The organism is Ensifer sp. GW823-FHT05D09 (assembly GCF_058795755.1).
In genome coordinates, this window is sequence record NZ_JBXAIA010000002.1 from 446,373 (window position 1) to 502,363 (window position 55,991).

General features: G+C 61.4%; 55 protein-coding genes and 1 riboswitch (2 of these 56 cut by a window edge). Of the genes, 29 read left to right on the plus strand and 26 right to left on the minus strand.

The features are described 5' to 3' along the window. Window positions 1-1,022, plus strand: partial view of a vitamin B12-dependent ribonucleotide reductase gene (locus AC1Q80_RS07935; RefSeq protein ID WP_492360090.1) — the final stretch only. 2,782 nt of this gene lie to the left of the window's left edge; 1,022 of the gene's 3,804 nt are visible here — the last part of the coding sequence; its start codon lies beyond the left edge, outside the window; it ends in the stop codon at window positions 1,020-1,022. A gap of 285 nt (window positions 1,023-1,307) precedes the next feature. Continuing rightward, a complete protein-coding gene (locus AC1Q80_RS07940; protein WP_492360366.1) occupies window positions 1,308-1,535 on the plus strand; it encodes a GNAT family N-acetyltransferase in 228 nt (75 codons plus the stop codon). Between the two features lie 194 nt (window positions 1,536-1,729). Here the strand turns inward: AC1Q80_RS07940 and AC1Q80_RS07945 are convergent, their stop codons facing one another. Continuing rightward, window positions 1,730-2,899 carry an extracellular catalytic domain type 1 short-chain-length polyhydroxyalkanoate depolymerase gene (locus AC1Q80_RS07945; protein WP_492360091.1) on the minus strand — a complete coding sequence of 390 codons (1,170 nt, stop codon included), beginning with the start codon at window positions 2,897-2,899 and terminating at the stop codon, window positions 1,730-1,732. A 14-nt stretch (window positions 2,900-2,913) separates the two neighbouring features. Between AC1Q80_RS07945 and AC1Q80_RS07950 the strand changes: the two genes are divergently transcribed. Both AC1Q80_RS07950 and AC1Q80_RS07955 read left to right on the plus strand, forming a co-directional pair. Continuing rightward, window positions 2,914-3,186 (plus strand): hypothetical protein, encoded by a 273-nt coding sequence (locus AC1Q80_RS07950; RefSeq protein ID WP_492360092.1) that lies wholly within the window; start codon window positions 2,914-2,916, stop codon window positions 3,184-3,186. A gap of 135 nt (window positions 3,187-3,321) precedes the next feature. Further along, window positions 3,322-5,421: a catalase gene (locus tag AC1Q80_RS07955; RefSeq protein ID WP_492360093.1), complete on the plus strand. Its 2,100-nt coding sequence runs from the start codon at window positions 3,322-3,324 to the stop codon at window positions 5,419-5,421. Window positions 5,422-5,640: 219 nt separating this feature from the next. On the opposite strand, the gene AC1Q80_RS07960 is transcribed toward AC1Q80_RS07955, so the two are convergent. Beyond that, window positions 5,641-5,769: a hypothetical protein gene (locus AC1Q80_RS07960; RefSeq protein ID WP_268833758.1), complete on the minus strand. Its 129-nt coding sequence runs from the start codon at window positions 5,767-5,769 to the stop codon at window positions 5,641-5,643. A 299-nt stretch (window positions 5,770-6,068) separates the two neighbouring features. Next, window positions 6,069-6,311 carry a hypothetical protein gene (locus AC1Q80_RS07965; RefSeq protein WP_173420017.1) on the minus strand — a complete coding sequence of 81 codons (243 nt, stop codon included), beginning with the start codon at window positions 6,309-6,311 and terminating at the stop codon, window positions 6,069-6,071. 254 nt (window positions 6,312-6,565) lie between these two features. On the opposite strand from AC1Q80_RS07965, the gene AC1Q80_RS07970 reads away from it, so the two are divergent. The 3 genes from AC1Q80_RS07970 to AC1Q80_RS07980 all read left to right on the plus strand — a co-directional run bounded on the left by AC1Q80_RS07970 (window position 6,566) and on the right by AC1Q80_RS07980 (window position 8,568). Next, window positions 6,566-7,486, plus strand: coding sequence for a DnaJ C-terminal domain-containing protein (locus AC1Q80_RS07970; protein ID WP_492360094.1), 921 nt, complete (start codon window positions 6,566-6,568; stop codon window positions 7,484-7,486). Further along, window positions 7,483-7,797 carry a chaperone modulator CbpM gene (locus AC1Q80_RS07975; RefSeq protein ID WP_173420019.1) on the plus strand — a complete coding sequence of 105 codons (315 nt, stop codon included), beginning with the start codon at window positions 7,483-7,485 and terminating at the stop codon, window positions 7,795-7,797. The genes AC1Q80_RS07970 and AC1Q80_RS07975 overlap by 4 nt, the downstream gene beginning before the upstream one ends. A 411-nt stretch (window positions 7,798-8,208) precedes the next feature. After that, window positions 8,209-8,568 carry a hypothetical protein gene (locus AC1Q80_RS07980; protein WP_173420020.1) on the plus strand — a complete coding sequence of 120 codons (360 nt, stop codon included), beginning with the start codon at window positions 8,209-8,211 and terminating at the stop codon, window positions 8,566-8,568. A gap of 28 nt (window positions 8,569-8,596) precedes the next feature. On the opposite strand, the gene AC1Q80_RS07985 is transcribed toward AC1Q80_RS07980, so the two are convergent. Beyond that, a complete protein-coding gene (locus AC1Q80_RS07985) occupies window positions 8,597-9,574 on the minus strand; it encodes a DUF1775 domain-containing protein (protein WP_492360095.1) in 978 nt (325 codons plus the stop codon). 94 nt (window positions 9,575-9,668) lie between these two features. Continuing rightward, window positions 9,669-10,058: a hypothetical protein gene (locus AC1Q80_RS07990; protein WP_492360096.1), complete on the minus strand. Its 390-nt coding sequence runs from the start codon at window positions 10,056-10,058 to the stop codon at window positions 9,669-9,671. A 161-nt stretch (window positions 10,059-10,219) separates the two neighbouring features. After that, window positions 10,220-10,307, plus strand: a riboswitch (glycine riboswitch). Window positions 10,308-10,452: 145 nt separating this feature from the next. Here AC1Q80_RS07990 and gcvT point away from each other — a divergent pair. The 3 genes from gcvT to gcvP are packed head-to-tail and all read left to right on the plus strand — an operon-like array spanning window position 10,453 to window position 14,835. Continuing rightward, window positions 10,453-11,592: a glycine cleavage system aminomethyltransferase GcvT gene (gene gcvT / locus AC1Q80_RS07995; protein WP_492360097.1), complete on the plus strand. Its 1,140-nt coding sequence runs from the start codon at window positions 10,453-10,455 to the stop codon at window positions 11,590-11,592. Between the two features lie 16 nt (window positions 11,593-11,608). Then, window positions 11,609-11,971 (plus strand): glycine cleavage system protein GcvH, encoded by a 363-nt coding sequence (gene gcvH / locus AC1Q80_RS08000; protein ID WP_065780256.1) that lies wholly within the window; start codon window positions 11,609-11,611, stop codon window positions 11,969-11,971. Next, window positions 11,971-14,835: an aminomethyl-transferring glycine dehydrogenase gene (gcvP, locus tag AC1Q80_RS08005; protein WP_209791846.1), complete on the plus strand. Its 2,865-nt coding sequence runs from the start codon at window positions 11,971-11,973 to the stop codon at window positions 14,833-14,835. The genes gcvH and gcvP overlap by 1 nt, the downstream gene beginning before the upstream one ends. Before the next feature lie 48 nt (window positions 14,836-14,883). Here gcvP and AC1Q80_RS08010 read toward each other — a convergent pair whose 3' ends face one another. From AC1Q80_RS08010 to AC1Q80_RS08050, 9 genes are all read right to left on the minus strand, one after another. Then, entirely contained in the window at window positions 14,884-15,312 is a 429-nt protein-coding gene (locus tag AC1Q80_RS08010; RefSeq protein ID WP_209791848.1) for a response regulator, read from the minus strand. 10 nt (window positions 15,313-15,322) lie between these two features. Then, window positions 15,323-16,828 carry a sensor histidine kinase gene (locus AC1Q80_RS08015; protein ID WP_492360098.1) on the minus strand — a complete coding sequence of 502 codons (1,506 nt, stop codon included), beginning with the start codon at window positions 16,826-16,828 and terminating at the stop codon, window positions 15,323-15,325. 92 nt (window positions 16,829-16,920) lie between these two features. Further along, window positions 16,921-17,313 carry a Fe-S cluster assembly scaffold SufA gene (sufA, locus tag AC1Q80_RS08020; protein ID WP_209791852.1) on the minus strand — a complete coding sequence of 131 codons (393 nt, stop codon included), beginning with the start codon at window positions 17,311-17,313 and terminating at the stop codon, window positions 16,921-16,923. A 98-nt stretch (window positions 17,314-17,411) separates the two neighbouring features. After that, window positions 17,412-17,792 carry an SUF system Fe-S cluster assembly protein gene (locus tag AC1Q80_RS08025; RefSeq protein WP_173420028.1) on the minus strand — a complete coding sequence of 127 codons (381 nt, stop codon included), beginning with the start codon at window positions 17,790-17,792 and terminating at the stop codon, window positions 17,412-17,414. Window positions 17,793-17,863: 71 nt separating this feature from the next. Then, the gene (locus tag AC1Q80_RS08030; RefSeq protein ID WP_209791854.1) at window positions 17,864-19,105 is read right to left on the minus strand and encodes a cysteine desulfurase; all 1,242 of its coding nucleotides are present in this window, start codon (window positions 19,103-19,105) and stop codon (window positions 17,864-17,866) included. Window positions 19,106-19,132: 27 nt separating this feature from the next. After that, on the minus strand, window positions 19,133-20,410 hold the full coding sequence (gene sufD, locus AC1Q80_RS08035; RefSeq protein ID WP_492360099.1) for a Fe-S cluster assembly protein SufD: 1,278 nt from the start codon (window positions 20,408-20,410) through the stop codon (window positions 19,133-19,135). A gap of 22 nt (window positions 20,411-20,432) precedes the next feature. Further along, window positions 20,433-21,188 (minus strand): Fe-S cluster assembly ATPase SufC, encoded by a 756-nt coding sequence (sufC, locus tag AC1Q80_RS08040; protein WP_112804995.1) that lies wholly within the window; start codon window positions 21,186-21,188, stop codon window positions 20,433-20,435. A gap of 77 nt (window positions 21,189-21,265) precedes the next feature. Further along, window positions 21,266-22,735 (minus strand): Fe-S cluster assembly protein SufB, encoded by a 1,470-nt coding sequence (gene sufB / locus AC1Q80_RS08045; protein ID WP_173420031.1) that lies wholly within the window; start codon window positions 22,733-22,735, stop codon window positions 21,266-21,268. A gap of 152 nt (window positions 22,736-22,887) precedes the next feature. Continuing rightward, on the minus strand, window positions 22,888-24,054 hold the full coding sequence (locus AC1Q80_RS08050; RefSeq protein ID WP_492360100.1) for a cysteine desulfurase family protein: 1,167 nt from the start codon (window positions 24,052-24,054) through the stop codon (window positions 22,888-22,890). Window positions 24,055-24,276: 222 nt separating this feature from the next. Between AC1Q80_RS08050 and AC1Q80_RS08055 the strand changes: the two genes are divergently transcribed. Further along, on the plus strand, window positions 24,277-24,954 hold the full coding sequence (locus tag AC1Q80_RS08055) for an alpha/beta hydrolase (protein WP_025427123.1): 678 nt from the start codon (window positions 24,277-24,279) through the stop codon (window positions 24,952-24,954). Between the two features lie 18 nt (window positions 24,955-24,972). On the opposite strand, the gene AC1Q80_RS08060 is transcribed toward AC1Q80_RS08055, so the two are convergent. Next, window positions 24,973-26,172: a GGDEF domain-containing protein gene (locus AC1Q80_RS08060; protein WP_492360101.1), complete on the minus strand. Its 1,200-nt coding sequence runs from the start codon at window positions 26,170-26,172 to the stop codon at window positions 24,973-24,975. 136 nt (window positions 26,173-26,308) lie between these two features. Continuing rightward, on the minus strand, window positions 26,309-27,445 hold the full coding sequence (locus AC1Q80_RS08065; RefSeq protein ID WP_492360102.1) for an anhydro-N-acetylmuramic acid kinase: 1,137 nt from the start codon (window positions 27,443-27,445) through the stop codon (window positions 26,309-26,311). Between the two features lie 124 nt (window positions 27,446-27,569). On the opposite strand from AC1Q80_RS08065, the gene tyrS reads away from it, so the two are divergent. Further along, on the plus strand, window positions 27,570-28,823 hold the full coding sequence (tyrS, locus tag AC1Q80_RS08070) for a tyrosine--tRNA ligase (RefSeq protein ID WP_173420035.1): 1,254 nt from the start codon (window positions 27,570-27,572) through the stop codon (window positions 28,821-28,823). Window positions 28,824-28,873: 50 nt separating this feature from the next. Here the strand turns inward: tyrS and AC1Q80_RS08075 are convergent, their stop codons facing one another. Beyond that, on the minus strand, window positions 28,874-32,275 hold the full coding sequence (locus AC1Q80_RS08075; protein WP_492360103.1) for a YhdP family protein: 3,402 nt from the start codon (window positions 32,273-32,275) through the stop codon (window positions 28,874-28,876). A 324-nt stretch (window positions 32,276-32,599) separates the two neighbouring features. On the opposite strand from AC1Q80_RS08075, the gene AC1Q80_RS08080 reads away from it, so the two are divergent. The 5 genes from AC1Q80_RS08080 (at window position 32,600) to AC1Q80_RS08100 (ending at window position 37,490) form a co-directional block, all read left to right on the plus strand. Beyond that, entirely contained in the window at window positions 32,600-33,067 is a 468-nt protein-coding gene (locus tag AC1Q80_RS08080) for a peroxiredoxin (RefSeq protein WP_492360104.1), read from the plus strand. Window positions 33,068-33,087: 20 nt separating this feature from the next. Further along, window positions 33,088-33,918, plus strand: coding sequence for a ferritin-like domain-containing protein (locus AC1Q80_RS08085; protein WP_173420038.1), 831 nt, complete (start codon window positions 33,088-33,090; stop codon window positions 33,916-33,918). Between the two features lie 88 nt (window positions 33,919-34,006). Beyond that, window positions 34,007-35,338 (plus strand): M23 family metallopeptidase, encoded by a 1,332-nt coding sequence (locus tag AC1Q80_RS08090; RefSeq protein ID WP_492360105.1) that lies wholly within the window; start codon window positions 34,007-34,009, stop codon window positions 35,336-35,338. Between the two features lie 198 nt (window positions 35,339-35,536). Next, window positions 35,537-37,045, plus strand: a complete 1,509-nt coding sequence (locus tag AC1Q80_RS08095; RefSeq protein WP_173420040.1) for a DEAD/DEAH box helicase — start codon at window positions 35,537-35,539, stop codon at window positions 37,043-37,045. A gap of 7 nt (window positions 37,046-37,052) precedes the next feature. Then, window positions 37,053-37,490: an NUDIX hydrolase gene (locus tag AC1Q80_RS08100; RefSeq protein ID WP_492360106.1), complete on the plus strand. Its 438-nt coding sequence runs from the start codon at window positions 37,053-37,055 to the stop codon at window positions 37,488-37,490. Window positions 37,491-37,585: 95 nt separating this feature from the next. Here the strand turns inward: AC1Q80_RS08100 and AC1Q80_RS08105 are convergent, their stop codons facing one another. From AC1Q80_RS08105 to AC1Q80_RS08135, 7 genes are all read right to left on the minus strand, one after another. Next, on the minus strand, window positions 37,586-37,903 hold the full coding sequence (locus AC1Q80_RS08105; protein ID WP_173420042.1) for a TfoX/Sxy family protein: 318 nt from the start codon (window positions 37,901-37,903) through the stop codon (window positions 37,586-37,588). Between the two features lie 4 nt (window positions 37,904-37,907). After that, entirely contained in the window at window positions 37,908-39,524 is a 1,617-nt protein-coding gene (locus tag AC1Q80_RS08110; RefSeq protein ID WP_492360107.1) for an NTP transferase domain-containing protein, read from the minus strand. Beyond that, the gene (locus AC1Q80_RS08115) at window positions 39,521-40,228 is read right to left on the minus strand and encodes an XdhC family protein (protein ID WP_492360108.1); all 708 of its coding nucleotides are present in this window, start codon (window positions 40,226-40,228) and stop codon (window positions 39,521-39,523) included. The genes AC1Q80_RS08110 and AC1Q80_RS08115 overlap by 4 nt, the downstream gene beginning before the upstream one ends. 3 nt (window positions 40,229-40,231) lie before the next feature. Continuing rightward, complete coding sequence (locus AC1Q80_RS08120; RefSeq protein ID WP_492360109.1) at window positions 40,232-40,564, minus strand: XdhC family protein; 333 nt, start codon at window positions 40,562-40,564, stop codon at window positions 40,232-40,234. A 1-nt stretch (window position 40,565) separates the two neighbouring features. Next, entirely contained in the window at window positions 40,566-41,855 is a 1,290-nt protein-coding gene (locus AC1Q80_RS08125) for a vWA domain-containing protein (protein WP_492360110.1), read from the minus strand. 2 nt (window positions 41,856-41,857) lie between these two features. Beyond that, entirely contained in the window at window positions 41,858-42,787 is a 930-nt protein-coding gene (locus AC1Q80_RS08130; RefSeq protein ID WP_492360111.1) for an AAA family ATPase, read from the minus strand. A 122-nt stretch (window positions 42,788-42,909) separates the two neighbouring features. Further along, window positions 42,910-43,359 (minus strand): flavin reductase family protein, encoded by a 450-nt coding sequence (locus AC1Q80_RS08135; RefSeq protein ID WP_173421020.1) that lies wholly within the window; start codon window positions 43,357-43,359, stop codon window positions 42,910-42,912. Between the two features lie 337 nt (window positions 43,360-43,696). Here AC1Q80_RS08135 and AC1Q80_RS08140 point away from each other — a divergent pair, with 337 nt between their 5' ends. The 7 genes from AC1Q80_RS08140 to AC1Q80_RS08170 all read left to right on the plus strand — a co-directional run bounded on the left by AC1Q80_RS08140 (window position 43,697) and on the right by AC1Q80_RS08170 (window position 49,738). Further along, a complete protein-coding gene (locus AC1Q80_RS08140; RefSeq protein WP_492360112.1) occupies window positions 43,697-44,785 on the plus strand; it encodes a branched-chain amino acid ABC transporter substrate-binding protein in 1,089 nt (362 codons plus the stop codon). Then, window positions 44,782-45,789, plus strand: coding sequence for a P1 family peptidase (locus AC1Q80_RS08145; RefSeq protein ID WP_492360113.1), 1,008 nt, complete (start codon window positions 44,782-44,784; stop codon window positions 45,787-45,789). Before AC1Q80_RS08140 ends, AC1Q80_RS08145 begins: the two co-directional genes overlap by 4 nt. Before the next feature lie 74 nt (window positions 45,790-45,863). Then, window positions 45,864-46,538, plus strand: a complete 675-nt coding sequence (rpe, locus tag AC1Q80_RS08150; protein ID WP_492360114.1) for a ribulose-phosphate 3-epimerase — start codon at window positions 45,864-45,866, stop codon at window positions 46,536-46,538. Beyond that, window positions 46,538-47,281 (plus strand): DUF2259 domain-containing protein, encoded by a 744-nt coding sequence (locus AC1Q80_RS08155; RefSeq protein WP_492360115.1) that lies wholly within the window; start codon window positions 46,538-46,540, stop codon window positions 47,279-47,281. Before rpe ends, AC1Q80_RS08155 begins: the two co-directional genes overlap by 1 nt. Beyond that, on the plus strand, window positions 47,278-47,838 hold the full coding sequence (locus tag AC1Q80_RS08160) for a hypothetical protein (protein ID WP_492360116.1): 561 nt from the start codon (window positions 47,278-47,280) through the stop codon (window positions 47,836-47,838). The genes AC1Q80_RS08155 and AC1Q80_RS08160 overlap by 4 nt, the downstream gene beginning before the upstream one ends. Before the next feature lie 63 nt (window positions 47,839-47,901). Then, a complete protein-coding gene (purB, locus tag AC1Q80_RS08165; RefSeq protein WP_173420051.1) occupies window positions 47,902-49,203 on the plus strand; it encodes an adenylosuccinate lyase in 1,302 nt (433 codons plus the stop codon). Window positions 49,204-49,432: 229 nt separating this feature from the next. After that, window positions 49,433-49,738, plus strand: a complete 306-nt coding sequence (locus AC1Q80_RS08170) for a PilZ domain-containing protein (RefSeq protein ID WP_173420052.1) — start codon at window positions 49,433-49,435, stop codon at window positions 49,736-49,738. A gap of 56 nt (window positions 49,739-49,794) precedes the next feature. Here AC1Q80_RS08170 and AC1Q80_RS08175 read toward each other — a convergent pair whose 3' ends face one another. Then, the gene (locus tag AC1Q80_RS08175) at window positions 49,795-50,610 is read right to left on the minus strand and encodes a DUF2189 domain-containing protein (RefSeq protein WP_173420053.1); all 816 of its coding nucleotides are present in this window, start codon (window positions 50,608-50,610) and stop codon (window positions 49,795-49,797) included. Between the two features lie 161 nt (window positions 50,611-50,771). Here AC1Q80_RS08175 and AC1Q80_RS08180 point away from each other — a divergent pair, with 161 nt between their 5' ends. Further along, complete coding sequence (locus AC1Q80_RS08180; RefSeq protein ID WP_492360117.1) at window positions 50,772-51,326, plus strand: RBBP9/YdeN family alpha/beta hydrolase; 555 nt, start codon at window positions 50,772-50,774, stop codon at window positions 51,324-51,326. 91 nt (window positions 51,327-51,417) lie between these two features. Next, window positions 51,418-53,970, plus strand: a complete 2,553-nt coding sequence (locus tag AC1Q80_RS08185) for a sensor domain-containing protein (protein ID WP_492360118.1) — start codon at window positions 51,418-51,420, stop codon at window positions 53,968-53,970. A 57-nt stretch (window positions 53,971-54,027) separates the two neighbouring features. On the opposite strand, the gene AC1Q80_RS08190 is transcribed toward AC1Q80_RS08185, so the two are convergent. Next, window positions 54,028-54,345 (minus strand): DUF1476 domain-containing protein, encoded by a 318-nt coding sequence (locus AC1Q80_RS08190; RefSeq protein WP_173420056.1) that lies wholly within the window; start codon window positions 54,343-54,345, stop codon window positions 54,028-54,030. 332 nt (window positions 54,346-54,677) lie between these two features. Between AC1Q80_RS08190 and purC the strand changes: the two genes are divergently transcribed. The 3 genes from purC to purQ all read left to right on the plus strand — a co-directional run. Next, a complete protein-coding gene (gene purC / locus AC1Q80_RS08195; RefSeq protein WP_025427151.1) occupies window positions 54,678-55,442 on the plus strand; it encodes a phosphoribosylaminoimidazolesuccinocarboxamide synthase in 765 nt (254 codons plus the stop codon). Window positions 55,443-55,473: 31 nt separating this feature from the next. Beyond that, window positions 55,474-55,716 carry a phosphoribosylformylglycinamidine synthase subunit PurS gene (purS, locus tag AC1Q80_RS08200; protein ID WP_173420057.1) on the plus strand — a complete coding sequence of 81 codons (243 nt, stop codon included), beginning with the start codon at window positions 55,474-55,476 and terminating at the stop codon, window positions 55,714-55,716. Window positions 55,717-55,977: 261 nt separating this feature from the next. Then, window positions 55,978-55,991 carry the 5' portion of a phosphoribosylformylglycinamidine synthase subunit PurQ gene (purQ, locus tag AC1Q80_RS08205; protein WP_112815721.1) on the plus strand. The gene runs 658 nt beyond the window's last position, so only the first 14 of its 672 coding nucleotides appear in the window; its start codon is at window positions 55,978-55,980; its stop codon lies beyond the right edge, outside the window.

Consider the following 55,991-nt stretch of genomic DNA (forward strand, 5'->3'; position numbering starts at 1 on the left):
TCGAAGACGAGAACGATGAGGATGCGCTGGAGGATTTGATTCAGGCACCGGCCGCAGCCCAGGCCGTGACCATCACCGAGAAGATCGTCGAGCGCGTCATCGAGAAGGTGATCCGCGCCCGCGAAAAGCTGCCGAACCGTCGCCAGGGTTACACCCAGAAGGCTGTCGTCGGCGGCCACAAGGTCTACCTGCGCACCGGCGAATTCGGTGATGGCCGTCTCGGCGAGATCTTCATCGACATGCACAAGGAAGGCGCCGCCTTCCGTGCGATGATGAACAACTTCGCCATCGCCATCTCGCTCGGCCTGCAATACGGCGTGCCGCTGGAAGAATATGTGGAGGCCTTCACCTTCACCAAGTTCGAACCGGCCGGCATGGTCCAGGGCAACGACGCGATCAAGAACGCGACGTCGATCCTCGACTACGTCTTCCGGGAACTGGCCGTGTCCTACCTCGGCCGCCACGATCTGGCCCATGTCGACACATCCGATTTCAGCAACACCGCACTCGGCAAGGGTATCCAGGAAGGCAAGACCAACCTGATCTCCACGGGCTGGACCCGTGGCTACAAGCCGACGATCGTCGGCGGTACGGCCGACCGCGCCGGGGAGCCGAAGGGATCGGCGACGTCAGCCCCTGCCCGCGCTTCATCCGGTGCAACGGTCACTTCGATCGCCGGCAACACGGTCCGCAAGATCGAGCAGACGACGTCGATTGCAACCTCCGAAATCGTCGCCTTCAAGCGCGACTATGAGGAGCGTGCGGCGGAACTTGCCGAAGAGATCGCCGAGGAAACGACCGAGACGGTCACGGAAGTGACGGCCCTTTTCTCCGACAAGGCCGCGGCCGAAGCGGCATCGGCGAAGTCGGATGCCAAGAAGCTCGAAGCCGAACGCCGCGCCCGCTCGATCATGCAGGGCTACACCGGCAATATGTGCTCCGAGTGCCAGAACTTCACCATGGTGCGCAACGGCACCTGCGAGAAGTGCGACACCTGCGGCGCGACCAGCGGCTGCAGCTGATCATTGCTGCACTCATAGCTTGAATTTGCGTGCGTGCAGTGCAAGACTAGAAACGAAAGGCGCCCTTTTGCTTGGGCGCCTTTCGCGTTCCGTAGGGCACCGGATCTTCGTCTAACCTGATTGCCCCAGACGCGACGTAAGTGCGATCGTCGCGACGCTCGATGCCTTTAACGATGCGCATAGCGGTATGGTCGACCAGCCGGGCTTTGCGGTCCTCATCCGCGACCCGAAACGAAAGCGGCGATCGGCGGGCTCTATGCGACGGATGGCTATGGTTGGGCCTTCATCCGCTATCTCGCAATACCGGAAAACCTGCGCGGCCAGGGCTTGGGGCAACGGGTGATCGCGGAGGCGGAGAAGGTCGCGCGGGACCGCGGTTACATCGGCCTTTGGCTCGATACGTTCGAGTTTCAGGCGCGGCCTTTTTACGAGAAGCTGGGCTTTGAGGTTTTCGGTCAGTTGGAAGGCGGGCCCGGTGCAATACCGCGTTACTTCCTGAAGAAACGGTTTTAGCTTCGACACCCGCATGCAGATGGCATGCGTCTCGCGACGCAGACATGGCGCTAACGGTTGGCGATTGGATCGTGCTGGCTGCTGCCAGTGGGACTGAAGAGCCGGCTCGGCCATGCCAGACAGTTGATTGACGCCATACGATTTGCTGCCGGCGGCGCCCGGATTTGAGTTGTCGCCCGGACGCCGTAGCGGGTCTATTTCATCAGCCCCGCGGCGCGCAAAGCGTCTTCGATGATCTTCTGGACGCCGGAGGGGGGTACCTTCCCCGCTCCGGTCTGACGCCGTCTCGCCCGCTCCTCCTCATTCTCGCTGACGAGCGTGCCCGGCACAAGGATGTCACCCGTATGGACGAAACCCTCCGACTTCGCGTCCTTCTCATCGTTTGGCCGATGATCAGCAGCAAGGGTCACAAGCCCCCAGAAGCTGGCAATCCGTAACGTGGAGGATATGCCGGTTTCCAGCATATAGGGGCCCACCTTGCCATAACCATCCGGACCGGCTGTCGCCAACGGCGTGCCGTGGCCCATCCCTTGGATGGCATAGGTTTCGATGACCTGTCGTCCATCGGCATCGCGCCAGACCCGGCGCAGGTAACCTTTTTCAGGCTCGCTGGTGAAGTCGGTCGTCTTGACACCGTGAAGCCCCGTCCATTGCCGAACGATCGCCTCCATGTTCGACACGTCGACCGTGCCATCGGCGGTGCCGTGCCAGACCGATATCGTCGGCCAGCGTCCCTTGTGGGGCGATGCCCTGCGAATCAGCGTCTGCAGCTGGGTTTCGCCGGGACCACCATGCCCCCGCATACGGTCGAACGCTTCCGGAATGGATGTTGCCGTGCCAAAGGGCAATCCTGCGATGATCGCTCCGCCCGCGAAAACCTCGGGGTAGCTCGCCAGCATCACCGATGACATCGCACCGCCGGCCGAAAGGCCGACAATGAAGATGCGGCTCCGGTCCAAATTGTAGGTCGAAACCATGGTCTCGATCATCTCGTGGATCGAGCGGGCTTCACCGGCGTCGCGTTTCGAATCGCCAGGTTCAAACCAGTTGAAGCAGAGGTTGGCATTGTTGGCGCGCTGCTGTTCCGGGAAAAGAAGCGCAAAATCGTATCGATCGGCCAGTTCCGACCACCCCGAGCCCTCGTCATAGGCGGCGGCGTTCTGGGTGCACCCGTGCAGGACGACCACCAATGGAGCCCCCGCGGCAAGGTTTTGTGGAACGAACATCCGGGCTTTGAGCGCCCCAGGGTTGGCGCCCGCTATGGTCATATCCTTCAGGCGGTCACGGGTGGAATTCGCGTTCACCTGACCGTAGGCGGCTTTGAGTGCGGCAAGGCGGGCAACGGTGTCCTGCAGATTTCTCATTTCAGGCATCCCTCATGGTGCAACGGCCAAAAACGGCGCTGACACCTCCCAACGCATTCACCACGGATTGGTTGCTGCACTGCACAAAATATTGCCAGCTGACATTAGAATACCAGGTGGACACCTGGCAGCTTTCTATTTGGAACCTTGAAAGCGTTTATTTCAGACGTCGGGGAACTATCCGTCCGCCGGTGGGTTGCGTCTTCGTGTTCTCGACAACAGCAGATGGAGCTTCGGTGCTCATGCCGGTCGCAGCTTTCGATGCAGAATTCGGCGGCACGCTCTAACCAATAACGTGTACGCCGGATTTTCACATCAGCGATGCTTGAGATGGGTCGGCGATCTCGCCGCACAAGCCGAATTCTAAACTTGGCTGTTGCGGGCCGCGGCGAGACATTACGCGCAAGCAAGGATGAAACCTCATGGCAAAGAATACCTTTGAAACTCGCAAGGGCGAAGGCGGAGAAACACATCAGCAGGTCTCCGAACACAACAGGGATACGGCGGATGCGGCCCATCTGACGACAAATCAAGGCATCCGCATCAGCGATAACCAGAACAGCCTTCGGTCGGGAGACCGTGGCCCGACGCTTCTGGAGGACTTCGTTCTGCGGGAGAAGATCTTTCATTTTGACCACGAGCGCATTCCCGAGCGCATCGTTCATGCCCGAGGATCCGGTGCTCACGGCTATTTCGAGCTTTTCGAATCCCTCGCCGATATAACCAAAGCTGACCTATTTCAGCGGGCTGGCGAGAAAACACCGCTGTTTGCCCGCTTTTCGACGGTGGCTGGCGGCGCAGGGTCGGTCGACACGCCAAGAGATGTTCGCGGCTTTGCGGTGAAGTTCTACACCCGGGAAGGCAATTGGGATCTGGTCGGTAACAACATCCCCGTCTTTTTCATCCAGGACGCTGTCAAGTTTCCCGATCTGGTTCATGCCGTCAAAATGGAATCCGACCGCGCCTTCCCTCAAGCCGGCAGCGCTCACGACACCTTTTGGGACTGGGCGTCCCTGATGCCGGAAACGACCCACATGCTGATGTGGGCTATGTCCGACCGTACCATTCCGCGCTCATTGCGCATGATGGAAGGTTTCGGAATCCATACCTTCCGTCTGGTCAGCGCCGAAGGCAAATCGACTTTCGTCAAGTTCCACTGGAAGCCGAAGCTCGGCATTCAATCGACCGTGTGGGATGAGGCCCTGAAGCTGCAGGCTGCTGACAACGACTATCATCGCCGCGACCTTTGGGAAGCCATTGCGACCGGCAACTTTCCCGAATGGGAACTCGGGTTGCAGCTGTTCGACCAGGAATTTGCCGACGCTCAGCCCTATGACGTGCTCGATGCGACAAAGCTCATTCCAGAAGAGCTGATCCCGATCCGGATTGTCGGTCGCATGGTTCTGGACCGAAACCCCGACAACTTCTTCGCAGAGACCGAGCAGGTCGCTTTCTGCCCAGCCAACATCGTGCCGGGGGTGGATTTTTCCAACGATCCTCTCCTGCAGGGTCGCTTGTTCAGTTATCTCGACACGCAGAAATCCAGGCTTGGAACGGCGAATTTTCATCAGATCCCGATCAATGCGCCCAAATGTCCCGTAATGAATTTTCAGCGCGACGGACAGATGCAGATGAACGTCCCGAAGGGGCGCGCGAGCTATGAGCCCAACAGTCTTGCCGAGCACGGCGAAGCTGGTGGCCCGCGCGAGTGCCCGAGGACGGGGTTCAGCACATCGGAAGGCCGAGTCGACCTGCACGAACAGGGGGGCAAGTTACGCGCACGCGGTGAGCTTTTTTCCGATCATTACAGCCAGGCCCGATTGTTCTGGATATCGCAACAGCCGACCGAGCAGGCCCATATCGCCTCGTCATTCGTTTTTGAGTTGTCCAAGGTCCAACTTGCGCAAGTTCCTCCACGCATGCTCGCCAACCTGCGCAACGTCGACGAGGATCTGGCCAGGCGTGTGGCCGATGGTCTCGGTCTGGTGCTGCCGGACAAGAGCCCCACAGCGCGGGAACCTTTCGCCATGGAGCCGTCACCGGCGCTGAGTATCCATGCGAACATGAAGGCTCTCCTCACCGGCCGTAAAGTCGGAATCCTGATCGCTGATGGCACAGATGCAGCAGAGTTGAAGGAGATTGTGGCGGCGGTCGAGAAAGCGGGAGGCACTGCCTTCCTTGTTTCACCGAGGATAGGTGGAGCCAGGCTCTCCGATGAGGACATCATGAAGGCGGACGGGCAATTGGCTGGATCCCCGTCGCAGCTCTTCGACGCTGTTGCCCTCGTCCTCTCGAATGCTTCTGCCATCGATCTCGCCAAGCAGGCAGCTGCAGTTCAATGGGTTATGGATGCATTTGGCCACTTGAAGGCAATAGGCTCAAGCGAAACATCGAAGCCTCTGCTGGATAAGGCGGGCGTGGCGCCGGATGCTGGCATTGTTGGATTGGTGGGCACGAGTTTTGTCGAGGCCGCAGCGACGCGGTATTGGGATCGTGAGCCGAAGGTCCGCGCGCTGGCGTAGCTTCTAACGCCATCAGCCGTTCTCTTGGGCCGGACCAACCATCGGCCTTCCCGGTTGCCAAAGCCCCCGCTCGTGTCGCCATGCGGGTGCTTTGTACTTCAACGACTGCCGCCGGCATCACCGGTTCGGTTGATCGGAGCGTGGGAGATCGCACCCGTGCAACCGAAGCCGTTTTGGCGAAATGCACATTTCTATGGCATTTCCGTCTGCTTCGCCGGATTACTTCGGTGCGACGATGCCCTGGTAATAGTCGCCGTCGCCGCCCACATAACCCACACCCAGACTACCCGTGGTTTGCGCACAGGCAGACAGGGTGGTGAGAACGAGTAGCAACATTGCGGTTTTCATAGGCTTTTGCTCCTTCAGCGTCGTTTGACATTCGGCCGTGCGCTACCGCCGAAGCGACGCATGACGATTTGACCCAGCAATTCTATGATACTCCATGGAGTATCTATCAAGGGCGTTGATTGTTAAAAGCTAATTTGTGCCTGTCTGTGATGTTTTCAACGCCTGCGCGTACTGCAATGTCACATTTTTGGGCGCGGCGCGGTGTCACAGCTCTTGCTGAAGGGCGCACAATACAAAACGATACGCTGCCTCTGGCCGTTAGAGTTAAGCCAGCCCCCCGAGAGAGCCGAGACAAAATCTCACGTCGACAGATGCTTGCCCGATTGCTCCCGCTCTCGCCAGTAGCGCAGCCTGAGGCGTGGCGCCATCAGCCAGGCGATGAAGGGCGTCAGGATGAAACACGTGACGACCACGACAGGCAGAGCGTATTTGGCGTTGTCGGCCAGCGCCGGGATGGAGAGAACGATTACAACACCGATGCCGAAGAGCACCGCGTTGATCATCAGCCCAACCATGATGGCAAGCTGCAGGCGTACGGACATGTCGGCCTCCGTTTAAAACCACCCGGCGGGAACGCTGCCTTTTTCGAATGGTTCCGAAATCGGGATTGTAGCAGAAACCGTCCACGCGCGAAATGAGAGCACAAACCGGTCGCCGTTCGCTTTCGGCCTGTCGTTTCGGCGCGGCTGCCCTATGCTTGTCCTCAAGCGACCGACTACCCAAATGGATTGGGACATGTGAGCTTTATTGCCCCACCCTGATCCGCTGCCGATCGCTTCAGTTTGAAGGAGTCCGCATGCCGAGCAATCCATACGAAACCCTTGGTGTCAGCCGGGACGCCACGCAGAAAGACATTCAGAGCGCCTACCGCAAGCTCGCCAAGAAACTTCATCCTGATCTCAATCCCGGCGACAAGGGAGCGGAGGAGCGTTTCAAGGCGGTATCGGCTGCCTATGCGCTTTTGAGCGACGAGGAGAAGCGCGGCAAGTTCGATCGCGGCGAGATCGACGAGACCGGCTCGGAGACGGCGCCGCGCAACTTCTACCGCGACTATGCCGGCGCCGGCGGCACCGCCGGGCGTTATGAAAGCGCCCACGGATTTCAGGATTTCGGCGACAAGGACGATATCTTCTCCAGCTTCTTTTCTCGTCGTGGTCGGGGTCAGCAATCCATGCGCGGGCAGGATTTACATTTTTCCATGGAGATCGATCTGCTTGAGGCGGTCAATGGCGCCAAGAAGCAGATCAGCCTGCCGGGTGGCGGGCCGGCCCTTGATCTGACGATCCCGCCGGGCACGCGCGATGGGCAGACGCTGCGCCTGCGTGGCAAGGGCGAGCCTGGCCACAACGGCGCCGCCGCCGGCGACGCGCTGATCGACATCCGTGTGCGGCCGCATCCGCTGTTCCAGGTGGACGGTGAGGATGTCCGGTACGATATCCCGATTTCGCTCAGCGAAGCGGTGCTTGGCGGCAAGATCCGCGTTCCAACGATGGATGGGGCTGTCAATGTCACCATCCCGCCGCACTCCAATACCGGCAAGGTCTTGCGGCTGAAGGGCAAGGGCATGCGCAAGCCGGCTGGCGGCCACGGCGATGCCTATGTGACGCTGAAGATCACGCTTGCGCCGCATGCCGATCCGTCGCTCGCTGCCTTCGTTGAAGGATGGGCAGCCGGCAAGGCAGAGGATCCCCGCAAGAACCTGGGAGGCAACGCATGAACGATAGCGAGTTTTGCGAACACCTCGAAATCGAGGTCACGGTGCTCCAAGTCTGGGTCGAACAGCGTTGGCTGGTGCCGCGCCGGGAAGACAGCGGCTGGATCTTCGAAGAGGATGATCTTGCCCGCGCCCGCCTGATCCAGGACCTGACCGGCCCCATGGGGGTCAACAACGACGGCGTCGACGTCGCCATGCAACTTCTCGATCAGATCCACGGCCTGCGCGGCCGATTGCGCGCTTTGATGACGGCGATCCGCAGTCAGGATCCTGATGTTCAGAGGCTTATCCTGTCTCGCGTGGACGACGAATAATCGACCGCGACCACCGGAATTGCGGCAATTCCAAAGCTTTCGCCAGAAGCAGGGTGTTGGCGAACTCGAGCAGTCGTAGTCGTTGCGCATCATGGCGCCCATGGCCTGCATCCGTTTGACAAACTGCGACGCATCCGGCGCAAACGGTCTTGTTCGCAACGGACATCGGTGTCCCTTCACCTTTACGGCCATGCCGGCGTCCGCCGCCTTCTGCATTGCCACTATCTCCGGATTAAGATCCGCATTGGCATCGTGTGCGGTCACGATCACCAGTCGCCTGGCCACATATGGCGCTGCCATTTCCGGCAATCGTTAGGATTTGACTAAAAGGCGGCTACCAGTTTTCACCGGGCTTCAAGTGAAATCGCGCAAAACGGAAAGGATTGACAACAACGAAGGCAGGTGAAGACCTTGGTACAGGTCGTTACGGTATCCGCGACTACAGCGGCCTATGCGGCAGAAGCCGTCAAGCCGAAGGCGCGCGTGTCCGGCGATGGCCCGGCGGACGAGGCGATCACCTTGCTTTCGCCTCGCCGTTCCAGTGAGCCGGCGATCACGCCTGCTTCCGTCCCGAAGATGAAGGGTGCGCTTCCGCTATCGTTGATGCTGATGAGCGCCGATGGCCGTCTGCCTCAGCAGACCGAGGCCGAAACCTTGCGTCGTTATCTCGAATACATGCGCGAGGACGACGACGCGTCGCAAGACCACGAAAGCGAAAGCCGGCAGGAGGACCCTGCCGGCGATGACGATGAGAGCGGCGCCGCCGCCTGAGGCAACGCAGTTCGTCTTGTCGGGTCGTTCAGTGGTGCGAGTGACCGCCGGTTGCGGCAGCACCACCGCCCGCCGTTCCCACGGCAAGCTTGGCATCGACCGTGCCGGCCTTCTCGAAGACCAGCGTCACCGGCACCGTTTCGCCTTCGGCAAACGGCTTCGACACCTGCATGAACATCAGATGCAGGCCGCCAGCCTTGAGTTCGACCGTTTCGCCAGCGGGGATGACGACGCCGTCATCGAGCTTGCGCATCTTCATCACGTCGTTTTCCATCGCCATTTCATGGATTTCGACACGGCCCGCGACCGGGCTTTCGACTGCCACGAGGCGATCATCGGCACCGCCACCGTTCTTGATCGTCAGGAAGCCACCGCCGACCTTGGCGCCGGGCAGCATCGCCTTGGCTGCGCCGCCTGAAATTTCGAGGTCGCCCAGCTTGATTGGCCCGTCAGCGGCCATATGGCCGGCGTGCTCGTCGCCACCGGTGGCCAACTTCACCGTCACTGTAGGAGCTGGGCTCTTCAGATCGTGTGCACTCTGCCCCTCAGCCGCAACCTGGTCCCAGACCACCTTGCCGTCCTTGCCGCACAACTGCACGGTCGGGAAAGCAAGCACCGTTTCCTTGTCAAAGCCCGAGACCTTACCCTTGACCACGAAGGTGTCGTAGAATTCGTCTGGCAGATTGCCACCCTTCCAGCGGATCTCGACCGGGCCGGACGAAACCTTGTCACCGTGATTGTCATAGGTCTTCTTGTAGTCGCCCTTGATGATTTCCAGCTCCCAGCCGGGCTTCGGCTGTGGCTTGGCGAAGACGAAGCCTTCGGGCAGCTTCACCTGCACTTCTGTCGTTGCCTTGCCGTCGCAGCCATGCGGGACTTGCAGCACCGCCTTGAAGCTCTTTTCGGCTTGGGCGGTGTCGTTTTCAAACGTCGCGTGGGCGTGAGCGATGCCGGCGGTCGTGAGCGCGAGGCCGAGGGTAAGCGCAGTCAGTCTGGTCGTGTTCATGTCGTAATCTCCTGACCACGGGCCGGTGGGAGCCCGGTCCTGCCGTGGTCGATGCCGCCAACGCGGCGCATTGAATTGAATGCGTTTGGAAGCGTTACGACTGTTGAGGAGGTCCGCGAGGCGGCGGCAGGAGGCGGACCTGCTTGATGGCGACATCGTCGTGCGCTTGCTTCGAGCCGGCGAGCCAGTTGCCGGTCTCGGCGCGTTCGCTTTGCTGTGGCGGTGTCGACAGGAGGGCCGCACTTGCGAGCCGGCAAGCTTCGCAGACTGGCGCCATGGACTGCGACTTGCCGCTATCGTGATCGACGCCATCCGTTCCGAAGCAGATTTCGGCGATGGTTCCATCGGGCAGCTGGTAAGCTGCAATCTCAGCGGGCGGCAGGCTTTTCGCCATCGCCGGCTTATGGGCGAAGGACAGGAACACAAGCGCGAAAGCGGCGACAATGCGCACAGCAATCGGCAAATGTCCCTTACACCTAGTCATTGTCGTCCCCGGTATCGATCCTGAGTTATCCTCAAGCGGAGGAGAATGCAAAGGCAGAATTGACGCACCCGTTAGTCGCGACGGAAAATCGCTGCGACAAAAATGTGTTTGACCGCGACACCGCCCCCTTGCCAAGTTCACAGGTTCGCCGTTATTTGGAGGCGATCTTGTTGGGAGAAACCGGTTCGTTCCGGTGCCGAAGGAGCAACCGCCCCGGAAACTCTCAGGCCAAAGGACCAGCAAGGTGCCGGTAGGACTCTGGAGAGAAGCGTTTTTGACGCTCGCCGAAGGGATAACAATCTCAGGCAAAGGGACAGAGGGGGCTCGAATTTGACGGCGTCTGACGCCGGAAGTGTGAGCCGGCGCGCGTGCGCGCCAGACCTGGAGGCCGGAGTTGGAAGACATTTCCCATTTGAAACATACGCCGTTGCGTGCGCTGCACCTTTCGCTGGGTGCCCGCATGGTGCCCTTTGCCGGCTACGAGATGCCGGTTCAATACCCTGATGGCGTGATGAAGGAGCACCTGCATACGCGCACTGCGGCAGGCCTTTTCGACGTCTCGCACATGGGCCAGGTCATCGTCCGGCCGAAGTCCGGCAAGATCGAGGACGCGGCTCTGGCGCTGGAAAAGCTGGTGCCGGTCGACGTGCTCGGCCTTGGCGAAGGCCGTCAGCGCTATGCGATCTTCACCAATGCCGAAGGCGGCATTCTGGACGATCTGATGATCGCCAACCGGGGCGACCACCTCTTCCTCGTCGTCAACGCCGCCTGCAAGGATGCGGATTTCGAACACCTGAAGAAAGGTCTCTCCGACAGCTGCGAAGTCACGATGCTCGATGACCGCGCGCTGATTGCGCTGCAGGGTCCCCACGCAGAGGCCGTCCTTGGCGAATTGTGGGCCGATGTCTCGGCCATGCGCTTCATGGATGTCGCTGAAGCCGACCTGCATGACGTGACCTGCATCATCTCGCGTTCCGGCTACACCGGCGAAGATGGTTTCGAAATTTCCATTCCCACCGCATCGGCAGCCGACGTCACGCAGCGTCTGCTCGAACACCCTGATGTCAAGCCGATCGGCCTTGGCGCGCGCGATTCGCTGCGTCTGGAAGCCGGCCTTTGTCTCTACGGCAACGATATCGACACCACCACGACGCCGGTCGAAGGCGCGATCGAGTGGGCGATGCAGAAGGCGCGCCGCGCCGGTGGCGCTCGCGAGGGCGGCTTTCCCGGCGCCGATCGCATTCTTGGCCAGTTCGCTGAAGGCGCGTCACGCCGCCGCGTTGGCCTGAAGCCCGAGGGCCGGGCTCCCGTGCGCGGTGGCGCCAATCTGTTTGCCGACACCGAGGGCAAGACGCTCGTCGGCAAGGTGACTTCAGGCGGCTTCGGCCCCACAGTCGACGGCCCGATTGCCATGGGATACGTCGACGCCACCCATACCGACAACGGCACGACCGTCTATGCGGAGGTGCGCGGCAAGTATCTGCCTGTCGTCGTCACCGCCCTGCCCTTTGTCAAACAAACCTACAAACGCTGATCAGGAGAGAGCGCAAATGTTGAAGTTCACCGACGAACACGAGTGGCTGAAGGTCGAAGCTGGCGTAGCAACGGTTGGAATCACCGAACACGCGGCCGGCCAGCTCGGCGATCTCGTCTTTGTGGAACTGCCGGAAACCGGCTCCACCTTCGCAAAGGGCGATACGGCCGCGACTGTCGAGTCCGTCAAGGCAGCATCCGACGTCTATTGTCCACTTGATGGCGAAATCGTCGAAATCAACCAGGCGATCGTCGACGACCCGTCGCTGGTCAACAGCGATCCGCAGGGCGCTGCCTGGTTCTTCAAGCTGAAACTCGCCGATCCGAACGCAGCCGACGCCCTTCTCGACGAAGCGGCCTACAAGGAGCTCGTCGCCTGATGAGCATGCCCAAGGACTTCACCTTTACCGACTACAAGCCGTATGACTTCGCCAACCGGCGTCATATCGGCCCGTCGCCGGCGGAAATGGATGAGATGCTGAAGGTCGTCGGTTATCCGTCGCTCGACGCGCTCATCGACGACACCGTGCCGCCGTCGATCCGTCAGAAGACTCCGCTCGCCTGGGGCGCCCCGATGACCGAGCGCGAAGCGCTCGACAAGATGCGCGAAACGGCCAACCGCAACCAGAAGCTCGTGTCGCTGATCGGCCAGGGCTATTACGGCACGATCACGCCGCCGGTCATCCAGCGCAACATCCTGGAAAATCCGGCCTGGTACACGGCCTACACGCCCTACCAGCCGGAAATCAGCCAGGGCCGCCTGGAAGCGCTGCTCAACTACCAGACCATGGTCTGCGACCTCACGGGCCTCGACGTCGCCAACGCCTCGCTGCTCGACGAAGCGACGGCTGCCGCCGAAGCGATGGCCATGGCCGAACGCGTCTCGAAGTCCAAGGCGAAGGCCTTCTTCGTCGACGAGAATTGCCATCCGCAGACGATCGCGCTTCTGAAGACCCGTGCCGAGCCGCTCGGCTGGCAGATCATCATCGGCAATCCCTTCACCGATCTCGATCCGGTCGACGTCTTCGGCGCCATCTTCCAGTATCCGGGAACCTACGGCCAGGTGAACGACTTCACCGGCCTGATCGCGCGCCTGCACCAGACCGGTGCTATCGCAACGGTCGCTGCCGACCCGCTGGCACTGGCGCTCCTGAAGTCGCCGGGCGAAATGGGCGCCGATATCGCCATCGGTTGCACCCAGCGCTTCGGCGTTCCGGTCGGTTATGGCGGTCCGCACGCCGCCTACATGGCCGTCAAGGACGCGCACAAGCGCTCGATGCCGGGCCGCCTCGTCGGCGTCTCCGTCGATGCCCGCGGCAACCGCGCCTATCGCCTGTCGCTTCAGACCCGCGAACAGCATATCCGCCGCGAAAAGGCGACGTCGAACATCTGCACCGCGCAGGTGCTTCTGGCTGTCATGGCCTCGATGTATGCCGTCTTCCATGGACCGAAGGGCATCAAGGCGATCGCCCAGAGCGTTCACCAGAAGACCGTTCGTCTCGCCATGGGCCTCGAAAAGCTCGGCTACACCGTCGAGCCGGACGTGTTCTTCGACACGATCACCGTCGATGTCGGCAAGCTGCAGGGCATCATCCTCAAGACTGCCGTCGCCGAGGAAGTGAACCTGCGCAAGATCGGTGAGACCAAGATCGGCATCAGCCTCGACGAGCGCTCGCGCCCCGTCACGCTCGAAGCCGTCTGGCGCGCCTTTGGCGGTGACTTCAAGGTGGAAGAGTTCGAGCCCGGCTACCGTCTGCCGCAGCCGCTCCTGCGCACCAGCGAGTACCTGACGCATCCGATCTTCCACATGAACCGCGCCGAGAGCGAAATGACGCGGTACATCCGCCGTCTTTCCGACCGCGACCTCGCGCTCGACCGGGCGATGATCCCGCTCGGTTCCTGCACGATGAAGCTCAACGCCACGGCCGAGATGCTTCCGATCACCTGGCCGGAATTTGCCGAAATCCATCCTTTCGTTCCGAAGGATCAGGCAGCCGGCTACCAGCACATGATCGAGGACCTGTCGGAAAAGCTCTGCGCCGTCACCGGCTATGATGCGATTTCCATGCAGCCGAACTCCGGCGCGCAAGGCGAATATGCCGGTCTCCTGACGATCCGCGCCTACCACCTGGCGCAGGGCAACGACCACCGCGATGTCTGCCTGATCCCGACCTCGGCGCACGGCACCAATCCGGCCTCCGCCCAGATGGCTGGCATGAAGGTTGTCGTCATCAAGGTGAGCGAAAACGGCGACATCGACATGGACGATTTCCGTGCGAAAGCCGAGCAGTACGCGGAAAACCTCTCGTGCTGCATGATCACCTACCCATCGACGCACGGCGTGTTCGAGGAGAACGTTCGCGAGGTCTGCGAGATCGTGCACAAGCATGGTGGCCAGGTTTACCTGGACGGCGCCAACATGAACGCCATGGTCGGTCTTGCCCGCCCTGGCGACATCGGCTCCGACGTCAGCCACCTGAACCTGCATAAGACCTTCTGCATCCCGCACGGCGGCGGCGGTCCCGGCATGGGCCCGATCGGCGTCAAGGCGCATCTGGCGCCCTACCTGCCCGGTCACCCGGAAACGGACGGCAACGACGGTGCGGTTTCGGCAGCTCCCTTCGGCTCGGCTTCGATCCTGCCGATCTCCTGGAGCTATTGCCTGATGATGGGCGGCGAAGGCCTGACCCAGGCGACGAAGGTGGCGATCCTCAACGCCAACTACATCGCTGCCCGGCTGAAGGGCGCCTATGAGGTGCTCTACAAGTCGTCCAAGGGCCGTGTGGCGCATGAGTGCATCATCGACACCCGTCCGCTGGTCGAAAGCGCCGGCGTGACTGTTGACGACGTTGCCAAGCGCCTGATCGACTGCGGCTTCCACGCTCCGACCATGAGCTGGCCGGTTGCCGGCACCCTGATGATCGAGCCGACCGAATCGGAAACCAAGGCCGAGATCGATCGTTTCTGCGATGCGATGCTGGCAATCCGCGAGGAAGCCCGCGCCATCGAGGAAGGCCGGATGGACAAGGTCAACAACCCGCTGAAGAACGCACCGCACACGGTCGAGGACCTGGTCGGCGAATGGGATCGTCCCTATTCGCGCGAACAGGCCTGCTACCCGCCGGGCGCATTCCGGGTCGACAAGTACTGGTCGCCGGTCAATCGCGTCGACAACGTCTTCGGCGACCGCAATCTGGTCTGCACCTGCCCGCCGCTGGAAAGCTACGCGGAAGCAGCGGAGTAAGCCTGCGAACAGCGGGGCGCACCACGACGGCGCGCCCCGTTTTCACTCCTATTGTTGAAGGATGGCACCGCCAGGCGGCAAGGTGTTCTCTATCCAGAAGCGAACGAAAGCCTCGGCGAATTGCCTGTAGCCTGAAAGCGACGACGGCTTGGCCGCATAGGCGTTTGCTCCGGCCTTGTAGGACCTGACGACGTCACTCGGATTGGTAGACGAGGTCAGCACGATCACCGGCAGCACCGATGTGCCCTCATTGGAGCGTATGCGCTCCAGCAATTCCATCCCGTCGATCCCGGGCATCTTGATATCGAGAAGCACATAATCGAAGTGCTCGCGCGCGAGCCGCTGGACGGCCTCGTCGGCGTGGGTGACATGGACGATGTCCAGCGTGTCGTCCGTCTGCGAAAGCGCGCGCGTGACGAAACGCGCGTCGTGCGCGTTGTCTTCCACCACAAGCAATCGCTTCGGTGACTTGGCCAAGCCTGTCGCCTTATCTGGTCTTCCGCATCCGTTTCGGAAGGGTCACCACAAACCGTGCGCCTTCGACAAAGCCGATGTCAAGATGGATCGATCCGTTGTGGCTTTCAGCGATCCGCTTGGCGAGCGCAAGGCCGATGCCGGTGCCGCCATAGGTGTTCTCGTCGTGATGGAGGCGCTGGAACACTTCGAAGATGCGTGTGGCGAAGCGCGGGTCGATGCCGATGCCGTTGTCCTCAACCACAAACTCGACCTGCTGATCGGCGATGCGACCCTTGATGCGCACGACCGGCCGGCGGTCCGGGTGGCGATACTTGATGGCATTGCCGACCAGATTCTGAACGAGCCGGCGCAACAGTTCCGGGTCACCTTGCACCCTCGGCAGCGAGCCGACCTCGAAGCTGACGTTCGCCTCACGGGCGTGGCCGTCTAGCACACTGAGCGTGTCGGCGACGATATCGTTGAGGTCAACGTCTGACCACGTGCTGATCTGATAGGCGATCTGCGAATAATCGAGCAGGCTGTCGATAACCCGGTTCATCCGTTTGGCGCTGTCGCGCAGGTGGCGGGCGCTGGCTGAAACTTCATGCTGGTTGCCGGCAGCCAACTCGTCTTCGATCATCTCGGAGAACATCGAGATGTGCCGCAAAGGCGCCTTCAGATCGTGAGACACGGTTGCCGTGAACTGATCGAGCGCCACGTTCTTGTGCTCAAGCTCCTGTCGCTGGCGTTCGAGCGCCAGTTCTGCGCGCTTGAGTTCGGTCACGTCGACCCGCAGGACGACGGTGTTTCCGTCCTTGGTCCTGATGTTTTCCACCCTCAGCCACCGGTCTCCGGCGTAACTGTAGATCTTCGGCTGGTTGTCCGGTTGACGAAAGTCCTGCAGACGGTGCGCTACCCAGGCCGGCCAGTCCGGGTTGCCGGGCAAGGCTTCGGGATAGTGACCTGCTCTCTGTGCAAGCAGAAGGATCTCTTCGGCCGTGATACCGGGACGCAGCAAAGGGCCGGCCGGGCCGCAGATCGTTACATAGGCGCGATTGTAGACCAGCAGCCTTTCCTCGGCATCGAAGATCGCAAAGCCTTCGGGCATGACGTCGAGCGCCGCGTCAAGCATGTCCGACGCCCGCTGCCGCTCCTGCACGGCCTTGGCGAGGTCCGAGACATCGCGAATGATGCCGATCAGGGCCAGTTCTCGCCCGCCGGCATCGACAAGCGGTGTCGTGCGCAAATGACCCGAGAATGTCGAGCCATCGCGCCGGACGTAGCTATAAGTCGAGGTGCGCGCGATCCTTTCATCGACGTTCGCCGCGCGATTGTGCAGGCGCCTCGCATATTCGCTGTCGTCCGCATAGATCAGGCGCGCTGGTTGGCCGATGAACGCATCCGCTGCATAACCGAATTGCGCCAGCGCCGCCGGGTTGGCCGAGCGAATAATGCGCGACGCATCAAGGATGATCACCGGATCCGGAAAGGTCTCATAGAGCGCCTTGAAGACAAGCTCCTCGTCGAACGCCGTCACGCCTTTCTCCCCCCGTCACCCGGCCGCATATCAGCAGAAAAAAGGCCCGGCGAAAAGCCGGGCCTGCCATCTCTAGAAACGCAATGAGCGTGTCAGTTCGCCGGCACCACGGCGTCGCCGCGCGCCGCAAGCGCTGCCAGGTCGGCCGGCTTCAGCTCGACCGATTCGCCGCACCCACAGGCGGATGTCTGGTTGGGATTGTTGAAGGTGAAACCGGAGCGAAGGGTCGTTACCTCGAAGTCCATCTGCGTGCCGAGCAGGTAAAGCACCGCTTCGGGCGCGACCCAGACCTTGGCGCCATCGCGTTCGATCAGATCGTCTTTCGCATTGGGTTCGGTAACGAGGTCAACGGCATATTCCATGCCGGCGCAGCCGCCCTTCTTGATGCCGACGCGGATGCCCAGGGCATCGGCACCGGCATTTTCCACGATCGACCGGACGCGGCTGGCAGCAGCATCGGTCAAGCTCATCACGGCAAAGCCCATCGGCCTTATCTCCTTGTCGCCACCGGGGTTAAGGCCCGGCGCCTTCCAGAATCAAATGTAGTGTCCGCAGCTTAACGGATCAATATGGCGCCTTGCGGTCAGTACCAGCCGATCGCCACTTGGGCCTCTTCCGACATGCGGTCCGGCGTCCACGGCGGGTCGAAGGTCATCGCCACTTCGACGCCCGACACGCCCTCAACGGCGCCAACCGCATTTTCGACCCAGCCGGGCATCTCGCCGGCAACGGGGCAACCGGGTGCCGTCAGCGTCATGTCGATCTTGACCATGCGGTCGTCTTCGATGTCGATCTTGTAAATCAGCCCGAGTTCGAAGATGTCAGCCGGGATTTCCGGGTCGTAGACGGTCTTCAGCGCGCTGATGATATCGTCGCTCAGCCGTGCCAGTTCTTCGGCCGGGATTGCCGAATGCACGATGCCCTCGCGGACGTCGATTTTGTCTTGCGTTGCATCCAGGCTCATGTCGGCCTCCTAGACTTTCTCTTTTGGTTCAGATGCTTGCATGGTAAGCCTGAACCATTTTTCAAACTCGATCAGGCGAAGAACTTACGCGCATGCTCCAGCGCGTCCGCCAACGCGTCCACTTCGGCCCGTGTGTTATAGAGGCCGAAGGATGCGCGGCATGTGGAGGTGACGCCGAAGCGTTTCAAGAGCGGCTGCGCACAATGGGTGCCGGCACGCACTGCAACACCGGCGCGGTCGATCACCGTCGAAATATCATGGGCGTGAACGCCCGCAATCTCGAAGGAGAAGATGCTGCCTTTGCCGGGTGCGTCGCCGAACACTTTCAGCGAATTGATCCTCGACAGGCGCTCGCGGGCATAGTCCGTCAGGTCAGCTTCGTGTCGTGTGATCGCCGCCCGTCCGATCTTTTCCATGTAGTCGAGCGCATAGCCGAGCCCAATCGCCTGTACGATCGGCGGTGTGCCGGCCTCGAAACGGTGCGGCGGATCGTTGTAGGTGATGCGGTCTTCCGTCACTTCCTCGATCATTTCGCCGCCACCCATGAAGGGGCGCATTTCCTTCAGGCGGTCCATCTTGCCGTAAAGCACGCCAATGCCCGAGGGGCCGTAGAGCTTGTGACCGGTCATCACGTACCAGTCGCAATCGATGTCCTGCACGTCGACAGGCATATGAACAGCGCCCTGGCTGCCGTCGACCAACACCGGGATCCCCCGCTCGCGGGCGATGCGGCAAATTTCCTTGACCGGAACCACGGTGCCCAGCGCATTCGACATATGGGTAATGGCGATGAGCTTGGTGCGCTCCGTCAGGCATTTTACGAAATCTTCGATGTGGAAGGCGCCGTCGTCGTCGATCGGCGCCCAGACCAGCTTGGCGCCCTGGCGTTCCCTGATGAAATGCCATGGTACGATGTTGGAGTGGTGCTCCATGATCGACAGCACGATCTCGTCGCCCTCGCCGAGCTTCGGCATGCCGTAACCATAGGCGACCGTATTGATCGCCTCGGTGGAGGATTTCGTGAAGATGATGTTGTCGGCAGAGGGCGCATTCAGGAAGCGGCGCACCTTCTCGCGCGACGCTTCATAGGCCTCCGTGGCAGCGTTCGAGAGAAAATGCAGCCCGCGATGCACGTTGGCGTATTCATTGGAGTAGGCATGGCTCACCGCGTCGATGACGACCTGCGGCTTCTGTGCCGATGCGCCGTTGTCGAGATAGACAAGCGGTTTGCCATAGACGGTTCGCGACAGGATCGGAAAATCCCTGCGGATCGCTTCGACGTCGTAGGCGGGCACCGGCACAGTGTGTTCCATGTCATTCAATCCAATCAGACGCGCCGATCAGGCGTGCTTTTCGAGCCAGGCCGAGATCACGCTTTCCAGCGCTTCGACCAGCGGTTCGTCGTCGAGTTCCTCGACGATCTCGGCAACAAAGGCATTGACGAGCATCGCCCGCGCCTTGTTCTCCGGGATGCCACGCGCCATGAGGTAGAAGAGCTGCGTGTGGTCGATGTCGGCAACGGTGGCGCCGTGGCCGCACTGCACGTCGTCGGCGAAGATTTCAAGCTCGGGCTTTGCCGACAGATCGGCATCGTCCGAAAGCAACAGCGTGTTGCATGCCATCTTCGCATCGGTCTTCTGTGCGTCCTTGGCGACCAGGATCTTGCCCTGGAACACGCCCTTGGCGCGGTCGAACACGACGTTGCGGATGATCTCCGTCGACGTGGTGTGCGGCACGTTGTGGCCGAGCGTGAAGGTCACGTCCGTGTGGCTTTCGCCGCCGAGCAGGTTGATGCCGCGCAGCTTGAAATCGGCGCCCTCGCCGCTCGTCTTGCCGTGGATCTCCTGGCGCACCAGCTTGCCGCCGGCATTGATGAGGAAGAGATGCAGCTTGGCATCCTTGGCGAGATCGAAGCGGATCTGGCCGAGATGGGTATCGGCCCCACCCTGCTGCTGCAGGACGATCCAGGTGATCTCAGCGCCTTCGCCGACCGTTATGTCGCTGACCGACGAGATCAGGCTCTCGGCGGCATTGGTCGACAGATGACGCTCGATGACGGTCGCCTTCGTGTTCGCACCAAAGGAGACCGGGAAGCGCGTATGCGCCTGGCCGAGGCTCTGAACCAGCTGGATTTCCAGCGGATCTTCCAGCTCGGTACCATCTGCGATCACAAGCTCCAGGCCACCGCGCACGAGCCCGCCATTGATGCGGCCGATGGCATCGTCCGTGCCGAGCACGGAAAGGCCGGCAGCGGCAGAGCCGTCGAGCAGGCTGTCGGTGTAGGAGCGGATCGTCACGCCCTCGGGCGCATTGCCCTTGAGGTCGGCATGGCCGTTGCGCACCGAAAGCACAGTCGCACCCGAAACGAGCGCCTCGACGCGATCGGCGAACGCCGAGGGGTCGGCGGCAGGCACGGCCCGCAGCAGCGTGCGAAGGTCGGTATAGTGCCAGGATTCGACGCGGCGCGTCGGCAGGCCCGCCGTCTTCAGTTCGTGCACCAAGGTGTCACGTACCGACAGCACCGAGCCGTCGCCCGGCAGATCGCCGATCTGCGCGGTATAGGCATCGACCAGCGCCGTTTCGGCTGCCGTCATCTTGATTGCCTGTTGCATATTCATTCGAACACTCCTTCAACAGGCCCTAGGCTGCAGCTTCAATGATGTCAGCGTAGCCGTTGGCTTCGAGTTCGTGTGCAAGCGTCTTGTCGCCCGACTTGATGACCTGGCCCTTGTAGAGGACGTGGACCGTGTCCGGAACGATATAGTCGAGCAGGCGCTGGTAGTGGGTGATGACGATCACGGCGCGGTCGGGCGAACGCAGCGCGTTGACGCCGTCGGCAACGATCTTCAGCGCATCGATGTCGAGACCGGAGTCGGTTTCGTCGAGCACGCAAAGCTTCGGCTCGAGCAGCGCCATCTGTAGGATCTCGGCGCGCTTCTTCTCGCCGCCGGAGAAGCCGACGTTGAGCGGGCGGCGCAGCATTTCCGGAGCGATTTTCAGCTCGGCTGCAGCTTCCTTGACGCGGCGCATGAATTCCGGCGTCGTCAGTTCGTCTTCGCCGCGGTACTTGCGCTGCTCGTTCATCGCCACCTTGAGGAACTGCATGGTGGCAACGCCGGGGATTTCGACCGGGTACTGAAAGGCGAGGAAGATGCCCTTGGCAGCCCGCTCGGAAGCTTCTAGCTCAAGGATGTTCTCGCCGTTGTAAAGGATCTCGCCTTCAGTGACTTCATAGTCCTCGCGACCCGACAGGATGTAGGACAGCGTCGACTTGCCTGAGCCGTTCGGGCCCATGATGGCGGCGACTTCGCCGGCCTTCACGGTCAGGTTCAGGCCACGGATGATTTCGGTGCCGTCTTCGGCGATGCGGGCGTGCAGGTTCTTGATTTCAAGCATTTCTATCGTCCTCTTGGGAAACGAACGTCTGTTCGCGCGCAAGGCAATGCGCGCCATTCAATAATCAGTTCAGGGCGTCAGCCGACCGAGCCTTCGAGCGAGATGCCGATCAGCTTCTGCGCTTCGACGGCGAATTCCATCGGCAGCTCCTGGATCACTTCCTTGACGAAGCCGTTGACGATCAACGCGATCGCCGCCTCTGTCGGGATGCCGCGCTGCAGGCAGTAGAACAGCTGGTCCTCGGAAATCTTCGACGTCGTGGCTTCATGCTCGAACTGTGCCGTCGAGTTCTTGGCCTCGATGTAGGGCACGGTGTGTGCACCGCACTTGTCGCCGATCAGCAGCGAATCACACTGGGTAAAGTTGCGGGCGTTCTCGGCCTTGCGGTGGGCCGAGACCTGGCCGCGATAGGTGTTTTCCGAAACGCCGGCAGCGATGCCCTTGGAGACGATGCGGCTCGACGTGTTCTTGCCGAGGTGGATCATCTTGGTGCCCGAGTCGATCTGCTGATGGCCGTTCGATACGGCGATCGAGTAGAACTCGCCGCGCGAACCGTCGCCGCGCAGGATGCAGGACGGATACTTCCAGGTGATCGCCGAACCGGTTTCCACCTGCGTCCATGAGATCTTGGAGTTCTTGCCGCGGCAATCGCCACGCTTGGTGACGAAGTTGTAGATGCCGCCCTTGCCGTGCTTGTCGCCGGGATACCAGTTCTGGACCGTCGAATACTTGATCTCGGCCTCATCCAGAGCAATCAGCTCGACGACAGCCGCATGCAGCTGGTTTTCATCGCGCTGGGGCGCCGTGCAGCCTTCGAGATAGGAAACGTAGGCGTTGTCTTCGGCGATGATCAGCGTGCGTTCGAACTGACCGGTGTTCTTCTCGTTGATGCGGAAGTAGGTCGACAGCTCCATCGGGCAACGAACGCCCTTCGGCACGAAGACGAACGAGCCATCGGTAAAGACGGCGGAGTTGAGTGTCGCGTAGTAGTTGTCGGTCGTCGGCACGACGGTCCCGAGATACTTCTTCACGAGATCGGGGTGTTCGCGGATGGCTTCGGAGATCGACATGAAGATCACGCCGGCCTTCTTCAGCTCTTCCTTGAAGGTCGTGACGACGGATACGCTGTCAAAGACGGCGTCGACGGCGATCTTGGACTTCTGTACGCCGGCCAGCATTTCCTGTTCCTTCAGGGGAATGCCGAGCTTTTCGTAGACCTTCAGAAGTTCGGGGTCGACTTCGTCGAGCGACTTCGGACCCGTCGTGCCCTTCGGCGCGGCGTAGTAATAGATGTCGTTGAAGTCGATCTTCGGATAGTTGACGCGCGCCCATGTGGGCTCATCCATCGTCAGCCAGCGGCGATAGGCGTCAAGGCGCCATTCGAGCATCCATTCCGGCTCGCTCTTCTTGGCAGAGATGAAACGGATGATGTCTTCGGAAAGGCCCTTCGGCGCCTTTTCGACTTCGATGGTGGTTTCGAATCCGTATTTGTACTGGTCCACGTCGATCTGACGGACCTGATCAATGGTCTCCTGCACGGCAGGCATGTCGTTCTCCAATCTTTCCGGATCCAAGGTCCGGTAGCTTGTCAACACGATGCGAACTTGGCGCACCGCTTATGTAATGGCTAAAAGGCGCTTTTCACCCCATTTGCCAAGCGGAAAATTGCTTTTCCGCAATTTCGTTCAACCGCACGTTCTCATGCGGCCTGACCTGTGGTTCGGCGCCTTGCGGCAACCTTGGCGAAGACCGCCGCGCAGCGCTCGATCTCGGCTTCGGTCGTTGCCGGTCCGATCGAGATGCGCAAAGCCCCCTGGCGCGGGTCGTATCCCATTGCCGTCAGCACGTGGCTCTGGCCGACCTTGCCGGACGAACAGGCCGAGCCGGCCGAAAGTGCCACCCCCTCGAGGTCGAAGGCGATCTGCCCGGTTTCCGCCTTCATGCCAGGAAGCGTGAAGAAGATAGTGTTGCCAACGCGCGAAACGTCGCGGCCATGGATGACCACGTCCGGCGCCGATATCCGCATGTCCCGCTCCAGCCGGTCGCGAAGCGAGGAAATCGATGTCATTCGTTCCGTCAGGCTTTCGGCCGCCTTGCGAGCGGCTGCGGCGAAGCCTGCGATCGCGACTGCGTTCTCGGTTCCCGAGCGGTGACCCTTCTCCTGGCCGCCGCCCCGGATCAACGGCGCCGGCATCATGATCTCGCCGCGGGCGACAAGCGCGCCGGCGCCCTTCGGGCCGCCGATCTTGTGCGACGAGAGGATCAGAAAGTCCGCGCCGAGCTCTTCGATCGAAAGCGGCAACCGGCCGGCAGCCTGGACTGCATCGACGACCAGTATACCACCATGACCACGAACGATCTCAGCAATCTCGGCAATCGGCTGAACGACGCCGGTTTCATTGTTGACCAGCATCACCGCAACCTTCGGCAGCCCGCTCTCGCGGTCGTGGTTGGCGAGGAGCGTACGCAGGGCCTCGAGGTCGACGATACCCGCAGCGGTCACCGGGATCTCCGACACGGCCTCGCGCCCAAAACGCCCGCCTTCACGCACCGCCGGGTGCTCGATCGCAGACGCATAGAGCCTGCCGATCTTAAGCGGCGTGCGACCCATGCGGAAATCGGGGGTCAGCACCATGTTGGCCGCCTCGGTGGCACCGCTGGTAAAGATCACGCTGGCCGCCTTTGCACTGCAAAGCGCTGCCACATCGCGGCGGGCATTTTCGATCAGCGTGCGGACCGTTCTGCCCTCGCCATGGACCGAGGAAGGGTTGCCGACCAGGTCGAGCGCGGACAGGCACGCATCGCGCGCTTCGGCAAGAAGCGGCGCTGTGGCATTCCAGTCCATATAGATGCGCGAGGTCGACATAATTTCCTTCGCTAGAACAATAGGCTCATCGCAGACAACCACTGACGATGCATTTTCCTTGAATTTTCCGCACCGCTTGCCTTATGAGACGAAACACGGCGGAATGCCCGCACAGAAGTTTTGAACGGTTCTAAACTAGGTTTTAGAAAAGCTGAGTGCTTGCGTCAAGACTCATCGCGATCCGAAACCAAGATTCGAACCAGGAACACCCCCGGAGAGCCAATGCCCGAAATTATCTTCAACGGACCTGCCGGCCGCCTCGAAGGCCGCTATCAGCCTTCGAAGCAGAAAAGCGCCCCGATCGCCATCATCCTGCACCCGCACCCGCAGTTCGGCGGCACGATGAACAACCAGATCGTCTACCAGCTTTTCTACATGTTCCAGAAGCGCGGCTTTACGACGCTGCGTTTCAATTTCCGGGGCATCGGCCGTAGCCAGGGCGAGTTCGACCACGGCGCCGGCGAGCTTTCGGATGCCGCATCGGCGCTCGACTGGGTGCAGAGCCTGCATCCCGATTCGAAGAGCTGTTGGGTTGCCGGTTATTCCTTCGGCGCCTGGATCGGCATGCAGCTCCTGATGCGTCGTCCTGAGATCGAAGGCTTCATGGCCGTAGCACCTCAGCCCAACACCTATGATTTCTCGTTCCTGGCGCCGTGCCCGTCTTCCGGTCTCATCATCAACGGTGATTCGGACAAGGTGGCACCCGAGAAGGACGTCAACGGACTGGTGGAAAAGCTGAAGGCTCAGAAGGGTATCCTCATCACCCACAAGACCGTGCCTGGCGCCAACCACTTCTTCAACGGTCAGGTCGAGGGTCTGATGGCGGAATGCGAGGACTACCTCGACCGTCGCCTCAACGGCGAACTGACGCCGGAACCGGCTGCCAAGCGCATTCGCTGATCAAGATCCGGGCGGCTCTCACGGCCGCCCGATCCATTGTGGGACCTGTGGATTGACCACCGTCTGCGGCGCTGCGGCGCATTCCACGCGGTTGCGGCCGTTTTCCTTTGCCGCATAGAGAGCCTTGTCGGCCCGCTGCATCGCCAGTTCGAGCGGCTCATCTCGTGCAATGGCCGCCACACCGAAGCTTGCCGTCACCCTCGCCTGCTCCGCCAGGCCATCGATCTGCTGCGACATCATCGCGGCGCGCATTCCGTGCGCCACCACCCGTGCCTCTTCAAGCTCCGTCGACGGCAGGAACACGGCAAACTCTTCGCCGCCGAGACGACCGGCAACCGCGTGGTTCGGCATGACGTCCTTTAGAACTCGCGCGAACTGGCGGATGACCTCGTCACCGGTGTGGTGGCCGTAGCTGTCGTTCACCAGCTTGAAACGGTCCAGGTCAGCCAGGATCAAAGTGCCCGGCAGGCGGCCTTCGCGACGTTGAAGCATGGGGGCGACCCGTTCGGTAAACCCACGCCTGTTGAAGAGCCCGGAAAGCAGGTCGATTTCGGATCGTGCGCGTGCGTCGTCGACGATTTCCATGACCATCACGCCAAGCATGGCAAGACCGGTGCCGACGATGAGGACCGCACCGAGCGCCTGGGAAATCAGCGCGAATGGGCTGGAAACATAGTCCTGCGCCGTTGCCCCCGAGCCGGCGACCACAGCCACAAAGACCTTCAGCACATAGTAACCGGCGGTCAGAGCCAGCAGTGACAGCAATACTCGGTCCGCCGCCGAGCGTCGCTTGGAGCGGATGACGACGGATGCTGACCACGCCTGAATGATGAAGAACGGCAACTGATAAAGGGCCGAGTGCTGCAGCGTTCCTCTCGGCCATTGATAGATGACCAGATCAAGCGCGACCGAAGCCAGGAAAAACGCGGCAAGCACCAGCCAGTTGGCCGGTACGCGATAAAAGACACCCAGGCCGAACCGTAGCAGGCAGAAACCGGCGAGAACGCTCGCAAACGCACCTATGGCGAAAAGACGTGGAGTGGATGTAAACGGCACGACGGTTTCGAACACCGCCGCAAGCGATGCAATGGCGAAGCCGCCGGCGCAATAGAGTGCGGCCCGTCTGGACCGGCTCTTTGCCGCTATAACAAGAAATGCTGCAGTGAAAATCTGGGCGATGACGAAGTTCACAGCCAGCAGAGAAATCGCACCACCCATCGACGAACCTGAATTGTCTGTTGCTGCGGCAGTGCCGCTTCGTGCCACCTCATTTGGCAGCGCCGGACGATACTAAGAGCGGCAGGCGAAAATTTGATTAATCGGTCAAATGCAAACGTGGCGGACAAAGCCTCTGTCAGCGCGCGCCATGGAATGCGTACTTCCCGCCGGTAACCGGTTGGCGTACTCCGGTTGTGCCGGGATAGGTGAGTGGCAATCCCTCCCGCGCCCGAACAGCGAGATAGGCCCAGGCCTCCGCCTCCATCGAATCGCCGTTGAATCCCACCGCCTCGGCTGACAGCACGTTTGCGCCGTGGTTTTTTGCCTGCGACCCGAGATCCCCCATGATCACCGGATTGAGCCGGCCGCCGCCGCACACGATGTAGGTCCGGGGCGTTGTAGGCAGGTGACCGGCCGATTTGACGATAGCGGCTGCCGTCACATAGGCGAGCGTGCGTGCACCGTCTTCGAGACTGGCGTCTTTTCCCTCTGGCGGTGCAAAATCGTTGCGATCGAGCGAACGACGCCTGTCCGCCGAGAAGAAGGGATTGAGCAGATAGCGTTCGGCGAGTTCCGGCAGCACGCTGCCTTCGCTGGCAATCATGCCGCCCTGGTCATAGGGAATGCCGGCATGTGCCTCGACCCATTGATCGATCAGCGTGTTACCGGGGCCGCTGTCGTAGGCAATCAGCCCGTCATCCGCACCGATGTATGTCAAGTTGGAGATGCCGCCGACGTTGACGAAAGCAACAGGCGCTTCCAACTTGCCATCCGCTGTGGCGTTGCGGGCAAGCGCCGCATGATAGACGGGAATGAGCGGCGCGCCCTGGCCGCCATGCTCCATGTCGTTTGCGCGCATGTCGTAGAGAACATCGATGCCCGTTTCGCGGGCGAGCAGCGCACCGTCGCCAATCTGCACGGTCAAGGCGTCGTCGGGGCGGTGAAGAACCGTTTGTCCATGAAAGCCAATGATATCAACAGCATCTGATTTAATATTGTTGTTCCGCATAAAGGTTTGAACGGCTTCGGCGTGCCTCAGAGTCAGCTCCCGCTCGAGTTCGGCCAGGGTACCTGGCCGTTGCTCGCGGCTTGTGATCGACTTTGCTTCTTCGAGGCCCTGTTTCAGCCGGTCGCGGAAACGCGGATCGTAGGCGTAGCCGGCAGAAGGGCCCCGCTCGACAAACGCGTCGCCATCGGTGCGCAGCAGCGCCACGTCGATTCCGTCCATGCTCGTCCCGCTCATCAAGCCGATCGCTGTCATGATCTTGCCCATGCATTCCTCCAAGGCGTTGCTTGTCTACATAGCAAAAACATCGCCCAAGCAAAGACGTGCACTTTTGCCCAAACAATGCTAAACGCCGCGCGCAGACGTTCTACCCAGCCGAAAGAGACAGGTCATGTCCGAGTTCAAGTCCGATTTCCTCCACACCCTCAGCGAGCGCGGTTTCATTCATCAGAGTTCCGATGATGCCGGTCTCGACCAGCTGTTCCGGACGGAGACCGTGACTGCCTATATCGGCTTTGACCCGACGGCCCCGAGCCTTCACGCCGGCGGCCTCATCCAGATCATGATGCTGCACTGGCTGCAGGCGACCGGCCACCGACCGATCTCGCTGATGGGCGGCGGCACTGGCATGGTTGGCGACCCCTCCTTCAAGGACGAGGCGCGCCAACTGATGACGCCGGCGACCATCGACGCCAACATCGCCAGCATCAAGACGGTGTTTTCGAACTACCTGAGCTATGGCGATGGCCCCAAGGACGCGTTGATGATCAACAACGCCGACTGGCTGCTTGGCATCAACTACCTCGAATTCCTGCGCGACGTCGGCCGTCACTTCTCGGTAAACCGCATGCTGTCGTTCGATAGCGTCAAGACGCGGCTTGAGCGCGAGCAATCGTTGTCGTTCCTCGAGTTCAACTACATGATCCTGCAGGCCTACGATTTCGTCGAACTGCACAAGCGCACCGGCTGCCGTCTGCAGATGGGCGGCTCGGATCAGTGGGGCAATATCGTCAACGGTATCGACCTTGGCCACCGCATGGGCACGACTCAGCTTTACGCCCTCACCTCGCCGCTTTTGACGACGTCGTCGGGCGCGAAGATGGGCAAGTCGGTCAACGGCGCGATCTGGCTCAACCCGGATATGCTGTCGGCCTACGACTTCTGGCAGTACTGGCGCAACACCGAGGATGCCGACGTAACGCGCTTCCTGAAGCTCTACACCACGCTGCCGATGGTCGAGATTGAGCGGCTTTCGAAGCTCGGCGGTTCGGAGATCAACGAGGTCAAGAAGATCCTCGCGACCGAAATCACCGCCATGCTGCACGGCCGCGCCGCTGCAGAACAGGCGGCCGAGACGGCCCGCAAGACCTTCGAAGAAGGTGCGGTGTCGGAAAACCTGCCGTCGGTCGATGTGCCTGCGTCCGAGCTTGACGCCGGTATCGGCCTGTTGTCGCTGGTTGTTCGCGCTGGACTTGCCGCATCCAACGGCGAAGCCCGCCGCCACGTTCAAGGTGGCGCCGTGCGCATCAACGACCAGGCAATCAGTGACGAACGCCGGCTGATCGGCAGCGGTGACGTGACTTCGGATGGCATCGTTAAGCTGTCGCTCGGCAAGAAGAAGCACATCCTGGTTCGCCCCGCCTGAGTTGAGCGAACATCAGATCAAATCGAAGGCCGGCCGTTGCGCCGGCCTTTTTATTGGAACTCGAAGATGCTGCGGAAGACGCCGGGAGCGATGATCGAAAGCGGATTGATCGTCAGATTCGGTTGGTTGAACGGGCCATTGAGCTTGAAGGTGATGCCGAGCAAGCCGCGATCGCGGCCATTGCCGAGCAGAACGCCGATCAACGGCAATTCCCCGAAAATGCGGTTCAAGCCGTAGGCAGGCATGAAGGTGCCAGTCATGTCCATGATGCCGTTGCCGTCACGCACGGTTCCCTGGAAGGTTGCGCCGACATCGGTTCCCCTGAGAACGCCGCCATCGACGCGAATGGCGCTGCGATCGAGCGCCAGTTGGGCAAAACCGCGTTCGAAGCGCGCGGTGCTGACGTCAATGTCGCGTTTTACCGCCTGGTTGAGGCTTCGCCCGTCCTGGCCTGCCGGGGTTGACACCATCGACTGCAGGCGCTGCTCGCCGATCAGCGAAAACTTGCGGATGTCGATCGAGCCGCGCCATGATCGGCCGCCGCGATCACGCAGCTTCAGGTTCAACAGGCCGCCGCGCATGTTGCTGTAGATGTCGGCAAAGCGGGCAAGCGCACCGGCATCGCCGGTCGTCAGTTCAAGGATGTTGTCGGCGCCGGATTTGGCGAGCTTGGCCACGAGCGCCTGGCCGCTACTGGTCACCGCCGACAGATTGATGTCCTCGATCTGTTGGCCGCGCTCCGAATAGGTCAGGTTGACGTTCGACAACACTTCGCCGTTGAAGCCGGAGACGCGACCGAGCTGCCCTTGGATCGTGATGTCATCGCCGCTGCCACCGTTGCCACCCGAGCCGCTCTTCATCTGGGCAAGGATCGGACGGATATCGGCTGCCGATCCGCTCAATGTCACGACGTGGACGCCCTTGCGGCGGTCGATGGCAACGTTGAAATCGTCGCCCTGCGCCAGACGGACATTGGTGAGCTTGGCGGCGACGACGCCGGCGCCGTCGACCTGCAGACTGCCGCGTGCGCCGAAACCATCGCCGGCGATCGCGAAGTCCTTGATCGTTGTGACGCTGTCGCTGATGTCGGATGTGAAGCGCACCTCCGCGGGGATGCCAGCGCCCTTGTTCCAGCCGATCCAAGGCAGAGACAGCCTGGCCTTGGTCAGATCGATGGTGACATGCTGCATATCAGACTCGTCGATCACCAGATCGACGACCATCGGGCCAAAGATAATCTTCGACAGCCCGGGCGTCAGCTTCTCCCGAGCTGCCGCATCGAGCGTCCCGCTGATTTCGCGTCTGCGCTTGACCTTCGATTTGCTGTCGACAGGCTCTGTGAGCGCAATCCTGACCTTTGCACCTTCCACCACCGCATCGGCATCGAGAACCGCTTGCTGGTTGTCGACACGGAACGTGCCGGAAAGGTTGGAAATCTCACGACCGGCGATCGGGCGCGTGACAGTGACGTTCTCTAGCTGCATTTCCACTTGCCAGAGCGGCGGCGGAGGGTGCTGGTCGGTGACAAGGCCGAACCGCGCACCGACCTGCGCGGTCAGCGGGCCGGTAAAGTCGCCGGGAACGAAGGGCGTCTTTTGCAGCGCCTGTATCGGCTTGTAGGTGACGAGCTCGGCAATCGCATCCGCCTCACCACCGACCTCGATCTTCATCTCGGCAATCAAGGGTTTGGTGTAGACATCGGGAATGATGAAGTCGCCGCCGTTGAGCGCGACCGATCGCCCGGAGGGGAAATAGGCCGCCCCTTGTTTGACGCCGACTTCCATGCGCTGGCCGCTGAGCTTGAACGTGCCGGATGTGTCGCGCAGCGGCGGTATCTCGCCGGCGATGTTGATGCGTGTACCGTCGATGTTGAACGCGATGTTCAGTTCTTTTTCGTCAAGCTTCAGCTCGCCTTCGTTGGCGGCGATCCGCCCCTCCGCCACCGATACCTCGATGCGCGCATCTGTAACCGTGCCGCCGAAGAGATTGCGGATCGCCCAGCGGCGGGCGCCCTTGGCGAGCCACCACGGCCAGAGCTGCTTGACGGCCGTCGGCTGCATGCGATCGCTGATGGCGGCAAAGCTCACCTGCGGCGAGGTCTTGCCGAAGGCGATCGAGAGCGACCCGAACATCGAGCCGAGCGGGCTGGAAACGGCGAGCTGATCAAAGATCAGGCGGTGACGCGCGTCGGATGTGAAGCGGCCGCTCGCCTTGGCGTCAAAGATCAAGGGGCGTTCGGCAATATCCTCCGGTGCCGAGCTTGCATTCTTGAACAGGAGATCGATGGCAAAACCCTGGTCGGTTGCGCCTGCGATCCGATCAAGATCTTTCACGGCGCCGGTAAAGGGGAAAACAGAGCGACCGACATTGACGGTGGATGGCAGGATTTCGACAGAAGCCCGCTCGAAATCATAGGCGATATCCATCTGGGAGGGATTGATCGTGGAGACGAGCCCGCCAGCGTGGAACGCGCCTTCGGACGTCCTGACAGCCACGCGAAGATCTGGCTTGGCGCCCGCGGCGGCGCGCTTCGCGGTGAGCGTCAGTCCCGCCGTTGCGTCGATGCCGAAGGCTGCCTCCTTTCCGAAGGGGCCGTGATAGAAGAATGGTTTCAATGGAACGTTGGAGATCGACGCTTCGAAACCAGCGACATGATTCTGTGCGCCAAGAGCGTTAGCGTTGGCGTTCAGATCGACATCGACACCGTCGACGGTGAGGCTGCCTTTGACATGCATCGAGCCATCGACATCACGATTGAACTCCAGTTCCTTCGCATCGACAGGCACGATGTGGTCACGCGCACCGGCAACCGTGAAGGAAAAATTGGAAAGCAGGACCGTCTGGTCGCCCCGCCCCGCTGCCATCTGTGACATGCGATCGACGTGCGCAAAAAGCGTCTCCAGCGCCACGCCGACATCCGCGATCTTGATCTTCGTCAGATCGATCGGCTCGCCGCGTGGTAGCAGGCCGGTGTCGAAGTCACCGCCTTCCGCTTCCAGGCGCGAAACCGCAATCCGGCCCGTCAGCAACGCGATAGGGTCGAGCGCAATGGATATTGAACTCAATTTTGCGACGGGCTGACCGGATGTGGTTTCGCTCAGCGCCACCTCCCGCGCCTTCAGTGCCAGTGCCCCATTTGAGGTCATGCGTACGACGGTGCTGCCAACCTCGGCGCGATAGGCTCCGCCGAGTGCGGCGTTCAGCGCCGTGCGCGCGCGCGCGTTGAGTGTACTGTCGATTGCGCCGCTCTCAACGACGGCGATCAGGCCGGCTGCGATGATGAAGGTGAACAGAAAACCGCAAAGAGCTATCTTGCTGAGAAGGCGCAGCAGCCCGCGCTTGTGTGGTGCATGCACGATAACGGGTTCGTGTGCCTGCGCCGAGGGCAACGCATGCAACGCGACGATGTCTTTCTTGCGAAAGCCGACTTTTTCGCCGCGGATATCACTCATCGGCGCGGACGCCCTCCAATTCAAGACGGGAAAGTCCGCCTCTCCCATTGGCGCATCATGCGGCTATGGGGCGACGGGTCATTATCACCGTCACGTAGACCACATCTGTCCAGACGGTGTCACCACACCGCGCCGACCATGCTGTGGAAAGCATTCACACATCCGTGGGTTTCGTGTCAGCGAATGCCGGGCAAAGGGTCCTATCGACGCAACCCGTCCGGAACCTGTCAAATCTAGCACAAATCCGCTGGACGCAGGTTGTCGAATTTCGATATGCCCTAGCCGGCGATTGTTCACAAATCTTGGCGCAAGGAAGGTTTATTCATGGCAGGACTCAACCCCGGAGATCTCGCTCCTGATTTCACGCTTCCCCGTGACGGTGGCGGTTCACTTTCTCTCTCGGCGTTTCGCGGTCGCCCAGTCGTGCTGTTCTTCTATCCGAAGGACGACACCAAGAGTTGCACTCTGGAAGCGATCTCGTTCACTGAACTTGCCCCTGACTTTGCTGCCGCAGGCGTCGAGCTGATCGGCATCTCACCTGATTCGGTGAAGCGTCACGACCGTTTCGCCAAAAAACACGGCCTGACGGTCACGCTTGCTGCCGACGAGGAAAAGATTGCCATCAACGCCTATGGGCTCTGGGTGGAAAAGAGCCTCTACGGGCGCAAATACATGGGCGTCGAACGCAGCACGTTCCTGATTGCCGCCGATGGACGGATCGCTCGCGTCTGGGAAAAGGTCAAGGTCAACGGCCATGCCCAAGAGGTACTCCAGGCCGCCAAGGCACTCTGAGTGCGAACGACGAGGCCAAGATGACGAGACTTCCCACCTTTCACAGTCTGCGCGGTGCGGCCGTCGAGGCGATCAGTGCGGCCGATCTCGACGTCAAGACGGAGCTTGCGCAGGAAGCAGCGCGCCGCTGGCAGCGCCGGGCGCTGTCATTGCGCTCACCGCTCGACCGGCCTGTTCCGCTCAGGCCGGGTCGACCGGAAAAGCCTCTTCTGACACCACCAACCCAGGTGAAGAAGCGATCGCTGGGCTCGCTCAAGGGGCGGATCGCGCTTCTGCATTCGATCGCCCATATCGAACTCAATGCCGTCGATCTCGCGCTCGATATTGTCGCGCGTTTTGCGTCCGAATCAGTGCCGAATTCGTTCTTCGATGGGTGGATGAAGGTCGCGTTCGAGGAGGCCAAGCACTTCCGCATGGTCCGCCAGCGGCTGAACGACCTCGGCGCGGACTACGGCGACCTGCCGGCCCATGACGGACTTTGGCAGGCCGCGCACGCCACCCGAAACGATCTGACCGCCAGGCTTGCCGTTGTTCCGCTCATACTGGAGGCGCGCGGGCTGGACGTGACGCCGGCGCTCCAGGCACGGATGCGTGAGACCGGAGACTTCGAGACCGCCGCCGTCCTCGACGTCATCTACGAGGATGAGAAAGGCCATGTGGCCGTCGGCGCCAAATGGTTCCGCTTCCTCTGCGCGCGGGAAAGGAAGGATCCCGCGGCGACCTTCCAGCAACTCGTTCGCGCTAATTTTCGCGGTCCGCTCAAGGCGCCGTTCAACGACATCGCCCGTGCCGAAGCCGGTCTGACGCCGTCCTTCTACCGCTCGATGACGGCTTCCACCAACCTCTCGTAGTGCAGGCACTCAACCAAATATTAACCCTAACGAAGTGTAATGCCCGTCAAGCAATGCGAGACAATTCGCAGACGGCGGGAGTGGTGGAGTGTCTGAACGTTCGGCAAATCGCACCTTCGGAAAGCGCGCGCAAAACCATGTTCTGATCCTGGCGAGCGGCGACAAGGTTCGCCATATGACGGTGCGTCCGTGGATGGCCGCCTTTGCCGTTTCGGTAGTGGGCGTCTTCGGCATCGGCTACCTTGCTGCCACCTCCTATCTCGTCCTTCGCGACGATCTGATCGGTGGGACGATCGCCCGTCAGGCGCGCATGCAGCACGAATACGAAGACCGAATCACCGCGCTGCGGGCACAGGTCGATCGCGTTACGAGCCGACAGCTGCTCGATCAGCAAGTCGTCGAAGAAAAGGTCGAGAAGCTGCTTCAGCAGCAGCAGGCGCTTTCGTCTCGCAACGGCAAGCTCGGCGCGCTGATCGAGCGGGCGGAAAATTCCGGCCTGTCGACCGACTTCACCCAGCCGGCACCGGTCGAACCCCTCGCCTACGAAAAACGCGCCGATGTCACCGGTGGTGTGCAGGCAATCGAAAAGCTGATGGGGCTGAGCGGTGGGCAAACGGCAGCACCTGCCCGTGTCGCCGCCCTTGCCTACGCTCGGCCTTCGCCAAGTGAAAGCACCTCCGATCGCGCCGATCGGCTTTTTTCGAAGGTGACGCTCTCGCTGAAGGATGTGGAACGTGACCAGATGCAAAGGCTTGAGCAACTGACCGATGGCGCTGCCAGAACGTCGCAGGCGATCCGCAAGATCGTCGGCCGCACAGGTGTTGCCCTGCCGGAAAATGATGTCGCCGAGCTGGCGCCCTCGGATGAAACCACGGGCTCCACGGACGCCGCGATCGGCGGCCCTTTCGTCGAGCCGGTTAACGACGACGGATTCGGCCAGTCGCTTGCAGCGCTCGATTCGGCCCTTGTCGAGCTTGAACGCACGCGTTCGCAGGTCCGGGAACTGCCCTTCGGCAACCCGTCTCCGGCAAGCGATATCACCAGCGACTTCGGCAACAGGCTTGATCCATTTCTCGGTCGCCTGGCGCTGCACGCAGGGATAGATTTTCGCGCCACGGTTGGCACCCGCATCCGTGCGACAGCCCCGGGCACCGTTACCAATGCCGGCCAGACGGGCGGCTACGGAAACATGGTCGAGATCGATCATGGCAACGGCGTTGCCAGCCGCTATGCCCACCTCTCGACAGTCCTGGTCAAGGTTGGCGACCGGATCAAGGCCGGTGATGTCGTCGCGAAGTCCGGCAACACCGGCCGTTCGACAGGTCCGCACCTGCACTACGAGATCCGGCTGAACGGTCAGGCGGTCGATCCCATGCGGTTTCTCAACGCCGGGACCAAGCTTGCTAGCTATATGAAATGAGCAGGATACCGACGCGTTCTGCGCTCGCCACTTGACAAGAAACACAACAGATTCGTTGCCATCAACCTTTTCCCGCTTCAACGTGCTGGATTTCTTGACTTTCGACCGTATTCGGCTTAAGAGCCCGGCCACGCGGTGGTGTGTTTTCCACCGATCGAGCAGTGTTCTTATCGAACCGGAACGGAAACAGATTTCCCTTTGACCAATTTTGCTGACCTTGGCCTTAGCCAAAAAGTTCTCTCCGCAGTTACCGATGCGGGCTACACAATCCCGACCCCGATCCAGACCGGCGCCATTCCTCCGGCGTTGCAGCGTCGCGACATCCTCGGCATCGCGCAGACGGGAACCGGCAAGACGGCCTCGTTCGTGTTGCCGATGCTGACCCTGCTCGAAAAGGGTCGTGCACGTGCGCGCATGCCGCGCACGCTGATTCTGGAGCCGACACGCGAACTGGCTGCCCAGGTTGCTGAGAACTTCGACAAGTACGGCAAGAACCACAAGCTCAACATCGCGCTTCTGATCGGCGGCGTCTCGTTCGACGAACAGGATCGCAAGCTGGAGCGCGGCGCCGATGTGCTGATCTGCACGCCCGGCCGCCTGCTCGACCATTTCGAGCGCGGCAAGCTCTTGATGAGCGGCGTCGAGATTCTGGTCATCGACGAAGCTGACCGTATGCTCGACATGGGCTTCATCCCGGATATCGAGCGCATCGCCAAGATGATCCCGTTCACGCGCCAGACTCTTTTCTTCTCGGCCACTATGCCGCCGGAGATCCAGAAGCTTGCCGATCGCTTCCTGCAGAACCCGGAGCGCGTCGAAGTTGCCCGTCCGGCATCGACGGCGCAGACGGTTACGCAGCGCTTCGTCGCCACGCACGGGAAGGATTACGAGAAGCGCGCCGTTCTGCGCGATCTGATCCGCGCCCAGGACGACCTGAAGAACGCCATCATCTTCTGCAACCGCAAGAAGGATGTTGCCGACCTCTTCCGTTCGCTCGAGCGTCACGGCTTCTCGGTCGGTGCCCTGCATGGTGACATGGACCAGCGCTCGCGCATGGCCATGCTTGCCGGGTTCAAAGACAACCATATCACGTTGCTCGTTGCCTCCGACGTGGCGGCCCGCGGTCTCGACATCCCTGATGTCAGCCACGTCTTCAATTTCGACGTACCGATCCATGCGGAAGATTATGTCCACCGAATTGGCCGCACCGGTCGTGCCGGTCGCTCCGGGGCGTCCTTTACGCTGGTCACCAAGCGCGACACGAAGTTCTCCGAGGCCATCGAAAAGCTGATCGGCCAGAAGGTCGAATGGTTGAACGGTGACCTGGCGAACCTTCCCGAGCCGATGGAAAGCCACGACACCGGTCGTCGTGACCGCGGTCGCGATGGTCGCAAGGACCGTAAAAAAGATGGGGACCGTGCACCGCGTGGCCGTTCCGATCACAAAACCGATACGGTTCGTGCCGATAGTGAGGCAGAAATTGAAGCAGTCGTCGAAAGGGTGGAAGCGGTGAAACCGGCACGCAACGCAGAGACAAAGCAGAGCAATGGCCACCGCCCGGAACGTCCGGTTCGCGCGGCAAATCCTGCCAACGACGACAATCGTGATCGCCGCAATCGCCACCGTCGTGACCATGACGACGGCCCGACGCCTGTTGGCTTCGGTGACGAAATCCCCGCATTCATGCTGATCGCCGGCAAGGCCTGATCCAGAAATGGGTCGGCCGGGAATCGACTTTCCGGGCTTCGGCTGCGGACTGGCGATCATGCGCGACGGCAAGCTGCTGCTGTGCAAGCGCTTGAAGGCGCCCGAGGCTGGCCACTGGAACATTGTGGGCGGCAAGGTCGATCACATGGAGCGCAGCGAACTTGCCGCGCGCCGTGAAGCGGAAGAGGAAAGCGGCCTGTCGATCCGTTCGACCCGCTTTCTCTGCCTCAGCGAGCAATTGATCGAAGCCGATCGTCAGCACTGGATCTCGATGATCTACGTCACCGACGATTTTGCGGGCGAACCGCAACTGACCGAGCCGGACAAGCTGTCCGACATCGGCTGGTACGATCTCGATGCCCTACCCCAACCGCTTTCGCGGTTTGCCGCCGACGCCGTTCGCGCCATCAGGGCGCAGACGAAGGCGCTCGCTGACGCTGTCTGAGCGAAGCCGTTTCGCGCCAGGAATGCGCAGAAACAAAGAGATAGAGCGTTTCCGTGGTTCGGTCTGAACCGGGAACGCTATGAGTATCTGCCGGCCTATTTCTTGGCCCGCAACGCCGCTTCGTAGGCCAGTCTGACCCAGCGCGCCATTTCATCCGGATCGTCGTAGGCCTCTTCCGGGATGCTCCAATAGGGCATCTTCACCGGTTTTCCCTTGCCGTCATAGGCCCATCGCCGGGATCCGGCCTCCTCGAAAGTCGGGCCCGTCCTGTCGTCACCTTTCAGGAGAATTTCTCCATCGACTTCGAGCGCGAAGATGACGCCTTCGAAATAGACGCCCTTGCCGCCGAACATGCGTTTGATTGTCACGGGCCCGAGCGTTTCGAACATTTCCTCGATTGCAGCATTGTCCAAGCGTCTATTCCTCCAAAGTTCCGCCGGCAGCGATGATTTGCTCAGGCGTGTCGAGGTCGATACGGGCGGCAGCACCTAACTCGACATCGATGACCGGCAGTCCGCATCTCTCGATGATATGCCGTGCGCCAACGTCGCCAAGCAATTGGCCGACGGCGGAAAACGTCTGGCGCGGCAGGACGACCGGGTTGCCGCGCTGACCTTCAGCCGTCGCGCGGATCACTGCACGCCCCCCTTCAGCATTGAACGCATCGGCGATCCGGCGCAGGTCGCCCGCCGTTATCCCCGGCATGTCTGCCAACATCACCAGCATGCCCCCGGCTGCGTGATCGAGCGCGGCAAGGCCAGCCGTCAGCGACGACGCCATGCCGGACAGGTAATCCGGATTGGAGACGAGGACGACTGGCAGATCATCGAGCGCAGCCCGGATTTCGGGCTCGCGATGTCCGGTGACGACGATCACCCGGCCAATATCGGCTGCAAGGGCACTGAGGACGGTGCGGCGTATGAGCGGAACGCCATCGAAGGTCGCCAGCAGCTTGTGGCCACCCTCGGGACCCATACGGCTGGCGCGACCCGCCGCCAGCACGACGGTTTCCACCGGCCCCAAAGCCATCGGCGCGACCGGCTCGCGCGGCTGTGGTCGGGTGGGTATCTCCTTCAGCAAACCACCGACGCCGAGCCCGGTAATGTCATCTGCGCTTGGCCATTCGCCGGCGAGAATGCGATCGAGCACCCAGTCGAAACCGTTCTCGCGCGGGCTGCGGGCGCAGCCTGGCGCTCCGATCACCGGCACCGTTCCGACGCGGCCGAGCACGATGAGATTGCCGGGATCGACCGGCATGCCGACGTGATCGACAATGCCGCCTGCCCTGCGGATTGCGGCAGGAATGACGTCGTGCGAATCGGCAACTGCCGACGCACCGAAGACGATGAGGAGGTCGTGGTCGGCCTTCAGGTCACTGATGGCCGCAGCCAAAGCGTCTTCCGTATGCGCAACGCGCCGCTCCGTCGCCAACGCGCTTGCGGATTGCCGCAGGCGCGCGGCGAGCACCGCATGGGTCTTGTCCATGACCTGGCGTTTCAATGAGGGCAACTCAGTTGCTATCAGTGCGGCATTGCGTGCGGAAAAGGGTTTCACCTCGAAGGCCGTGGCATCGCGAAGCAATATCTCCGCCCGCTCCACGAGCGTTCCTGCCACTGCCAGAGGTATGATCTTGATCGTCGCCACCATGTCGCCGGGCTGCACCGGTACATGGTCGGCGAGGCAGGCGAGCGTGATAGCCGGATCAATGCGGTTCAGCCGGTCGATGGTTTCGCGGGTGGCGACGAATAGCCCGTGTACCCGCGAATAGATATTGACGCGTCCGGTTGCCGCCGAGGAAAACCGCAGATGGTCGGGAGCAATCGCCGCGGCGATCCGGGCCGCCGCTTCATCTTCCAGCAAATCACCCCGATCCGGTTGGGCGACAATAATCTCGTCGATCCCCGCCTGCATCAGCGCGGCAAGATCGGTTGAGGTGAGCACGTGCCCCTTCGGAAAGCGGAGATCGCCGGCTTTGACGGCATGCGCGAGCACGGCGCCTTCAGCCGTGGAAAGCTTGGTGGACCCAAATCTCATCGATGCGCCTCGCTGCCGGACAGGATATCCCGCCGCCTGAGCGCTTCGATGATTTCGGCGAGAATCGCAACCCCGATCTCCGCCGGGCTCGCCGCGCCGATGTCGAGCCCGATCGGCGCCTTGATCTGGGCGAGCGCGTCGTCGGAGACACCGAGCCGCCGCAGGCGCTCGACGCGGCTTGCATGCGTCTTTCTGCTGCCAAGAGCGCCGACATAGAAACAGCCTGTGGCAAGGGCTGCCCGGATCGGTTCGTCATCGATTTTCGGGTCGTGTGTGACGGCGACCACCGCCGTGAACCGATCAAGCGGCCGGGCCTTGAGGACGTCTTCCGGCCACTCCGCTATCAGCTCGACGCAGGAAAAGCGTTCGGCCGTCGCAAAGGCGGTTCGCGGGTCGACGATGGTGAGGTCGAAGCCTGCGACAGCCGCCATCCGCGCAAGCGCTTGCGAGATGTGGACGGCGCCGACAACGAGGATGCGCGGCGGCGGCAGGTACACATTGAGGAATAGGGACCGCCCGCCGGCCATGGTCATTCCGGGTTTGCCAGACCGAAGTGCGGCGGTCATCGCGTCGATCCATTCGTCCGCACAGCGTTCACCCTCGACGCAGAGCACGCTTCGGTCGGTCTCGAGGTCGGTAAAGACGACGGCGGCTCGCCTGCCCGCGCGCGCTGCATTCAAGGCTTGAAGGGTTGCGAGATCCATGGTTCAGCCGTCAACCCGCTCGACAAGCACACGGATCCGGCCGCCGCAGGAAAGACCGACACGCCATGCGGTCTCGTCGGCTACGCCGAATTCAAGGATCTTTGCCTTGCCGGTCTCCAGAATATCCGCCGCTTCGCTGATCACCGCACCCTCGACGCATCCGCCGGAAACCGAACCTTCGAAATTGCCGGCCCCGTCGATCACCAGATGGCTGCCGACCGGGCGCGGTGCGGACCCCCAGGTTTCGATCACCGTTGCAATTGCCACCTGGCGGCCTTCGCCAACCCAGGCTTCGGCAACCGCGAGTGGATCGAGAGTGTCGACGAATACCTGCATGTCACGTCCTCCCAGCCCGGCCACCCAGCACGGTGCGATGCTCGTCCATGAACCGTCGAGGGTCGGCCTCCCCGGACCTCTGGCCCGACAGCGATTTGACGAGCTCGCCCACGGACTCAAGATTGTGCACGGCTCGGAATTCGTCAACATGCGGCAGCATCGCTTTGACGCCGCGGGCCCGTGCCTCGAAGCCGTCGAATCGCAACAGCGGATTGAGCCAGATCAGTCGGCGACAGGAGCGGTGCAGGCGATCCATCTCCTGCTCCAGCTCCAACGTGTCGTCCCGCTCGAGCCCGTCGGTGATCAAAAGCACGATGGCGCCCTGTCCCAGCACCCGCCGCGACCAGCGTCGGTTGAACTCATGCAGGGTTTCGCCGATGCGCGTGCCACCGGACCAGTCCTTGACCGCAGAGATGCATTCGTCGAGCGCGACATCCGGGTCGCGGTTTCGCATCGGCCTCGAAACATTGGTCAGCCGTGTACCGAAGAGGAAGGTGTGAACGCGCTGGCGTTTTTCACTGAGGGCATGCAGGAAATGCAGGAAGATGCGGGTGTATTGGCTCATCGATCCCGAAATGTCGGCAAGCACCACCAGCGGCGGATGAACGAGGCGCCGTTCGCGAAAGCGCGGCAGGATCAGTTCGCCGCCGAAGCGCATGGCGTCGCGCATCGTCGCGCGCGGATCGATGCGGATCTGCCGCGAGGAAGGCTGGTAGCGGCGCGTGCGCACCTGGTCGAGCGGCAACACCAACGACGACAGCGCTCGCCTCGCCTCGGTGATCTCGGCAGCGGTCATCTGGGCGAAATCCGCCTTGCGGAAAAGCTCCCGGCCCGAAACCGTGTAGCGGGCGTCGATCTCGATCTCGGGTTCCTCGCGCGGCGGCCGGGCATCATGATGACCGGACATCAAGGCATCGCTGACACGCGCCTCACCCGCCCGTCGCCGCTGCCGCTCGCTGTCGCGTTCCGGTGCGAGCGGAGACATCATCGCGATCATCTTCTCGACAAGGCCACGCGACCGCCAGAACAGCCGAAAAGCCTCGTCGAACACCGGCTGGTCCTCGTGGCGCTTGACGAAAATACACTGGAGGGCCGCGTAGAATTCGTCGCGGGCGCCGATGCCGATCAGCGTGACCGCGTCGATGGCGTCGGCCACTGCCCCAGGCCCGACCTTCATCCCGGCGCGCCTGAGGGCGCGGGCAAAGTACACGATGTTGTCGGCCAGCTTGCCGTCGCCGGGCGGGATCGGCGGGAGAATGGCACCATCAGGCGGATGTTCTCCCGGCTCCATTGTCAACCTGCCGCCAGCAGTTCGGCCTTGACCTCGGCAAGCAGCTTGCGCCCTTCGGCTCCGTCGATCCTGGCGATGTCGTCCTGGTACTTGAGCAAGGTGCCGAGCGTGTCGGCGATCGTTTCAGGGTCGAGCGCGAGCCGGTCAAGCTCGGTCAGAGCCGTTGCCCAGTCGATCGTCTCGGCGACGCCGGGGTTCTTGAAAAGGTCGATCGTGCGGAGCCGCTGCACGTAGGCGATGATTTCGCGCGACAGGGCGGCGTTGCAGCCTGGTACCTTACGGCGGATGATTTCGAGTTCCTGTGCTGCCTTGGGATAGTCGACCCAATGATAGAGGCAGCGCCGCTTCAAGGCGTCATGGATCTCACGCGTGCGATTGGTGGTGATGATGACAACGGGCGGCTCAGTGGCGCGGATTGTGCCGAGTTCCGGAATGGTGACCTGGAAATCCGACAGAACCTCGAGCAGGAAGGCTTCGAAGGCTTCGTCGGTGCGGTCGAGCTCGTCGATCAGAAACACCGGTGCCCGTCCGTTCTCGGCCGAGATTGCCTGAAGGACAGGACGTCGGATGAGGAAACGTTCGGAAAAGATGTCGCTTTCAACCCTGCCCCGGTCGACTTTACCGGCCGCTTCCGACAGGCGGATCTCCAGCATTTGCGCCGGGTAGTTCCACTCGTAGACGGCGGAGGCGACATCGAGCCCTTCGTAACACTGCAGGCGGATCAGGGGTCGATCAAGGGCGCGGGCCAACACCTTGGCAATCTCGGTCTTGCCGACGCCGGCCTCGCCTTCGAGAAAGAGCGGGCGCTTCATCCTGAGCGCTAGAAATAGCACCGTCGCCAATGCCGTGCCGGCGAGATAATCCTGTGCCTCCAGCATCGCCATCGTTTCATCGATGGATTGGGGCAATACGCCTGTCGCCGGTGCCGCCATGCATCCTCCGCCACGGCCAGTTTCAGTCATTCGTAGTCTTGTTCGAAATGATATTTTATATCATGTACTTACAGGACTGTTCTCATGTTTTCATAGAGGATTTTTCGTCCTCTCCTGAAAACCTACAGCGAGTGATATCCGCGGTCCACATAAATGAGTGGTGGACGCGTCGGGCCGAGCGCGACGTCGACAACCTCGCCAAACAGCACGAGATGGGTTGCGATAGTCTTGACCTCGATCAGCCGGCAATCGAACGCGGCCGTCGCATTGACGAGGATCGGCGAACCGGTTGCCAGTTGCGTCCATTGCCCGAGCGCGAAGCGGCGGTCCATGTCGAGCTGATCACGGCCGGAAAAGGCATGGGCGAGCGCACGATGCTCGTCGCCGAGCAGGTTCAGCGCAAAGCTGTCGCCTCGCACGAAGATGTCGTTGCGTGGGTTGGCGCCGTTCAGGCAAACGAGAACGGTCGGCGGACTGTCGGAAACCGAGCAGGAAGCCGTCACCGTGACGCCGCGGCGCTCGCCGCCATTGGCGGCGGTGACGAGCTGCACGTGGCCAGCCAGGTGGCTCATCGCATCGCGATAGCTTATCGGGTCCAGTCTGGTTCTCTCCAACACATCTCTCTCCAGGCGATGTCAGGCACATATAGCCGCTGGAGGAAAATATGAAACCCGCCGGCCGGAGATTCTTGCAGATATGCGACATAGCTGTGGCGTGGATCGGATGTCCGTTGTTTCAACTTGCATCTTTTCCTTTGACGCCGGTGGCCACATCCTTAAAACATTCGGCAATTACAGTGCCGCGGGTGACGAAGGTCATGCCGGGGATGCCGTAGCCTTTTTAGACTCGCTGCATAATTTCTCCTTGAAACCATTCCGGGCCCGGAATTATGCAGCAGCGGGGAATTGCATGCGTCGATCGATTGTCTTGAGCCTCATCGTAGCGGGAATGGCGCAAGCCACACCTGCCGCCGCTGCCGGCGTCAAGGTCGCGGTTGTCGCTCCGGTCGAAGGACCGTTCGCCCTGCTCGGCAAACAGATCATCGATGGCGCCTCCTTCCAGGCGGGTGATCGCGGCAGCGAAATCGTCGTCATCCCGGAAACATGTGATGCGGCTGGTGCTGATGACCTGACGAAGGCTCTTCTGGCGGCAGGCGTCGAAGCGGCCATCGGCTTTCTCTGCACCGAGAGCCTCGAGGCGACGCTGCCGGCACTCGCCGAGGCCAACATCCCTGCGATGACGCTGAGTGTGCGCTCCGACATCCTGATGGAGGACGTGCTCAAGAAGAACTGGCCGCTGTTTCGCCTGGCGCCCAGCGGCAAGGCGGAATCGGCAAGCATCGTTGCCGCCATTACCGCGCTTTGGAAGGACAAGCCGATCGCCTTGATCGACGACGGCACCATCCATAGCCGCGAACTGGTTGAGAGCGTGCGCGTAGCGCTTGGTGAAATAGGGCTGACGCCGGTCTTCACGGATGCCTATCGCCCCGCCCAGGAGCAACAGGTCAGCCTCGTCCGCCGCCTCGCCAAGAGCGGTGCCACCCATGTCTTCACTGGCGGCGACCGGCAGGATACCGCCGTGATCGCGCGCGACGCGCAGGAGGAAGGCGCAAACCTGACCCTGCTCGGCGGCGATACGTTGAACGCAGCCGACGTCAGCGTGCCGCTCGCCGATGGCGTTCTGGCTCTCACATTGCCCGATGCGGCACAGTCCGCCGAAGGCAAGCCGGTCGCCGAGGCCATGCGTGCGGCCGGCATTGAGCCCGAAGGTTACGTACTGCCGGCATTCGGCGCCATGTCTGTGCTGGAACAGGCCAAGGATCAGGCTGAGAAGGACGAAAAACCGTTGGTGGAAGCCTTGCTCAAAGGACCTTTCCAGACCGTGCTGGGGCCGATTGCTTTCGATGCCGGACATGAGCGCGCCGACAATCCCTTTCGGTTGATGCAGTGGCAGTCCGGTCGCTTCGTGCCCGTTGCGGACGCTGCCGGAGCGCAATGATGCTGCCGGGCCCGCGCAACCTGATCACCGATGTCGCCGGCCTTTCCGTCGGCAACGCCGAAGACCATCGTTTGAAATCCGGCGTCACTGCCATCGTTTGCGATCCGCCGGCAACGGCTGCCGTTCAAGTGCTCGGCGGCGCGCCCGGCACGCGCGAAACGGATTTGCTCGAACCGCACAACACCGTACAGACGGTCGATGCGATCATTCTGTCAGGTGGTTCGGCCTTCGGGCTGGACGCCGCCTCCGGCGCGCAGGCAGCCCTCAAGGAGATGGGGCGGGGATTTGCCGTCGGGCCGCACCGCGTGCCGATCGTACCGTCGGCAATTCTCTTCGACCTGATCAATGGCGGTGAAAAAGATTGGGGCAGGTTTCCGCCCTATCGCGACCTTGGCTATGAGGCCGTGCGCAAGGCCGGCCAGGGCTTTTCGACGGGTTCGGCTGGTGCCGGCACCGGTGCCCTGACCGCGACATTCAAGGGTGGTCTCGGCTCCGCCTCGATCGTGCTGCCGAACGGGATCACCGTCGGCGCGCTCGTTGCCGTCAACGCACTCGGCTCGGCGACCGTCGGCGGCACTCGGCATTTCTGGGCTGCTCCCTTCGAGAAACTCGAAGAATTCGGCGGGCTCGGTCTGCCCCATCCCCTGCCGGCGGATGCATCCGATATCCGCACGAAACTGCGCCCCAACCTGTCGGCAGCCGCCAACACGACGATCGCGGTTATCGCGACCGACGCTGTCTTGACAAAAGCCGAGGCCAAGCGGCTGGCCATCGCTGCACATGACGGTTTCTCCCGGGCATTGTGGCCGGCGCACACGCCGCTTGACGGTGACCTGGTCTTCGCGCTCGCGACCGGTGCAAGCGGCAGGACATTGGAGATCGCGGATTTCATCGACGTCGGCGCTGCTGCGGCGGCGACCATGGCGCGCGCGATCGCCCGCGGTGTTCATGACGCGACACCTGCGGAAAACGATCCGTTGCCGTGCTGGTCTAGCCACCGCTAAAGTGCGATTGCCACCGCACGTGTTGTTTGCGCGGCTGCGGAGTGCTATTGCGCGGGAAACAGCCGGAGCTTGTCATGACCCATCCCATCCGCATTGCACCGTCGATCCTGGCGGCCGATTTCTCGAAGCTCGGACAGGAAGTCCGCGATGTCGTCGATGCCGGCGCGGACTGGATCCATCTCGATGTCATGGACGGCCACTTCGTGCCCAACATCACCTTTGGGCCCGACGTGATCAAGTCGCTGCGCCGCTACACCGAAGCGACCTTCGATTGCCACCTGATGATCTCGCCTGCTGACGGTTTTCTCGAAGCCTTTGCCAAGGCCGGTTGCGATATCCTGACGGTTCATGCCGAAGCCGGACCGCACTTGCACCGCTCGCTGCAGACCGTTCGCTCGCTCGGCAAGAAGGCGGGCGTCTCGCTCAATCCCGCAACGCCGGAGAGCGCCATCGAATATGTGCTCGACACCGTCGACCTGGTGCTGGTGATGACGGTCAACCCCGGTTTCGGCGGCCAGAAGTTCATCGATGCGACGGCGGAGAAGATCCGCCGGATCAAGGCGATGATCGGCGACCGGCCGATCGAGATCGAAGTCGACGGCGGCATTGCACCGGACACGGCTGCGATCGCGGCTGGCGCCGGCGCAAACGTGCTCGTCGCCGGTTCTGCGATCTTCAAGGGCGGTTCGGTCGATGCCTATCGCTCGGCCATCCAGGCGATCCGCGCCCCCGCTGAAAAGGCCCGCTGATGATAACGCGCCTGGCGACGTCGGGCCTGCTTCTTGGGGCGGTTGCACTTGCGGCGTCGCAGGCCTCGGCTGGTGACTACGCAGCCTTCCAGCCAATCGGCTTTTCCTCCGACGGCAATGTCTTTGCGTTCGAGGAATACGGCGTTCAGGACGGTTCGGGTTTTCCCTATTCGACCATCTACGTCATCGATACGCGCAACGATACGTTTCTGCCGGGCGCGCCCGTGCGCGCCGTCGGCCGCGAGGATGGCGCACCGTTGCACCGGACCAGGCACGAGGCCCATCGCCGCGCAGCGCCCCTGATCGATGCCTACCGGCTCGCCGACCAGCCGGGGTTGCTCGTCGCCTACAATCCGATTACCGAGGCCAACGCAACGCCGCTCGCGCTGACATACGACGCCTTTGCAGCTGACGAAGCTTTCCGCGAGACCTACAGCCTCGCACTCGAAGAAAAGAGCTTCGAGCCAGGCGGGTTGTGCAAGGATTTCCTGAAGGAGGTCAAAGGTTTCCGCCTGTCGATGACGATGAAGGCTGGAAAGCCGGCAAGCGACGTGCTTCAGGACGATACGCGCGTCCCGGAAAGCCGGCGTTGCCCGACGGGTTACCGCATCGGCGGCGCGATGACCCATATGAACGACGACGGCACGCAGACCCATGTCGTGATGGTGCTGGTCAAGTCACTCGGGTTCGAGGGTACGACCGACGGACGATGGATTGCGGTTCCGACACGGATCGTAAAATGAATGACACGGGCGCCAGGGCCGAGGCAAAATCAGCCTATGCTTCTGCGGCGGCCCTGAAGCGCTCACGGTTCCTGCGGGCATTGCCGTCGATGACCGAACTTGTCGTCGGCACGCCGGCCTGGGGGCTGCTGATGGTCGCGTCTGCCTGGGTTGCGCTCTGGCTGCGCGAGGGCGCCTTGACCTTCCATCTGGCGGAACTCCTGGTGATGTATGGCCTGGGGGGTATGCTTGCCTGGCCGCTTGCCGTTTTTCTGGCGCGTTTCGCAACGCTTGGCCGTCCTGCCGAGACCCGGTTCGCTGCCTATCTGTTGTGTCTGTCGCTCGGCACGATCGCAGTGACGGCGATGCTGTTTGCGCTCGACTATCGCGTCTTTTACGCGCGCTGGCATGCCGATACAGGTACCCGGACCTGGCTCTACCAGTTCGCGTTCACGTCGCTTGTCGCCTTCTACCAGTTCCTGGTGCTCGGCGTTCGGCTCTATCTTCCCGTCGGCGGCGCCGCACTTCTTGCTGTCAGCCTGTGGCTTGCGGGCTCGCAACGGCGTCAACAACGTTGAGCTTGCCGGGCATCTTTGCTAGAGGCACAGCCATCCTCCACTGATGACGAAAGCTGAGAGCCCATGATCCCCCGTTATTCCCGACCGGAAATGGTGGCCATCTGGTCGCCGGAAACCAAGTTCCGCATCTGGTTCGAGATCGAGGCCCATGCCTGCGATGCGCTGGCCGAAATCGGCGTGATCCCGAAAGATGCCGCAAAGACGATCTGGGAAAAGGGCGGCGCCGCCACGTTCGACGTCGATCGCATCGACGAGATCGAAGCCGTCACCAAGCACGACGTGATCGCGTTCCTGACGCATCTGGCAGAGTTCGTCGGTCCGGACAGCCGTTTCATCCACCAGGGCATGACGTCTTCCGACGTGCTCGACACCTGCTTCAACGTCCAGCTCGTGCGCGCGACCGACCTGCTGCTGGCCGATATGGACAAGCTGCTGGAAGCCCTGAAGCGCCGTGCCTTCGAACACAAGGATACGGTCACGATCGGCCGCTCGCACGGCATCCATGCCGAGCCGACGACCTTCGGCGTCAAGCTGGCACTGGCCTATGCCGAGTTCGATCGCTGCAAGCAGCGCCTGATCGCCGCCCGTGAAGAAATCGCGACCTGCGCCATTTCCGGCGCTGTCGGCACCTTCGCCAATATCGACCCACGCGTCGAGGAACATGTCGCCAAGGCGCTTGGCCTGAAGCCGGAGCCGGTCTCCACCCAGGTTATTCCGCGTGACCGCCATGCGATGTACTTTGCCACCCTCGGCGTCGTCGCCTCGTCGATCGAGCGCCTGGCAACCGAAATCCGCCACCTGCAACGCACCGAAGTCCTGGAAGCGGAAGAGTATTTCTCGCCGGGCCAGAAGGGCTCTTCGGCGATGCCGCACAAGCGCAACCCGGTGCTCACGGAAAACCTGACGGGTCTTGCCCGCATGGTCCGCGCATTCGCCATTCCGGCCATGGAAAACGTGGCCCTCTGGCACGAACGCGATATCTCCCATTCTTCGGTCGAGCGCATGATCGGACCCGATGCGACGGTGACGCTCGACTTTGCGCTGGCTCGCCTGACCAACGTCATCGACAAGCTGCTCGTCTACCCGGACAACATGACGAAGAACATGAACAAGTTCCGCGGTCTCGTTCACTCGCAGCGCGTCCTGCTCGCCCTGACGCAGGCCGGCGTGTCGCGTGAGGATGCCTATCGCCTCGTTCAGCGCAATGCGATGAAGGTCTGGGAACAGGGCAAGGACTTCCTCGAGGAACTGCTTGCCGACGCCGAGGTCCGCGCGGCCCTGTCGGAAGCTGACATCCGTGAAAAGTTCGACCTCGGTTACCACACCAAGCATGTCGACACGATCTTCAGCCGGGTGTTTGGCTGAGACATGCCGCGCAAAGCTGCGCTGCGGCTTTGCGACAACGACAGACGCATGACAGAAGAGCCGGGCGCCAAAGCCGCCCGGTTGGTGCAGAACGAAGCACGTTTCTGTTGTACTCCGTGATTGTGCCCGCATTTGATGCAGTTCGCTCGAATGCGGGCATTTTTGTTAGCAAGGAATTCAATCTTTGCGTGAGATGATCGAGGCTGATCAATCCAGATCGAGGTTTGACATGCCCTACAAGGACAGTGTTCAGCGCACGGCAGTGCGCACGCAGACGAAGATTACCGGGACAGTCACCGTCAAGACTGGCGCGAGCAACGGCATCGTCACGGATCTTTCCGCCGAAGGGATCTGCTTTCAGCTCTATTTCGACATCAATGCACGAACCGGACAGGAAGTGACGATCCGCAGCGAAGAACTCGGATTCCTGACCGGAATGGTGCGCTGGTATCGCGGCGACAAGATCGGCATCAAGCTCAATCTCTCGTCGAACACCGCCGCCCAGATTTCCTCCTACTACAAGCATTTCAAGTAGGTCGAGCGATCCTTGCGCGAGAAAGGGCCAGCCTTCCTTGGGCTGGCCCTTTGTCGTTAACGCGCCCGGCTGCGAACTTGCGGCTCGACCATCTTGCGATACATGTGCCACGTCGCATGACCGAGGATCGGCATGATCACTGCGAGGCCGACAAAGACCGGGATTGAGCCGATCAGGAGGCCAGCCGCAACGATCAGGCCCCAGAAGGCAACCGGGATGGGGTTGACGAGGGTTGCACGGATCGAAGTCTCGACGGCAGCCACGGCGCCGACGTCGCGATCGATCAGCATCGGGAACGACACGACGCTGATCGACAGCACGATGACGGCAAAGACGAACCCGACGGCGTTGCCGACCAGGATCAGATTCCAGCCCTGTTCGGTGCTGACGATGCCGTTCCAGAAGGCTGCGAGCGATGCCGGCGGTTCGGCACCGAAGATCCTGACATAGAGCGCTTGTGCGACCAGCAGCCAGGCGATGAAGATGACAAAAAGCATCGCCGCGACGGCGATGATGGATGGCAGCGCCGGAGAACGATGCAGACGCAAAGCATGAGGCCAGGACGTGTCCATGCCGAGTTCGCGCCGCCTGCTGATTTCATAGAGCCCGATCGCGGCGACCGGCCCGATGAGGGCAAAGCCCGACGCAAGCGGATAGAGCAGCGGCAGCATGTTAGCACCCGCGCTCCATGTCATGAGCACGGCGCCGGCGATGGGGTAGATCAAGCAGAGAAAAACATAGTGAGACGGCTTTTCGCGAAAGTCGTTGAACCCGAGGCGCAACGCGTCCATCACGTCCGCCACGCCGATCTTTCTTATTCCGGGATGGGCGACGTTGGCGTCCGCTCCCGACAGAACATGGAATGTTGTCATGGCTCACACTCCTCAACCACCACAGGGCGGCCACGGACCAGCGACAACGGCAAAACTCGAGCCGCATCGACCGCGACCTGCATTGTCGATTATACATAAAATGCAGCCTCTGTCGCCTACGCCTTGACTTCGACGATTTTCGACGCCACATCGCGGCCATTATGAAACTTTCCGACGCCCATATCCTGATCGTTCCCGGTTACACCAACTCCGGCCCTGACCATTGGCAGTCCCGCTGGGAGCGAAAAATGTCCACCGCACGCCGCGTCGAGCAGGCCGGGTGGGCAAAGCCCGTGCGCGAGGATTGGGTGGCGCGCATGGTCGAAGAGGTCAATGCCGCCGAGAAGCCGGTGGTCATCGTCGCCCATTCGCTCGGCGTCGCCACTGCGGTTCACGCCCTGCCCCACATCGAGAAAAAGATCGCCGGCGCCTTCCTGGTGGCTCCGCCTGACGTGGCGAATGCCGGGATCCGGCCGAAGCACCTGATGACCTTCGGCCCCTACCCGCGCGATCCGTTGCCGTTCCCGTCGCTGATGGTCGCAAGTCGCAACGATCCGTTCGGTTCCTATGAGCATGCGGACGATATCGCCAAGTCCTGGGGTTCGCTGTTGGTCGATGCCGGAGAATCCGGCCATCTCAATACCGAGTCAGGCCACGGTCCCTGGCCGGAAGGCACGATGGTCTTTGCGCAGTTCCTCAGCCGTCTTCAGCCCTGACCCTTACTGCGAATAAGACGACTCGGCATTAATCCGAAGTTCATGGTCCGCGATCATGATCTGCCGGCAACAATGCTGGATCGTGGGACACGTGACCGGACCGAAAGATCCCATCAAGGGCGAACGCCGCGTGCCGGCGAAGCCGAAAATTGTGACACAGTCGGCGCTGGACCAGCTGCCGATGGCGGTACTAGTCGTCGACGAAAAAGGGGAAATCGTTTCCGCGACCCCCTATCTCCGTGACATTCTGCGCCTGCCGCTCTCAGAGTTGCTCAACCGGCATGTGCATGACATCGTTCATGCCGACGACCATCACCTGTTGGCATCAGCGGCGATGTCGCAAGCTTCTGGGTCCGCCCAGACAATCCGCTTGCATGGCGCAGACGACACCGTTTCGGTGGTCTGCACGTCTTCTGCGGTTGCAAACAACCGTTTGCTGCTGATGCTCCCGGTCGACCACCTGATCGGCGAGATTGCCGGGCTTCGAAACGACGAGACGCGGTGGAAATATGCGCTGGATAGTGCGCTCGAAGGCGTCTGGGACCACGATTTTTCGACCGGAAACCTCTTCTATTCCGCGACATGGAAGCGACTTCGCGGCATGGCGGAAGATGCCGTCGTCGACGGCTCGCTCGATATGTGGATCGAGAACGTGCATCCGGACGACCGAGCCCACGTCCTTGCGTCGATCGAGCGACAGGACACCGGGCAGGTTACCTACAACACCTTCCAGTACCGCGAACGCCATGCGGACGGTCACTGGGTGTGGATCGAAAGCCGAGGTGCGTCCGTCGCATACGGGCCTGACGGCAAGCCCAGTCGCATCATCGGCACCGATACGGATATTACCCCTCGAAAGGAGGCCGAAGCGCGGCTCGAGGAAATCTCGCGGCGCCTGCGGCTTGCACTCGACGTCTCGAAAATCGGCGTGTTCGACCACAATCTCGAAACCCAGGAGACCATCTGGGATGAACGTATCCTGGCCATCTACGGCCTCAATCCTGATGACGGCGCACCGAGCGGCCGCAGCTGGGAGGATATGCTGCATCCCGACGACCGCGATATGGCGATCGCCCGCGTCAACGACGGGGTCGCGGCGGGGGCGCCCTTCACCAATGCGTTCCGCATCATCCTGGCGAATGGTGAAATCCGGCACATCCGTGCCAACACGGCATTTTACGTCGACCGTGACGGCACCCGCAAACTGATCGGGGCCAATTGGGATGTGACCGAAGACATCGCGCTGCAGGAGGAACTGCGCAAGGCCAAGGCGGCAACCGAGGCCCGCAACCGCGAGCTAGAGGAAGCGCGCATCCGCATCGAATACAACGCACTGCACGATTACCTGACGGATCTGCCGAACCGGCGTTATCTCGACCAGATTCTGGCTGACGACCCGACGCTCAACGCCATCCTTCATCTCGACCTCGATCGTTTCAAGCAGATCAACGACACGCTGGGGCATCAGGCCGGCGACGCGATGTTGACCCATGCGGCCGCGATCCTGCGGTCTCATGCAGACCAGGACGATTTCATCGCCCGCATCGGCGGCGACGAATTCGTCATTCTTTGCCGGCGCGGCCGCAGCCTCGACGAACTCGGCGATCTCGCTGCCCGCATCGTACACGCCTTCCGGCGACCCATCCCCTATGACGGCCAGCTTTGCCGGCTTGGCGCCAGCATCGGCATCGCGTGGAGGGGCGAGAGCGACACGGATCCCAAACAATTGCTGATGAATGCCGATATCGCGCTTTATCGAGCCAAGAGCCTCGGGCGCGATCGATTCGAGGCATTTTCCGAGCAGATCCAGAACCAGATCCTCAGCGCCAAGCGAACCGGCGACGATATCCGCCAGGCAATCGAGGAAGGGCAGTTCGTGCCCTACTACCAGCCGCAATTCGACGCCCGCTCACTGGAGCTTACCGGCGTCGAGACGCTGGTGCGATGGGACCATCCAGAGCGCGGCATCCTCGCTCCGATCCATTTCCTGAAGGTGGCCGAAGAGATCAACGCCCTGCCCGCGATCGACAAGAACATCGTCGAGATGGCCTATGCCGATTTTGAAGCCTGGCGCCGCGCCGGTCTGGTGGTGCCGAAGATTTCGGTCAACGTCTCCTCGCGGCGGCTGCGTGACCAGAGCCTGATCTCCGACCTTCGCGCCATGCGCATTCCGCCCGGCGTCATGTCGTTCGAACTGCTGGAATCCATCTTCCTCGACGATCTCGAAGACGAGATTGCCGAGACGATCGCCGCGTTGAACGCACTCGGCATCGAGGTCGAGATCGACGACTTCGGCACCGGCCACGCCTCGATCATCGGCCTGCTCAACCTCAACCCGGCCCGTCTGAAAATCGACCGGGCGCTGGTGGGACCGATCACCGAAGGCGCCAAACAAGCCAAACTCGTCCGTGCCATCATCGACATCGGCCATTCGCTCAACATCAAGGTGGTGGCGGAGGGGGTCGAGACCTGGGACCATGCGGCGATACTGAGGGATCTCGGCTGCGACATTCTGCAGGGCTACGCGCTGGCAAAGCCGATGAGCCGTCAGGATTTCGAAGATCGTCTCAAAAGCGGCTGGAAACCCTCGCCGCAGGGCGATGCGACGGCGCAGAAGCGGCCGCGCATGAGGGCCGCAAAATAAAAAGCCGCCCGGCCTTTCGGCGGAGCGGCGATGTCAGGGGCTTTTGTCTGCCCGAAATTACTTGTTCTGGATCTGCTCGATCGCTTCGCCCAGAAGCTCGAGCATGCGCACGCGGATCTGCTCCTCGGTCTGCGCCACGCCGGCTGCGTCGAAGTCTGCCTTGATCTTGCGCACGACGTCCTCGTGGCCGGCTTCCTCGAAATCAGCGGCGACGACTTCCTTGGCGTAGGCTTCCGCATCGGACTTACCGAGCAATCCGGCAGCCCAGAGGCCGAGCAGCTTGTTGCGGCGTGCTTCCGACTTGAATCTCAGTTCCTCGTCCAGCGCAAACTTCGCTTCGAAGGCCTTTTCGCGATCCTGCATACCAGTCATCAATTGATCTCCCGTGAGAATTTCATGCCGTAAAGAGTTATGGCCATAAACCAAAACAGTGGTCAAAGTGCAATGCGAAGTTTTCTTGTTTGGCGACTTTCGTGGTACCGTAAGTGTGTCGCGGATAAGCGCGCAGCGGTTTTGAGATAACCGCATGCGACAAAGCAAGGATCTAGGGCGCGAGGAGCGAATCTGGAAGGTCGTGACACGCTTTAGGTAAATCAGGGGATCGGAAGATGCACCGATTGTTAAATCTGTTCATTTCAGCTATGGACCCCCGGAGAAGACTCCACTAGCGCGACCCAAGAGCGCCAACAACCACAGAGACAACATCCATGAATCGTCGCCGCCGTATCTACGAGGGCAAGGCAAAGATCCTTTATGAGGGTCCCGAGCCGGGCACGCTGATCCAGTTTTTCAAGGACGACGCGACCGCCTTCAATAAGAAAAAGCATGACGTCATCGACGGCAAGGGTGTGCTGAACAACCGGATTTCCGAGTATATCTTCACGCATCTGAACCGTATCGGCATTCCGACGCACTTCATCCGCCGTCTCAACATGCGCGAGCAGTTGATCAAGGAAGTCGAGATCATCCCGCTTGAGATCGTTGTGCGCAATGTTGCTGCCGGATCGTTGGCTAAGCGTCTCGGTATCGAGGAAGGCACCGTCCTTCCCCGCTCGATCATCGAGTTCTATTACAAGGCCGATGCGCTCGACGACCCGATGGTCTCCGAAGAACACATCACCGCATTCGGCTGGGCAAGCCCGCAGGAACTCGATGACGTCATGGCGCTGGCCATCCGCATCAACGACTTCCTGACCGGCCTGTTCCTCGGCGTCGGCATCCAGCTCGTCGATTTCAAGATCGAGTGTGGCCGGCTGTTCGAAGGCGACATGATGCGCATCATCCTGGCGGATGAAATCTCGCCGGACAGCTGCCGTCTGTGGGACATCGAGACCAAGGAAAAGCTCGACAAGGACCGCTTCCGCCGCGATCTGGGTGGTCTTGTTGAAGCCTACCAGGAAGTGGCCCGCCGTCTCGGCATCATGAACGAGAACGAGCCTGTGCGTGGCACCGGCCCGGTTCTGGTCAAGTAATTCTGATCAAGTTAGTTCGGGGAAATCGAAAGTGATCAAGGCACGTGTAACCGTGACGCTGAAGAATGGCGTTCTCGATCCGCAGGGCAAGGCAATCGAAGGCGCACTCGGCGCGCTCGGCTTCGACGGCATCGGCCAGGTCCGCCAGGGCAAGGTGTTCGATCTGCAGATCGAGACCGCCGACAAGGCCAAGGCCGAAGCCGACCTCAAGGCGATGTGCGAAAAGCTGCTCGCCAACACGGTGATCGAAAACTACAGCATCTCTTTCGCCTAACGGTGGAGAACGCTGCGGATCGCTCAATGTGTGGCTTGGTTGATCTCTGAGTTTTGAGCGGGCCGTCGTGGGCCGCTCAAGTAGATCGGGCCAAGCCCCATTGATGGGAATGTTGCCTCCGCGGCTCGATAGTTTCGAAGTAGCAGGATGCGTATTGCATCGTATATCGGCCCAATCGCGTAGAATTGCGCTTTGGCCGCATCGGAAACCGCCTCGAATTGCATGAGCTTCAAGAGGCGCAGGCAGGGTTTGAACCGCACCATGAAGTCAGCCGT

Excerpts from the sequence above, each read along its gene's own strand:
- AC1Q80_RS08170 (WP_173420052.1), top strand. The coding sequence starts at position 49,433 with ATGCCCTACAAGGACAGTGTTCAGCGCACGGCAGTGCGCACGCAGACG.
- AC1Q80_RS08115 (WP_492360108.1), bottom strand. The coding sequence starts at position 40,228 with ATGGATCTCGCAACCCTTCAAGCCTTGAATGCAGCGCGCGCGGGCAGG.
- AC1Q80_RS08120 (WP_492360109.1), bottom strand. The coding sequence starts at position 40,564 with ATGCAGGTATTCGTCGACACTCTCGATCCACTCGCGGTTGCCGAAGCC.
- sufA (WP_209791852.1), bottom strand. The coding sequence starts at position 17,313 with ATGGGCTTTGCCGTGATGAGCTTGACCGATGCTGCTGCCAGCCGCGTC.
- AC1Q80_RS08175 (WP_173420053.1), bottom strand. The coding sequence starts at position 50,610 with ATGACAACATTCCATGTTCTGTCGGGAGCGGACGCCAACGTCGCCCAT.
- purC (WP_025427151.1), top strand. The coding sequence starts at position 54,678 with ATGAATCGTCGCCGCCGTATCTACGAGGGCAAGGCAAAGATCCTTTAT.
- AC1Q80_RS07970 (WP_492360094.1), top strand. The coding sequence starts at position 6,566 with ATGCCGAGCAATCCATACGAAACCCTTGGTGTCAGCCGGGACGCCACG.
- AC1Q80_RS08025 (WP_173420028.1), bottom strand. The coding sequence starts at position 17,792 with ATGAGCCTGGATGCAACGCAAGACAAAATCGACGTCCGCGAGGGCATC.
- AC1Q80_RS07965 (WP_173420017.1), bottom strand. The coding sequence starts at position 6,311 with ATGTCCGTACGCCTGCAGCTTGCCATCATGGTTGGGCTGATGATCAAC.
- AC1Q80_RS08125 (WP_492360110.1), bottom strand. The coding sequence starts at position 41,855 with ATGGAGCCGGGAGAACATCCGCCTGATGGTGCCATTCTCCCGCCGATC.
- purB (WP_173420051.1), top strand. The coding sequence starts at position 47,902 with ATGATCCCCCGTTATTCCCGACCGGAAATGGTGGCCATCTGGTCGCCG.
- AC1Q80_RS08160 (WP_492360116.1), top strand. The coding sequence starts at position 47,278 with ATGAATGACACGGGCGCCAGGGCCGAGGCAAAATCAGCCTATGCTTCT.
- sufB (WP_173420031.1), bottom strand. The coding sequence starts at position 22,735 with ATGCCTGCCGTGCAGGAGACCATTGATCAGGTCCGTCAGATCGACGTG.
- AC1Q80_RS07975 (WP_173420019.1), top strand. The coding sequence starts at position 7,483 with ATGAACGATAGCGAGTTTTGCGAACACCTCGAAATCGAGGTCACGGTG.
- sufD (WP_492360099.1), bottom strand. The coding sequence starts at position 20,410 with ATGAATATGCAACAGGCAATCAAGATGACGGCAGCCGAAACGGCGCTG.
- AC1Q80_RS08110 (WP_492360107.1), bottom strand. The coding sequence starts at position 39,524 with ATGAGATTTGGGTCCACCAAGCTTTCCACGGCTGAAGGCGCCGTGCTC.
- AC1Q80_RS08080 (WP_492360104.1), top strand. The coding sequence starts at position 32,600 with ATGGCAGGACTCAACCCCGGAGATCTCGCTCCTGATTTCACGCTTCCC.
- rpe (WP_492360114.1), top strand. The coding sequence starts at position 45,864 with ATGACCCATCCCATCCGCATTGCACCGTCGATCCTGGCGGCCGATTTC.
- AC1Q80_RS08055 (WP_025427123.1), top strand. The coding sequence starts at position 24,277 with ATGCCCGAAATTATCTTCAACGGACCTGCCGGCCGCCTCGAAGGCCGC.
- AC1Q80_RS08075 (WP_492360103.1), bottom strand. The coding sequence starts at position 32,275 with ATGAGTGATATCCGCGGCGAAAAAGTCGGCTTTCGCAAGAAAGACATC.
- AC1Q80_RS08155 (WP_492360115.1), top strand. The coding sequence starts at position 46,538 with ATGATAACGCGCCTGGCGACGTCGGGCCTGCTTCTTGGGGCGGTTGCA.
- gcvP (WP_209791846.1), top strand. The coding sequence starts at position 11,971 with ATGAGCATGCCCAAGGACTTCACCTTTACCGACTACAAGCCGTATGAC.
- AC1Q80_RS07990 (WP_492360096.1), bottom strand. The coding sequence starts at position 10,058 with ATGACTAGGTGTAAGGGACATTTGCCGATTGCTGTGCGCATTGTCGCC.
- AC1Q80_RS07985 (WP_492360095.1), bottom strand. The coding sequence starts at position 9,574 with ATGAACACGACCAGACTGACTGCGCTTACCCTCGGCCTCGCGCTCACG.
- AC1Q80_RS08140 (WP_492360112.1), top strand. The coding sequence starts at position 43,697 with ATGCGTCGATCGATTGTCTTGAGCCTCATCGTAGCGGGAATGGCGCAA.
- AC1Q80_RS08130 (WP_492360111.1), bottom strand. The coding sequence starts at position 42,787 with ATGGCGGCACCGGCGACAGGCGTATTGCCCCAATCCATCGATGAAACG.
- AC1Q80_RS08180 (WP_492360117.1), top strand. The coding sequence starts at position 50,772 with ATGAAACTTTCCGACGCCCATATCCTGATCGTTCCCGGTTACACCAAC.
- tyrS (WP_173420035.1), top strand. The coding sequence starts at position 27,570 with ATGTCCGAGTTCAAGTCCGATTTCCTCCACACCCTCAGCGAGCGCGGT.
- AC1Q80_RS08135 (WP_173421020.1), bottom strand. The coding sequence starts at position 43,359 with ATGAGCCACCTGGCTGGCCACGTGCAGCTCGTCACCGCCGCCAATGGC.
- AC1Q80_RS08050 (WP_492360100.1), bottom strand. The coding sequence starts at position 24,054 with ATGTCGACCTCGCGCATCTATATGGACTGGAATGCCACAGCGCCGCTT.
- AC1Q80_RS08030 (WP_209791854.1), bottom strand. The coding sequence starts at position 19,105 with ATGGAACACACTGTGCCGGTGCCCGCCTACGACGTCGAAGCGATCCGC.
- AC1Q80_RS08100 (WP_492360106.1), top strand. The coding sequence starts at position 37,053 with ATGGGTCGGCCGGGAATCGACTTTCCGGGCTTCGGCTGCGGACTGGCG.
- AC1Q80_RS07945 (WP_492360091.1), bottom strand. The coding sequence starts at position 2,899 with ATGAGAAATCTGCAGGACACCGTTGCCCGCCTTGCCGCACTCAAAGCC.
- AC1Q80_RS08065 (WP_492360102.1), bottom strand. The coding sequence starts at position 27,445 with ATGGGCAAGATCATGACAGCGATCGGCTTGATGAGCGGGACGAGCATG.
- AC1Q80_RS08060 (WP_492360101.1), bottom strand. The coding sequence starts at position 26,172 with ATGGGTGGTGCGATTTCTCTGCTGGCTGTGAACTTCGTCATCGCCCAG.
- AC1Q80_RS07960 (WP_268833758.1), bottom strand. The coding sequence starts at position 5,769 with ATGAAAACCGCAATGTTGCTACTCGTTCTCACCACCCTGTCTGCCTGT.
- sufC (WP_112804995.1), bottom strand. The coding sequence starts at position 21,188 with ATGCTTGAAATCAAGAACCTGCACGCCCGCATCGCCGAAGACGGCACC.
- AC1Q80_RS08085 (WP_173420038.1), top strand. The coding sequence starts at position 33,088 with ATGACGAGACTTCCCACCTTTCACAGTCTGCGCGGTGCGGCCGTCGAG.
- AC1Q80_RS08145 (WP_492360113.1), top strand. The coding sequence starts at position 44,782 with ATGATGCTGCCGGGCCCGCGCAACCTGATCACCGATGTCGCCGGCCTT.
- AC1Q80_RS07950 (WP_492360092.1), top strand. The coding sequence starts at position 2,914 with ATGGTGCAACGGCCAAAAACGGCGCTGACACCTCCCAACGCATTCACC.
- AC1Q80_RS07955 (WP_492360093.1), top strand. The coding sequence starts at position 3,322 with ATGGCAAAGAATACCTTTGAAACTCGCAAGGGCGAAGGCGGAGAAACA.
- gcvH (WP_065780256.1), top strand. The coding sequence starts at position 11,609 with ATGTTGAAGTTCACCGACGAACACGAGTGGCTGAAGGTCGAAGCTGGC.